Here is a 56,117-nt window from a genome sequence, read left to right on the forward strand (position 1 = left end):
GGCGTGGTCGAAGCGCTGGCGCAACTGCGCGCGTTGAACGTACCGCTGGCCATCTGCACCAACAAGCCGGCCGCGCTGGTGCCGCCGTTGCTGCAGCACCTGGGCATCGCCGAGGCCTTCGCGCTGGTGCTGGGCGGTGATTCGCTGCCGCAGCGCAAGCCCAGCGGAGAGCCGTTGCGGCATATCGCCGCGCACTTCGAGCTGCCCGTCGATGCATGCCTGATGGTGGGCGATTCGCTTACCGATTACCGCGCCGCCGAAGACGCCGGCATGCCGATCGCGCTGGTGCGTTACGGCTATCCGCGCGGACTGGACCTGGACAACGCGCAGGCTGTAGCAGTGATCGACGACCTGCGCGAACTGCCGGGCCTGGCTGCAGGCATTCCGGTGTAGAGCCGAGCCTGCGCTCGGCTGTTTCGATGCCTGGGCCGAGCATGGGCTCGGCTCTACAAGTAGATCGACGCCATGCGTCGACGGCATCAGAGGGCGCCGGGCAATGCCCGGCGCCTCTTTTCACTTCGGCTGGTAACGCACGCTCAGCTGGTACTCGCGGCCGGGCTGGTTGAACCACGCCACGGTCTCGTACTCGCGGTCGAACACATTGGCCACCCGCGCCAGCACCGACCATGCCGGGGTCAGCGCATATTCGGCGCGCAGATCCAGCGTGCCGTAGCCGCCGACCTTCACTGCGTTGGCGGCATCGTCGTAGCGCTTGCCCGCGCCCTGCACGGTCAGGCCGGTGCGGAAGTCGCCGAAGCGGCGGTCGATGTCCAGGCGCGCGGTCTGCTGCGCGCGGCGTGCCAGCCAGTTGTCGAACTGCGTGCTGCCGCTGGTGCGGTTGCGCGGGTCGGTGAAGCTCAGCTGCGCGTTGATGTCGAAGCCGGCCACGGTAGCGCCGCCGGTCAGTTCCGCGCCGCGGATGCGCGCCTTTTCGACCTGCTGCATGCGGAAGGTGGCCGCGTCATAGGTGATCAGGTCATCGATGCGGGTCTCGTACACGTCCAGGCCCCAGCGCCAGCCCTGGCCCTGCTGCGAGATGCCGAGGTTGGCACTCTTGGACTTCTCCGGGTCCAGCGTCGGCACGCCGCTCCATGGGTCGTACAGGTCGCTGAAGGTCGGCGCCTTGAACGCGGTGCCGTAGCTGGCGTTGACGCGCAGGCCATGGCCCAGCTCCATCGCCCAGCCGAGGCTGCCGGTGGCGTGGTTGCCGAACTGCTGGTTGTCGTCATTGCGTGCGCTGGCCTGCAGCTGATGACGGCCGAAGCGCGCCTGGTACTGCAGGAATACACCGGTATTGCGGCGGCTGTCGACCAGGTAACCGGCGCTGCTGCCGTCCAGGTTGTCTTCGCTCCAGTCCACGCCGGCGCTGAGCAGCTGGCCTTCGGCCACACCGATGTCGGCCTGCAGCGAGGCGCTGTCGCGGTGCGTCTGTGCGCTGCCGCGTGCACCAAAATCGCCGAAGTTGTCGGACTCGTTGTCGCTGCGGCCGACGTTGGCAGTCAGCGTCAGCTGCTCGGACGGGGTGTAGCGCACCTTGCCGGCCAGCACCTGCTGGCGGGTCTCGGAGTAGTTGTAGTAGCCGTCGTAGTGGTTCTTGCCGTCGGCGCGCATGGCGCTGCCTTCCACGGTCCACTGGTCGCTCAGGTTGTAGCCACCGCGCAGGCTCTTGGACAGGTTGCGGTAGCCGTCGCGGTCGGGTTCATCGGCGAAGCAGCCGGCAAACAGCGTGGCCGAGCCGCGGCAGGCATCGATGCCGTCCGAATGCTGGTAGGCGATGTCGGCGCCGAACCAGCCGCGTTCGGTGCCACCGCCGATGCCGCCACTGGCTTCACGCAGGCCGTTGCTGCCGCCCCCCAGCTGGAAGTGCGGAGCGAAGTCGCCCTGGTTGCGGCGGGTGAAGATCTGGATTACGCCACCGATGGCGTCAGCGCCGTACAGGCTGGACTGCGGGCCGCGCACGATTTCCACGCGCTCGATCTGCGCCAGCGGCAGATCCTGGTACATCGCCAGGCCGAGGTCGGCGCTGTTGATGCGCACGCCATCAACCAGCACCACGGTATGCGAGGAGTTGGTGCCACGCAGGAACAGCGAGCTCTGCTTGCCCAGGCCACCGGCATTGGTCAGGTTGATGCCGGCGCGGCCCTGCAGCAGTTCCTGCAGCGAGGTGGCCTGGCTGGATTCGATCTGCGCACGGTCGATCACCTGCGCAGGCGCAATGCTGTCCTGCAGGGCGATCGGCGTGCGGGTGGCGGTGACCAGCACCTGATCGAGGTCGGCGGCGCGATCTTCGGCCAGGGCCAACGCAGGAAGAGCGGCCAGCACGGCCAGGGACAGCATTCGGGACTGCAGTTTCATCGGGGGACTCCAGGTGCCGCGCACGCCCGCGCAGCGAAGGGGAGGAGTCACAACAGGCAGGCACGCGCCGATGCCGCAGCCATCGCCACAGACATCCAGCGCCATGCCCACCGCATCGCGACCTGAGGCTTCCGGGCCGGTCTCCGGGCTCGCCGCCGGGTGGCCCGAGGCCACCGTCCAAGCGCCTTCCCATGCCTGCGGCACAGTGGCGGGTTGCCTGGAACTGACGTGCTTACCGTTGCGGGGGCAGCGCCGGCATGGCGTGTTGTCACGCGTCACCGGCTTCCCGTTTCAACCTGCCGGCAGGGCCGCAGGTCACCTGGAAGTGCGCGCAGTCTACGGCATCGCGGCCGGCCGGTAGCGCCGAACCTGCTCGGCTGATCAGGTGCAGATGTGCCTGCACGGTGCAGCAGACCTGCGCCAGCGCCTAGAATGCAGCTCGAATTATCGTGGTGCCGTTGCCGATGTCCGTCTGTTTCCCGCTGTTCCCGCGCCGCCCTGACTGGGCACGCGCATGATCCTCGATCTGGTCCGCCATGCCGGCAACGGTCGTGATGAGTTCCTCGATGGCCGCAGCGATCCGCCGCAGCTGGCCCGCCTGCCGCAGGAGCTGGTCGATGCCTATGCCGGGCAGTCGTGGGAACGGGTGATCAGTTCGCCGCGCCTGCGCTCGCTGCATACGGCGATGGCACTGGCCACACCGCGCGCGTTGGACGTGGAGGCGGACGAGGAGTGGGAAGAGCTGGATTTCGGCGACTGGGATGGCCAATCACTCTTCGACCTGCCGGAAGACGCGTTGGCCGCCTTCCACGCCGATCCGCACGCGTTTCCGCCGCCGCATGGCGAGAGCTGGGGCCATTTCGAACGGCGCATCGCACGCGCGCTGGATCGACTGCTGGATGACGACGATCCGGCGCCGACGGTAGTGGTCAGCCATGGCGGTCCGCTGCGCATGGTGCTGTCGCAGGTATGTGGCCTGCCGATGTCGCTGTGCTGGGCGCTGCGCATCGACCACGGCACGCGCCTGCGCGTGTGGGTCGAGCGCGGTGAAGCAGGGCTGGTGGGCGAGCTGCTGGAGCTGCAGCAGCCCTGAGCGCACTCGCCGGGCATGGCCCGGCGCTACCGATCAATCCTCGTCGGTGCTTTCGGCCGTGCCTTCGTCGCCGTCGTCCTCGGCGTCGAAGCGCTGCTCATGCACCGGGCCCGATGCCGGACCTGCCGCCTTCAGCGGATGCACCGCGATACGTGCTTCGTAGTCCTGCACCAGTGCTGTGCGCTGCGGTTCGCTCAATTCCTGCCAGTGGCAATCCAGCAGCGCACCTTCCAGCGAATACAGCAGATTGAGGCTGGGCTTGAAGCCGGCGCGCTTGACCTTGACGAAGGCGCCGACGGCACCGATGGCAACCAGGTCCTCGCGGCTGCGCAGGCCTACCTGGCGCAGCCATGCCGCACTCTTCGGACCGATGTTGCGCAGCTTGACCGCGCTCACTTCAACGCCTCGACGAACACGTGGGCGATGGCTTCCAGACCGGCCTGGTCTTCAGCATCGAAGCGGCCGACGACCGGGCTGTCGATATCGAACACGCCGATCAGCTCCTCACCCCGGACCAGCGGCACCACCAGCTCCGAGCGCGATGCAGCATCGCAGGCGATATGACCGGGGAAGGCCTCCACGTCTTCGATGCGCTGAGTCACACGCTGGCTGGCGGCCGCACCGCACACGCCCTTGTCCAGCGGAATGCGCACGCAGGCCGGCAGGCCCTGGAACGGACCGACCACCAGTTCCTTGCCGTCATACAGGTAGAAGCCCACCCAGTTCAGGTCGGGCAGGGCGTGGTAGACCAGTGCAGCGAGGTTGGCCGCATTGGCGATGCGGTCGGACTCGCCGTAGACCAGGCCACGGGCCTGTTCCAGCAGCTGGGCGTATTGTTCCGGCTTGCTGCCGGTGAGCGAGGCGTTGGCGAACATGGCCGCAGTCTAGCAAGCGTGCCGGGCCAGCGATAATGCAGGCTCTGTTGCCCTGCTGGAGCCTGTGATGTCCCTGCCTGCCACGTTGCCGACGGCCCTGTTCGTCACCGGCACCGATACCGAGATCGGCAAGACCGCCGCCAGTACCGCGCTGCTGTACGCGCTGCGCCGGCGCGGCCTGCGTGCGGTAGGCATGAAGCCAGTGGCCAGCGGCAGCCACGATCTGGGGCAGGGGCTGCGCAACGACGACGCGCTGGCGCTGCAGGCCGCCAGCCTGCCGGTGCCGGATTATGCCGATCTGAACCCTTACGCATTGCGCCAGCCGTTGGCGCCGGAGCTGGCGGCTGCAGAAGATGGCGTGCGCATCGAACTGGCCCCGATCGTGGCGGCCTTCGAACGCCTGCGCGCGCAGGCCGACGTGGTGGTGGTCGAAGGCGTGGGCGGCTGGCTGGCGCCACTGTCGGCGCAGCTGGACCAGCTTGATCTGGTACGTGCACTGCGGCTGCCGGTGGTGCTGGTGGTCGGCATGCGCCTGGGCTGCGTCAACCACGCGCGCCTGACCGCACAATCGCTGCAGGTCAGCGGCGTGGACTGCCTGGGCTGGATCGGCAACCACATCGATCCGTCGATGCAGCGCCAGGATGAGAACTTCGCGACCTTGCAGCAGCGCCTGCCGATGCCCTGCTGGGGACGGCTGCCGCATCTGCCGGGAGCCGGTGGTGAAGCGCTGAACACGTACCTGCACGACGCGTGAGGGTAGCGCCGGGCCATGCCCGGCGAGCGCTCAGCGCGGTAGGCAGAGAAGCCGCCGGGCATGGCCCGGCGCTACCGATCCATCAGCGCACCACCAGCTCCCGCGCGATCGCACCCAACCGTTCCACCGCACCGATGAAGCGCGCGTCCAGGGTCTGGCAACACGACAACCGCAGGCAGTGCCGGTACCGCGCGCCACGCGAATACACCTGGCCCGGCATGAACACGATGTCCTCTGCCAGAGCGCGCTCGAACAGTTCACGGGTGTCCACGCCAGGCAACTCGAGCCACAGCAGGAATCCTCCCTGCGGCTCGGTGGCGCAGGTGCCGGCCGGGAAATGTTCGGCGACCAGTTGCCGCAGGCGACCGACCTGCTCGCGGTACAACCGGCGCATGCGATGCAGGTGGTGCTCGTAACTACCTGCTTCCAGGTAAGCGGCCACCGCATCACCGAGCAGCTGCGGTTCGCCGCCGGTGGACTGGAATTTGAGCAGCGCGATGCGTTCGGCGAAGCGTCCGCCATCGAGCCAGCCGATCCGGTAGTCGGGTGCCAGCGTCTTCGAAAAGCCACCGACCACCATCACCCAACCATCGCGGTCGAACGCCTTCAGCAAGGGCGCCGGCGGCTCGCAGAACTGCAGTTCGGCGTACACCGCATCTTCGATCAGCGGCAACTGGCGTGCGTTGACCAGCTCGGCCAGACGTTGCTTGTCGGCGATCGGCATCGTGCAGCCCAGAGGGTTGTGTACGGTCGGCATCACCACCAGCGCCGCCAGCGGCGTGTGTTCCAGCAGTGCTTCCAGCGCATCCACGTCCAGGCCGCGCTGCGGATGGGTGGGCAGTTCGATCGGCTGCAGGCCGAGCGTGGTCAGCAAGGGGTACAGGTTGAAGTACGAGGGCGCTTCGATGCCGACGGCATCACCGGCCTGGGTGACTGCGCGCAGGGCCAGCTGCAGTGCCTCCATCGCGCCATGGGTCAGCAGCAGGTGCTCGGCATGGGTATGCAGGCCCAGTCGGGGCCCACGCCGCACGATCTGCGCCAGCAGGCGCTGCGAACCGTTGGGGCGGGCATAGGTTTCGACGGTCTGCTGGCCATGTCGCAGCACCTGTGCGGTATGCCTTGCCAGCTGCGCGCCCGGGTAGAACTGTCGTCCGCGTGGGCCGGCAAAGGCCAGGTCGACCACGCCGGGGCGGCGCTGTGCTTCCAGCACGCGGGCCATCAGCACCTGCTGCAGCGGCGCAGTGGGTGCCGACGGTGCATCGCGCAGCGAACGCTGCGGCGCCGACAGTCGCGGCGCGACTTCGAAGCCGGCCTTCGGCCGTGGAATGACCAGTCCGGCGTCTTCCAGCTGGCGATAGGCCGCAATCACGGTGTTCAGGCTGAGCTGGCGCTGCGAAGCCATCTGCCGCAGCGACGGTAACCGGCTGCCGACCGGCAGGCGCCCGCCGTGGATGGCTTCAGCCAGCTCGTCCGACAGCCGCTGGTAGCGGGGTGGGATCATCGTGGTGATGTCTTCTGTATCCATCGACTCAACCCGCATCTGGTTCTGTACCCATGATGCCGACGAGCCTAGCATGTCGTTGTCGGCCCGGCCTGATCGGGGCCGGGTCGATACTTCCCAAGCGCACGGCCCTGTGGCCGTGCGTCTTTTTTTGTTTCACGATGACTCCAGTACCGCAATTCGCTGGGCTACGCCAAGGCTCGATACAGCAGGTTTATCAATCACTTAGGCGAGTTCAACATATGCCGGTTCTTTCCGAAACTTGACCCGGCTTCCCCTCGCGTGGCTCCCATGCGGCTCTTGGAAACCGGGCTTTCCGAGGAGTCATCATGGCGAAGATCAAGCTCACCAAGTCCGCGGTCGATGCGGCGCAACCCCAGGCCAAGGCCGTCGAACTGCGGGATACCGTGGTTCCAGGCTTCCTATGCAAGATCACCCCGGCGGGGCGCAAGGTGTTCATGCTTCAGTACCGCACGAACGCCGGTGAGCGCCGCAAGCCTGCCTTGGGCCAGTACGGGGAGCTGACCGTTGATCAGGCACGCGCGATGGCGCAGGAGTGGCTGGCCGAGGTGCGCAAGGGCGGCGACCCCAGCGCGGCCAAGAACGCCGCCCGCAAGGCTCCGACCATGAAGGAGTTCTGCCACACCTTCATGGAGGACTACTCCAAGCAGCGTAACAAGCCCAGCACCCAGCGCGGCTACCAGGGCGTCATTGACCGCTGCATCATCCCAATCATGGGGCGGGTGAAGGTGCAGGACGTAAAGCGCCCGGATGTGGCCGCGCTGATGAAGAAACTGGCCTCCAAGCAGGCCGAGGCCAACCGCACCTTCGGCGTGCTGCGCAAGATGTTCAACCTGGCCGAAGTGTGGGGACTGCGCCCAGACGGCACCAATCCGTGCCGTCACGTCCCGATGTACCCGCCTGGCAAGGAGACCCGACTCATCGTGGACGACGAACTGGCGCTGATCTTCCGCCATCTGGAGAAGCTGGAGGCGGAAGGACTGGAGAACTACGTCATTCCGCTGGCGATCCGCCTGCAATTCGAGTTCGCCGGCCGTCGCTCCGAAATCTGCATGCTCGAATGGGATTGGGTCGATCTGGAGAATCGGCGCGTAGTCTGGCCAGACAGCAAGACCGGCGGCCTTTCAAAGCCCATGAGTGCAGAAGCCTATCGGCTGTTTTCGACGGCGCCGCGCCGTGAAGGTTGCTCCTATGTCCTGCCGTCGCCCAACGACCCGACCAAGCACCTGACCTTTGGCGAGCACTACGGTGGCTGGAAGCGCGTGCTCAAGGCCGCCGGCGTTCCGCACGTCGGCACGCACGGCATCCGCCACCGCTCGACGACCGACATTGCCAATTCGGGCGTGCCGACTAAGGTAGGCATGAAGCTGACTGGGCACAAGACCGTGGCGATGTTCATGCACTACGTCCACACCGAGGACAAGCCGGTGCGCGATGCGGCCGAGCTGGTAGCCAGCCGGCGCCAGGCAATCACTGGCGCGCGGCAGCCAGCGGAGGCCTTGGCATGAGCAAGCGCAAGGCATCCATCACGTCACCCGCAGCGCCTTCGGCGCTGCTGGGCGACATTCGGGCACTGATCGAGGCGTCGCGGCAACGTGCCGCCTTGGCGGTCAATGCGGAACTGACTCTGCTGTTCTGGCGCGTCGGCCATCGCATCCATACGGAAGTGCTGGCCGGACAGCGGGCCGGCTATGGCGAAGAAATCCTGCCGACCCTGGCCGAGCAGCTTGTCGGCGACTACGGACGCAGCTTTGCGGACAAGAATCTGCGCCGGATGGTGCAGTTCGCCGCCACCTTCCCGGACGAGCCAATTGTCGTGACGCTGTCACGACAATTGAGCTGGTCGCATTTTGTGGCGCTGATCCCACTGAAAGAGCCGCTACAGCGGGACTACTACGCACAGATGGCCAGCGCCGAACGCTGGAGCGTGCGAACGCTGCGCGAGCGCATCGACTCGATGCTGTACGAGCGCACGGCGCTTTCCAAGAAGCCGGACGAAACCATCGTGCAGGAACTGGCGACCTTGCGCGACGCGCAGCGTATGTCGCCGGCGCTGGTCATGCGCGATCCATACATTCTCGACTTCCTGGGCCTGCGAGACACTTGGCAGGAAAGCGACTTGGAGGCGGCAATCATCCGCGAAATGGAGTCCTTCCTGCTAGAACTAGGCGCGGGCTTCTCATTCGTCGCCCGGCAGAAGCGCATCCCGATTGACGACGAGGATTTCCACCTTGATCTGCTGTTCTACAACCGCAAGCTGCGCCGACTGGTGGCGGTGGAGTTGAAGATCGGCGAGTTCAAGGCGGCCTACAAGGGGCAGATGGAGCTTTACTTGCGCTGGCTCGACAAGCACGAACGCGAGCCGGAGGAAGCCTCGCCCCTGGGAATCATCCTCTGCACGGGCAAGAAGCGCGAGCAAATCGAACTGCTGGAATTGGACAAATCCGGCATCCACGTTGCCGAATACCTGACCACCTTGCCGCCGCGTGCAGTGCTGGGCGAGCGGTTGCAGCAGGCCACCGAGCGGGCGCGCTTGCAGATTAAAGAACGCAGCGTGGATCAGCACTGAGATGGCTGCGTATGCACTAATCTAAGGTAAATTGTTCATTTCCAGGGGGGCGAAATGAACCATCATCTACTAGAAGATTCAGCGTGGCGAGGCTCTCTCATGCTTGCCACGCAACGCGCCATCGTTTCGGAGTTCAATGCGACCGACTGGCATGAACTTGGTTATCTGACCGGGCTCCACGACTACATCCGGGGGCACGCACGGCTGCTCCGAAGCCTAGGATTCGGGGATGACGACTATGGAGCTTGTGTCTTCCAGGCTCTTGAATTTTTCATCAATAACGATATGCGAGCCTTGGTGGCTGTCATAGAACACCCCAAAGTCCACCCGCACCTTGAGCGGGAACAGGCGAGCAAGCTGATTGAACTAGGCTATCAAGCAGGACATGTTCCCGCTGTACTGCCAGCAGTCTCTGCATCCGATGTCGTGCGCCGTGCCTTGGCTGATGCCGATCACCTGCTCACCACCTCCGGAGCGCCAAGCACGATCGACCGGCTTCATACCGCCATGCACGGATACTTGAAGTCCGTCTGTCGAGAAGCGGAGATCCCACTTGCGGATGGCGCGACTCTCACTCAGGCATACAAGACCCTTCGCGCCCAACATCCTGCGTTGCAGTCGTTGGGCGAGCATGACGGTGAAACTGGAAGGGTTTTGGCATCGTTTGCTTCCGTTCTCGATGCGCTGAATACCCTTCGCAATCATGGGAGCATCGCGCATCCCAACGAAAATATTGTTGAATTGGCTGAAGGTGCATTGGTTGTGAATGCTGTCCGAACGATCTTTCATTATTTAAGCCAAAAGATTCGTTCATGAGTAGGTATGAACGGGTAACGCTAAGAGGCGAACTGTCGATGTACTGCGGGCATTTCTGACCTCGTAATTCCGCTTCTTGCAGAAACGTCACCATCTTTCCTTGACGCATCCTCAGTCAATCGCAACTTGAGTCATTTCGTCATAGTGCTTCTTGTCCACTTCTTCCATCCACTGAAAGATGTGCCCGATGACGCTATGGCTTTCGCCTGCCAAATTTTCTGCCGATTCCTCGGTTATTTCAATTACATCGCTATGCGAATATTTGTTGATAAAACGGTAAATTTTTTCCTTGAGTTCCGGTGTTGTGATGGTGCAGTCTTTCAGCCCAACATCCATCAACTGGCTGATGTCGCTTCTCCGCTTTGGATACTTGAAGGTAAAGAACGATTCAACGAGTTTGCGGGCGAGGTTCGCAGTCAAAAAGGCTTCATCTCTGTTAAGAGTCGTATGCGCCCTGTACTCATACAGCTTCTTGAAGATGTAGTGATACTCAGATCCGTAATTCTTCAGAGACTCATCGGCGTCAACAAGCAACGAATGGCGGGGTGAGCCAGGCGGTGCATCCAGTCGATAGAAGAAGCAATTCTCCGGTTTTCCTTTGGCAATCCTGTTCCTGTTTGTTCCAGTAAACCAGTCTCTCACTAGCTTGAAGTAGGTGAAGTTGTGAGTCAGCACAAAAAGTTGTTTGGCTTCCGTGCATTGAGTTCTCAGGAACGAGTAGGCATGAAACAAGTGATTCGAGTCAAAGCTTGAGACGGGATCGTCAACGACGACAATCGTATCCTTGATGTTGTTTCCGTTCTCTTTGAGCTTCGTGATGAAATAGACAAATGCAATCGCAGTCTTCTCACCTTCGCTCAAATTCCCGTCATGTTCACCCACCCCGTTTCTAATGATTTCATAGCCTTTCTTTTTCTGATTAAAGCTCAGGCAAAGCTCAGAGCGGCCAATGAAGCGATGTAAGATGTCATTGAACTCCTTCGCTCCAACCGTCTCATTTGAGAGCAGTGCCTCTATTGCTCCGACCTCTTGACCGAGCTTTTCAATTTCCTTGTAGTCATTTTTTGCTTCAGCCTCAAGGTCATTGCACTTCTTTTCACTTCCAGCATAGTCAAATTCTTGCACCTCAGCCGCAGCAAAGTGAAGTTCCAGTGCCACCTTGCTTTTTGAGGTCTCAGATTTGAAGTTTGAAGTTTTATTGTTGTGCTTGCCGACCAGCGCAACGATCGACTTCAGGATTTCATTGAAATTTGTGACATCCTCTTCGACCACATCCAAAATCTGAATGTCTGTCTTTGCAGGGTCTGTAATTTTGGCTTTCAGAGCTTCCCGCCATCCTTCTATCTGCTGGTTGATCTTCTCAGCAGCAGATGTGTATTCCTTCTGAAGCTTCTCTGAGTCAGCCGATAGCTCTTTATAAAACTCCGTCGCTGTGGGCAACTGATTGGCTGGAGCCCCTTGAGACTCAATCCAAGTCGCGGCGCTCTGAAGCCGCTTTTGAAAGTCCGTGAACTCTTTGCTGAAGTGGGCGGAAAGTGCCTCGGCACGAAGCTGGGTAAACGGGGAGCCGCAGAACTCGCAGGACTGCGAGTCATGGTGTTTATGGATTTCCAAGCCGGTTTGAACCCAGTCGCGGATGTCGGGGTTATCAGTCAGCCGCTGGACAGCTTGATTGAATGCTGTCGTCCCAATCAAGTCCCTGATGCGACCTGCCGCTTTCTTAAAATAGTCCGGTTCAATGGCCGTTGAGGCGAAAGTGATGCTTGGAAGCTGGTCAGGCCTGGCGGCATTCGTCAGGTTGATAACCTTCTCATCCGGAAGAACCGACTCTGTTTTTACAATTGTCTCGCTATTGTTCTGAATGAAAGTAGAGAGCTTTCGACGGTCATAATTCAGATAATAGCTATCGCTCGTGTCAATCGCCTGAAGTCCCAGCTTCATTTTCCTTGCGGCATTGGTCAGAAATTTTTCCAATGCTTCGCGCTGCTTCTTGACATCGCCTATCTTTTCGTCATGGGACTTCTTCTTTGATTGAAGTTCCCCTTTCAATTTTTCCAGCTTCTGTAAATCATCAATCTTCTCTTTTGCAATGAGAAGAATACTTTTTACAGACTTATCCCAATCAATGTTTTCATGAATGAAACGTTGGTTGAACACATGAATGTTCAATTGGCATAAGGGAAGAGTCGTTTCCGTGATGGTTGAGCCGTCCTCTAAAGCGATTGAGAACTGACCAGCACTGAAGCGGGGAACCAGCGAGCGAAGCTCAAAGCAAGAGAACAGATTTGACAGGGTTGATTTCCCTGTCCCGTTCCAGCCATAGACAAGGTTGTACTTGCCGAACTTCTGAATCTTCGTGCCGTTGAAGTCGTTGAAGATACCGAACTGCTTGAGACGGTTAATGCAAACGATCACTTGTAGGCTCCCCAATTTTTGTTCTTCAACACGTCCCTTGGTTCACGCAAGATCAAGTCGGACGAACTCGACTGAGTCTGAAGCGGTTATTAATTTTTGCTTTAACCATACCCGCCTTCAAAACAAATAATAGACGAAGAGCCTTCCTGCGTCTCCGCTTCGCGGATTGCGCTGCTCCAGGTTCGCTATTCGCTCATCCCTGACGGGACTGGCTTCGCCAGCCTTCCACATCGCTGACGCCTACGGCCCGGCTTCTAGCTTCGGGCCTGCGCGCTTCGCTTGCGTGCGGTCTGCACATCAAGGCGGCCGTTGCCTTGTCCAGCCGTCTCCCCTGACTTCATCACCTTGCTCGCGACTGTAGCCCGCGGCCGTGTGCCGTCAAGGCGCGCAGGGCCGTGTCCTCGGCTGCGCCTGCGGGCCGCACCAACCCTGCACTTGTTTCCTTGACGGCCCCCGTCCGCGCGCTCCTGACCGTCGCGGGCGATGAACTCAGGAAAGACGGTGGCAACAGGGCCAACCGGGTTCCTCGTGCCAACCGCACCGAACAGCCGAAAGGCTGGGCTCCGAATCTAGGAATCCGGTGTGCGGTTTGAACAGCAAACCCTTCTTTGTCAGGAGAACCAACCATGCAACTCGCATCCCGTTTCGCTTCCCGTTCCCCGTCGCTGCGCAGCGATTACCCGCTGTCCGACGACCAAATCCGCAGGGTCGCGCCGTCCATCTTCGCGGACGCCCCGCATGAGAGCCGTTCCGAGCGGTACGCCTATATCCCCACCGCTGCCGTGCTGGCGGAACTGCGCAAGGAAGGGTTTGAACCCTTCATGGCAGCGCAAACCCGCGTGCGGCACGACGACCGCCGCGAATACACCAAACACATGCTGCGCCTGCGCCATGCCAGCCAGATCAACGGCGCGGAAGCCAACGAAATCGTGCTGTTGAACTCCCATGACGGCACGAGCAGCTATCAGATGCTGGCCGGGATGTTCCGGTTCGTTTGCAGCAATGGCCTTGTCTGCGGCGACACGGTGGCGGACGTGCGCGTGCCGCATAAAGGCGACGTGGCCGGACACGTCATCGAAGGCGCTTACGAAGTGTTGAGCGGCTTCGACCGGGTGAAGGAATCCCGCGATGCCATGCACGCCATCACCTTGAACGATGGCGAATCCGAAGTGTTCGCCCGTGCCGCGCTGGCCCTCAAGTACGACGACCCCGACAAGCCCGCACCCATCACGGAGTCGCAAATCCTGATGCCGCGCCGCTTCGACGACCGCCGCCCGGACTTGTGGAGCGTATTCAACCGGGCGCAAGAGAACCTGACCCAAGGCGGCCTGCGTGGGTGCAGCGCCAACGGACGCCGCCAGCAGACCCGTCCGGTGCACGGCATCGACCAAAACATCCGACTGAATCGCGCCCTCTGGCTGCTGGCCGATGGCATGCGCCAGTTGAAAGCCTGAATCCCCATGCGGCAGGGGCAGGCAGCAGCTCTTGCCGCTTTTCTCGCTGCTGCATCCCAACCGCTAGGAGTGATCACCATGAACGCCGTTACCCAAATCGAAGCCCGCGCCATCGAAACCACCGCCGCGCCGCTGGAAGTGGCCGACCCGACCAAGAACCTGATTTTGGTTCCGCTCTCGCAGTTGCTGCCGCGCCGCTCCAAGCGCAACGCACGCAAGACCCCGCGCCTGTCCATTCCCGAACTGGCCGCGAGCATCGCCCGCATCGGTCTGCTGCAAAACCTCGTCGTCATCCTGTCCGCCGATCGCGAGCAATACGAAGTGGTGGCGGGCGACCGCCGGCTGACCGCGTTGAAGCTGCTGGCGAAGAAGAAGCGCATTGCCGCCGACTTTGAGGTGCCTTGCCTGCTGGTGCCGGACGCTTCGGCCCGTACCGTCAGCCTCGCGGAAAACCTACTGCGCGAGCAGATGCATCCAGCCGACCAGTTCGAGGCGTTCGCCGCGCTGGTCAAGGAAAGCCGGCCCATCGAGGACATTGCCGCCGACTTCAGCGTGTCCCCGCTGGTGGTGCAGCGCCGCTTGAAGCTGGCCAACGTCTCGCCGCGCCTGCTGGCCGACTACCGGGCCGCAGCCGTCACGCTGGAACAGTTGATGGCCCTGACCATCACCGACGACCACGCCGCGCAGGAAGCGGCGTTCTACGGTGCGCCCGAATGGCAGCGTGGCGCGTCCGCGCTGCGCGAACGCCTGACCGAGCGCGAAACCGACGCCACGCATCCGCTGGTGCGCTTCGCCGGGCTGGATGCCTACACGGCGGCGGGCGGCGGCATCCGCCGCGACCTGTTCGCGGAAGGCGATGCCGGAACCTACCTGACCGACGCCGCGCTCCTGGAAACGCTAGTGCGCGACAAGCTGGATGCGCTGGCCGGGGACGTGCGCGCCGAGGGTTGGGCGTGGGTCGAAGCCGTGCCGCACATGAGCTATGCAGAGCGGCAGGCGTTCCAGAACGCACCGCGCCAGCGCCGCGAACCGAGCGCCCGCGAAGTCCGTCGCATCGCCTCGCTCCAAACCCGCCTCGACAAGATCGACGCCGAACTGGAAGAAGCCTACGACGCCGAGGACGAGGACAAGACCGAAGCGCTGGAACCGCGCCGCGAACAGGTCGCCGGGGAACTGCAAGCCGTGGAGGATGCCTTGCAGGGCTACGCCCCGGACGTGCGCGCCGTGGCCGGTGCTGTTGTCACCCTCGACCGCAACGGCGAGGCCGTGATTCATAGTGGCCTGCTGCGCGAAGCCGAGGCGAAGGCACTGCGCACGCTGGAAAAGCTGCGGCAGGGTTTCAGCGCAGGCGACGACTCGAACGACGAGCAAGACGACGACACCGGCGAAGCACCCAAGGCCGCGAGCCTGTCCGACCGGCTGGCGCAGCGCTTGAGCGCGCACCGCACCGCCGCGCTGCAAATCGAAGTGGCCCGGCATCCGCATGTCGCGCTGGCCGCGCTGGTGCATGGCATGGTGCAGACCGTCTTGCAGGACAGCCACTACGGCCACGACCTGCCGCTAGGCGTGAGCCTGAAAGTGCAAGACCGGCTGGAAGGCATGGCCCCCGACTGGCCCGAATCGCCTGCCGCCTTAGCCCTGCGCGAGTTGCAGCGGGTCGCGGGCGAAGCGCTGCCGCAGGACAGCGCCGAACTGTTCGCCGCGCTGCTGGCGATGGAGCAAGGCGAACTGGTGCGTCTGCTGGCGGTATGCGTGGCGGCGACCGTGGACGTGGTGACGCCTCGCGCCACGGCGCACCAGCCGGGCGCGGAACTGGCGCAGGCCGTGGGGCTGGATATGGCCGCATGGTGGCAGCCGACCGCCGAGGGCTATTTCCGCCACATCGCCAAGCCGGTGATTCTGGAAGCCGTGGGCGAGTTCGCGCCGTCGCACGTTACCCGGCTGGCGAAGTTGAAGAAGACCGACATTGCCAGCGAGGCGGAACGGCTGGCCGATGGCACGGGCTGGATGCCCGCCGTGTTCAAGAGCGGACACGACACGGAGCCGCAGGAAGACGCGCAGGACGTGGATGCGTCGGAAGGTGCCGCCGACGAAGTGGAGGCCCACGCACTCGCCGCGTGAGGGTGCAGCATGGCCCCGGCGTAATGCGCCGGGGCTTCTGCCCAAAAATCTGGCGCGGCAGGTTTGCCACGCCAGATGACACGTCCAGAACAACTCGTCGCACCCCGCCGCCTTCGACCAGGCGGCGGTGCGGGCTTGGCCTCCCGGCTGCCGAGCGCTATGATGAAAAACACAGCCGCGTCACGCTGAACCTACTGCCGGGTTAAACGACGTTCTTTCAGCTTTACCTAGTTTATTGACCGTGCCCATTCCTTCGGTCGATGCGTAATCGGCAGACATCGGCCATGCACACAGGAATTTGGCATGTCTGTATCTACTTACTTTGTTTCCGAAGCCGCTGTCCGCAACCTCAAACAGCGGGCCGAGCGTCGCGTGAGTGGCGTCCGTTCCGCGCACATGAGCGAAGTCGTGGCCGCTGCGCTCGGGTTCAGGACTCATGCGGCGCTGCGCGCAGCACTCGACGGTCGCGCAACCGCCGAGGCCAGCAAACCGAGCAACGCGCGTGCGGTACAGCGGCTGCGACAACTGGGCTACAACCCGCCCGAGGATCTGCACCTGTTGCCGGAGTTGGATCGCTCCTACTCGCCGTTCAAGACCTATCCGTTGCGCAAGCAGCGTGGGGTGCGCTGGAATGGTTGGCGCAACCTGATGGTCGCGGCGATCAACGCCGGCTTGGAACGGCGCATGTTCGGACTGTCGCCAGGCGAGGACTGGTGGCCAGGCGCCGATCCGAAGAACAACGGCGGCGAGCGCGGCCAGTATCGCTTCACCTTCGACGGAGACTTGTCTGCGGTGGCCGTGGTATCGGCGATCAGCGGCGACGAGTTGTCGATCCACGTGTTGCTCGACCCCCGCAACGAGCAGGTCGAGGCCGACTTTAATGACGGTCTCAATGATGGTACGGCGTGCGCGCACGGCTGGCTGGAACGCCGGCTCGGTGCGTGGATACAGGATGGCGGCGAGGAGTTCTCGTGCAAGCGCGCCATGCAGGCGCGGGTGGCTGCGGTGAAGATCAAGCCGCACGGCTATGCCGACCTGGGCAGCTTCATCATGTAGCTGGATGGTTCTGGCCGGCCGGTTTGGGTGGCAGGTATAAGGCGTGGCGGTGCTTACGCGCCGCCGGGCTCTCGGGCTGCGCCCCATGCCGGCGATGCCGTCACGGCCATTCGGCTTCAATCCCTCACGTCTCCGCGCCTACGTCGCTGCGCGCTCCGCTTGCGGTGAAGATGGAGCCCGCCGCAATGGACGTGGCGCGGGCTGCTATGCCCTGGCTTGCTGCGGCAGGTTGTGCCAAAGCGTGCCGTCCTCGACGCTGGCGGTTCGCGCCTGTACGTCCCGAAGGACGGTTCACCGACACGCCACCCGACCTCGCTATGGAGCATCCACGCCACGCCTCAAGCACGTTCGCCGCAATCTGCGGCACGAAGCGTTCTCGCTCGTCGTTGGGATGTTGGCCTTGCCTGTGTCAGGGCGGAAGCCGGGGAAACCGTCACGCGGGGATGCCGAGTCGGCCACGCCTCCATTCGGGAGCAGGCGGCCGGTGCGTCCTTGGCTTGTCGTGAATCCTGGCGAGGGAACGGCTGTGCCTTGGGCTTCATGGCCGCAACCTTCCAGCGAAAACAATTTCCCCGCCGCTGCGCGGCTTCCTCGCGCGGCAAATTCTTTTCGCTTCCAGGTTCTCCACGGTGTTGCGACCGCTGCGCGGTGCGGCCAGCCCATCCCCCGCCGGCCGGATCACAACAAGGACGCACTGGCGCGACCTTGTTCAACCCGAAAGGAGAAACATCATGGCTAACATCGGCACCTTCACCGCAGAGAAAGACGGCTTCACCGGCCAGCTCCGCACCCTGACCCTCAACGCCAAGGTCAAGCTGGTTCCCAACGACAAGGGCGACAGCGAGAACGCCCCCGACTTCCACCTTCAGGCGGCCGGCCACGACATCGGCGCGGCGTGGAAGAAGACCAGCGAGGCCGGGCGCGAGTACCTGTCCGTGAGCCTTGACGATCCTTCGTTCCCGGCGACGGTCTATGCCCGCCTGATCGAGAACGCGGACGGCACGCACGACCTGATCTGGTCGCGCAGCAAGCCCAAGGCAGCCTGACGGCCGCCCACCGCGCCCCGCCCATTGCGGCGGGGCGCTTTTCGCTGACAGCCTACGTCTCGGACACCGACGCGAGCTGGCTTTCCGTCGCGGCCATCAGCACGGCGGTACTGCAACTAAGCGCGCTTGCGATCTTGAAGATGATCGCAAGCGTGGGCATGTGCTCGCCACGCTCGACCTTGCCCATATGGGAACGCTCGATGCCAGCCAGGTTGGCCAGCGATTCTTGCGCAATCCCGCGTTCCATCCGCAGCGCACGCACCGCCGCGCCGAAGGCTTGCGCCAACTCGGCATCGAAGGTGGTGGTACCGGCCGGTCGGCCAGGTTGTACGGATCGCTTCTGCATAGACAGAAGCGTCCAGTCGCGGGACAATTAAAACCACGTTATCTTTAACTCATGACAGTAATTTAGTCCGCTTCCGTGCTTTTACTGAAATCCGCAACTGCGGATTTCACCAGACCCGGGGAGACGCATCCGTGTCTTTCCTGACCTGCGTAATTCCGCTTCTGCGTTTCCGTGCATGTACGGATTCGATGGCTTGCGCCTTCGTGCTTTCCCGCCAAAGCACGCATCCGCTTCGGCGGTTCCGCGCTTCGGTGGAAAATCGTATCCGTGCATCCTCGGATGCGTGGGGATTCGGGCCATGACCCAGCCGCTCGTCACCGCTGAACAGCAGGCGCAACTGCTTGCCGTCGGCGCGGCACGCGCCGCTGGCCGAAGCATCGACCCGATGCCGGCGGTGCGACTGTTCACCCCTGACGCGCACGCCACCTGGCTGCTGGCCGCGCTCGACCCGGCCGATGGCGATACGGCATGGGGGCTGATCGACCTGGGAATAGGCATGCCCGGCCTGGGCCATGTGAAGCTGTCCGATCTGGCGTCCATCGTCGGGCCGCACAAGCAACCTGTGATGCGCGATCGCTACTTCCAGCCGGCACGGCTGCTGTCGGAGTACCTGCGGCTGGCCGAGGAAAACGGCTCGATCACCGACTGAGCAGTCCCAGCCAACGACGGCGCATTCTGACTATTTCAGTCTTACCCAAGACCTGCGCAGTCTGAATCCGCACTCTTGCACCGAAGCGGTGCGCTTCTGATGCAAACAGTCATGATCTTTGGCGCGGGCTACTGCACGGTGCTCCACGCTGCGCACCATTTTTGTGGCGGCGCAGCCGTCGCATTCAGACGATTTCCGCAATGCCCTGGAGCGAATCAGACTTAACACCAGCAGTTACAGCGTACCCCGATTTCGATGACGACTTGATGGCGACTCGAAAGCTCCCGCACGGCGGAATCCGTGGCGACGTTCCTGCTGAACGACAGGAGGTTGCGTCATGGCTGACCCGAGCGCCGAACACTGGTATCCGACCGCCGCGTATCTCTACACGCTGCATCTCGACGGCCCCGCGCTGGCGTGGGAATACCTGCGCCGCCACCCCGACTACCGCCGCGACTGGCTGCGCCGGCGCCGCCGGCCAGAGGCCGCCGCGCGCTGGGGGCTGCGCCTGCTGGAAGATCCCGCCCTGGATTCGCGCGACGCACATCCGGCCTGGTTCCCCTATCACGATGCGGTGGTGCAGCTCTACCCGGACGCCGACCCGCCGCCCGACGCGGTGGCCTTCGCGTTCTGGCGCATTCCCGGCCAGAAGCATCTGATCCACGATGGCAAGCGCCTGGTGCTGCTGACGCGCTGGCCGGGCTGTTGCCTGCGCTTCGCGCTGGCACCCGACCTGAGCGATGGCATGGCCTACGCCTATGCCATCCGCGCCTGCGCCACACCCTGCGTTCGCTATCAGGCACTGGCGGCTGAGCTGGACAAGCTGGCCATCGCTGGCGATACCTTACCCGCGGGAACGGCACGGCCACGGCCGACACTCGCCGCGCTGCTGGAACTGCACACGTTCCAGGCGCTCGATGCGACCCTAGCCGGCGCATCCTTGCGCGACGTGGCCGAAGGACTGTTCGGTGCCGATGCAGTCGCAGACGACTGGTACGCCGATAGCGCCTTGCGCGCCCGCGTGCGGCGACTGGTACGCCGGGGCGATGCGCTGATGCGCGGCGGCTACCGCCGCCTTGCACAGCTTCCGCCCGTTGCACAGGGACGCGCTGCATCCCCTGCAAAACGTCCCTGAGCAGGAAGCCTTGCTTTCTTGAAAGTGCCTCTATCCGGCTGCGTGGTGTGGTCGGGCTTGATGGAGGTACATCCCATGCGCCCCGCTCCCTTGCGGCCTGCCGCCGCTGCTGTCGCTGCGCCCGTGCAGCCCCAACGCTACCTGACCAACGACGAAGCCGCCGAGTACCTGCGGCTGTCGCCGCGCACGCTGGAGAAACAGCGCGTGATCGGCGGCGGCCCGAAGTTCCGCAAGTTCGGCCGCCGCGTCATGTACGCGGTGGCCGACCTCGATGCCTGGGCCGACCAGCGCAGCTACGAGGCCACGTCCGACCCGGAATATGCCGAGCGCCACGCGGGCGACTACCGTGATGGCCGCTGATCGTCGGCTCGCCGGTGGCCATCGTCATGTCCAGTCCATCGCTGCCGTCGGGGCAGCGATCGCAGCAGCGGGAACAGCTCGACCTGTTCCGCGCGCTGCCGGGCGACGGCATGGCGCCGCGCGACAGCCAGGACTTGATGGCCTTTCCGTTCTTCTCGCTGGCGAAGTCGCGGCGCACGGCGCCGATCGACTTCCACAGCGGGAACATCACCATCCGCGTGGAAGGCACGGCCGAGCACGGCATCGCCACGATATGGGATGCCGACGTTTTGATTTGGGCGGCCTCGCAGATCGTGGAGGCGCGCGACGCAGGCATTCGCCCGTCGCGCTGGATACACGCCACGCCCTACGAAATCCTGCGCTTCATCGGGCGCGGCACGTCCCTCAACGACTACCAGCGCCTGAAAGCCGCACTCGACCGGCTGCAATCGACCAGCGTGGCGACTTCCATCCGCGAAACCACCGGGCGGCGCTTGCACCGCTTTTCGTGGGTGAACGAATGGCGCGAGCTGGCCGACGCCAGCGGCACGCCGCTGGGCATCGAGCTGATCCTGCCGGACTGGTTCTATGCCGGCGTGCTCGATGCCGCCCTGGTGCTGACCATCGACCCGGCCTATTTCCGCTTGAAGGGCGGCATCGAACGCTGGCTGTACCGCCTGGTGCGCAAGCACGGCGGGCGGCAGGAACACGGCTGGCAATTCGACTTCCGGCACCTGCACCGCAAGTCCGGCAGCGCGGCGCGCTTCTCGGACTTCGCCTACGACCTGCGCGTGCTGGTCGCGCGGCAGTCGCTGCCCGGCTACGTGCTGGGCATCGAGCCGATGCCGGGCGAAAGGCTGGAACTGCTGACCTTCCGGCCCGTGCCGTCCACGGCACGGGGATAACTGCGGGAAAACCTGTGAATGGCCTCGTGCTATCAGGAGTACCGGGTATCGTGCTATCAGGAGTACGATCCTCGTGCTATCAGGAGTACGAAAACGCCGCAAAGCCAGTAACGGCGCGGGTTTGCGCCCCCTCTAACTTACCTAACTATAAATCTCTAACTTTTAGTAGAAGCGCGCCGTTTCGGTGGACAACCACAAAACGGCACGGCCAGGCCGGCTTTCCAGCAGGGAGGGCCACGCCATGATCGTCGCGTTTCTCAACCAGAAAGGGGGCGTCGGCAAAACCACGCTCGCCACCCAAATCGCCGGCGAACTGGCGCTGCGCGGCCAGCACGTCATCCTGCTGGATGCCGACCCGCAGGGTTCCTCGCTGGACTGGACGCAGCGCAGAAGTCAGCAGGGCTTGCCACGGCTGTTCAGCGCCGTGGGCCTCGCCCGCGAAACGCTGCATCAGGAAGCGCCAGAGCTGGCCCGCCGCGCCGATCACGTCATCATCGACGGCCCGCCGCGCATCGCCGCCCTGGCGCGCTCCGCGCTGCTGGCGGCCGAGCGCGTACTGATCCCGGTGCAGCCCAGCCCCTACGATGTGTGGGCCAGCGCCGAGATGGTGGCGCTGATCCGTGAGGCACAGGTGTTCCGGCCTGCGCTGCGCGCGGCCTTCGTCATCAACCGGCGCGTCAGTACCACCATCATCGGCAGGGAAGCACGGCAATCGCTGGCCGAACAGCCGCTGCCGGCGCTGCGCGCCGAGGTGCGCCGAGGTGCGCCAGCGCATCGTCTTCGCCGACAGCGTGGCCGCTGGTCGGCTTGCACGCGAGACTGCGCCGGACAGCGCAGCTGCGCGCGAGATCGCCGCGCTGGTGGACGAACTGCTGCGGTGGCCGACATGACAGCGAAGCAGCCACCACGCGGTAAGCGCGTCGGCATTGGAGTACGTCCGCCCGCGAATCCGCACGCCGAGGCGTGGATTCGCCAAGGCGATGCCGATGCGCTCAACAAAGGCGACCTCTACACCGCACGCCTGACCCTCGACGTGACGCCCGCGCTGCGCGCGCGCATCAAGATCGTCGCCTTCGGCCAGGGCGTGACCGTGGCCAAACTGCTGCGCGGTCTGCTGGAACGGGAGTTTCCCGACAAGCGCCCGGAGAACCTGCCATGAACGCATCCGCCTTGCCTGCCGCTCACGCTGCGCCGGCTGCACCGGCTGCTGCGCCGCCGCCTTCGCTTTCGACGCTCGCCGGCCAGGCTGGCAACGTGCCGCTGACTCGAGTATCGCTCGCCTACATCGAACCGCGCTTCAAGCTCTACCTGCGTTTCGGCGAACCGGCGCGCACGCTGCGGCTCGACCGCTGGCGGCGCTGCGCGGTGTTCCTGCCGCGTGCAATGTTCTGCCGCGTGCGCTGGGAAGCAAACGACTACGGCACGATCCGCTGGCAGCTCATGGTGATGCAAGCTGCCACGCCGCTGGACGACGTACAGCGCATCCCCGGGGTACGGCCTGGCGCACGCCTGCTGCTGCACGCCGAAGGCGAGAACGCGGTACGTGCCGTGCTGGAGCGCATCGACGGCATCGAGGCGCAAGGCATCACCGCCATCGACGTGCCGCCCGCGTACTGGCGCACGCTGGGCAACCGTCTGGCGGCCCGCTTAGCACTGCCCGAATACACCGCCGAACGGCACGCCGCCTGGCTGGCCGGGAGGGCGCTGCCATGACCGCTGATTCCACCACCGCACGCACACCCGAAATCGCGCCGCGTCCTCGCTCGCGCCTGCGCGCTCGCATCGTGCTGGCGGGCTTCGCCGCCGTCGGCCTCGCTACGCTGGCCTGGGCGGCTTTCGTGCAACCGCTGCCGCGCCTGATCTACAACCCGTCCGACAGCGTTCCGGTCGGCTGGTATCGCGTGCAGCCGCTTGACCATCGGGCCGCCTCGCTGCCACGTCGGCTGGAAGTGGGCAGCATCGTCTTGACCCGATTGCCTGCCGACGCTGCCGCGCTCGCTGCGCAGCGCGGCTATCTGCCGGCACACGTTCCGTTGCTCAAACGTGTGGGCGCGGTCGCGCCGCAACACGTCTGCATCGTCGCCCGTCAGGTTCGCATCGACGGAGTGCCTGCGGCCGCCGCGCTCCCTGTCGATCGGCTGGGCCGGCCGCTGCCATCCTGGCAGCATTGCCGCCCGCTGGCCGAGGGCGAGCTGTTCCTCTTGAGCGTGACCAATCCGGCATCGTTCGATAGCCGCTATTTCGGCCCGGTCAGCGCATCCGCCGTGATCGGCGTTGCGCATCCGGTCTGGCTGGAGACACGCCCATGATGGCCGCCGATTCGCTGCACGTTGCCGTGCATCTCATCGTGCCATCGGGCATGCCGTTCCGGCTGCTGCCACCGTGTCGTCGCGCGTGCAGCGTGGGCGCATTCGCACCGCGCTTCGCACGACGTCCGGCGCAGCCGCCCAACGTGCAGGCGTTTTGCCTCGAACGCGCACGGCCTGCGGCCATCGCCGCGTTCGTCGGCGGGCTGGCTGCAAGCAGCGCAGCGCCGCCGGGCCGCCTACGCCCGGAGCGACAGCTAAGGGCAAAGGCGGAAGGCAAGACAAAAGGACGCGGCACCGGGCCGCGTCGAAAGCCTGTCTGCACATGGGGATGGCGCGGCACGGAGCGGCTTCGCCGCCGTGCCGCTTGGGGCGCGAGGCCCGCGCCAATGCAGGCATGTCCGCGTGCTTCGCACGACCGGACACGCCAGAGCTTGCGGGGAGAACGGCCATGACAGACCGCCGCGACGACGATTTTCGCGTGCGACCCAGTGCCCCGAAGAACCGGGGCAAGGGCCAAGGCCAGAGCTTCGTTTCCAAGGTACTCAAGCAGGCCGGCAAAGCCAGCAGCGGCAAATCGGCGGTGCGCCGTCCTGGGGCGGCCGGCACCGGCCAGCGTCCCGGCTCGCGCCTGGGGCGCGGCCATACGGCAGCGCTCTTCGCCGGGGCGAAGCTCACGCCCATGTCGCGGCGCGTGACCATCAAGACCCTGCTGGTCAATCACCAACGGGCCAGCCCGCAGTCGCTCGCCAAGCACCTGCGCTACATCGAGCGCGACGGCGCCGGCCGCGATGGCGAATCGGGCCGGGCCTACGGGCCGCAGACCGACGAAGCCGACCTTGATGCCTTCAAGGAGCGGGCCGCCGACGACCGGCACCATTTCCGCTTCATCGTCTCCCCGGAGGACGGCGCCGAACTGGACGACCTGCGCACCTATACCCGGCATCTGGTGAATCGGATGGAAGCCGACCTGGGCACGCGGCTGGATTGGGTGGCGGTCGATCACTGGAACACCGACAACCCGCACACGCATTTGATCGTGCGCGGACGCGACGACACCGGCAAAGACCTCATCATCGCGGGCGACTACATCGCCCACGGCTTTCGCCACCGGGCCGCCGAACTAGCGACGGAGTGGCTGGGGCCGCGTACCGAACTGGAGATCCAGCAGACCTTGCAGCGCGAGGTGGAGCAAGAGCGGTGGACGAGCCTCGACCGCACGTTGCAGCGCGAGGCCGGCGACGATGGCCGGGTGCAGATCGAACGCTTCAACGAACCCCGGCTGCAACGCCAGCGCCTGCTGCTGATCGGCCGCCTGCAACGCTTGCAGCGCCTGGGCCTGGCCGACGAGACGCAGCCCGGCACCTGGGCGGTTCACGCCGATACCGAGAAGACCCTGCGCGCCCTGGGCGAGCGTGGCGACATCATCCGCACCATGCAGCGGGCCATGAGCGGCCAGCCGCGCGAGCTGGCGGTGTTCGAACCGGGCGACGACGGCCGCACCATCGTCGGCCGCGTCGCTGCCAAGGGGCTGGCCGACGAGTTGCATGACCGCGGCTATCTGGTCATCGACGGCGTGGACGGCAAGGCCCACTACGTCGCGTTGAACACCCGCGACGAGCTGGCGAACTATCCCACCGGAGCCGTGGTGGAGGTACGCGGTTCCGACGAGGTGCGGGCGGCCGACAAGAACATCGCCACGCTGGCGAGCGATGGCCTGTACCGCACCGATCACCACCTGGCGATCGAGCAGGGCCAGGCCAAGGCGGGCCGCGATCCGCAGGAAGTCGTCGCCGCCCACGTCCGCCGGCTGGAAGCCCTGCGCCGCGCCGGCATCGTGGAGCGTGTGGCCGAGGGACTATGGAAGGTGCCGGGCGACCTGGCAGAGCGCGGTCGCCAGTACGACGCGCAACGGCTGGGCGGCGTGGCGGTGGAACTGAAATCGCACCTGTCGATCGAGCGGCAGGCGCGGGTGATCAGCGCGACCTGGCTCGACCAGCAGTTGATCGGCGGCAAGGGGCTGGGCGACCTGGGCTTTGGCGGCGAGGTCAAGAACACCCTGCAACAGCGCGCCGACTTCCTGGCCGAACAGGGATTAGCCGAGCGGCGCGGGCAGCGCGTGATCCTCGCCCGGAACCTGCTGGGGACGCTGCGCAATCGGGAACTGGCACAGGCCGCACAGGAGATTGCCGCCGATACCGGCCTGGAACATCGGCCCGTCGCCGACGGACAGCGCGTGGCCGGCATCTACCGGCGCTCGGTCATGCTCGCCAGCGGGCGTTACGCCATGCTTGATGACGGCATGGGGTTCAGCCTGGTGCCGTGGCGGCCGGTGATCGAACAGCGGCTGGGACAGCAGATCGCCGCGACGGTGCGCGGCGGTGGGGTGTCATGGGAGATTGGGTGGCAGCGTGGCCCGCAACTTTAAGTGTGAATCCCCTTCCTATTGTTGCGGAACGTGTGCCAGCCTCTCCCTATATTCACGGGGTGAGCATTTCATTATGCGTTTGAAAGCATGGCTAAACGCACTGTCGGAGTCATAACCCAACTTCTGCGCTATCGAGGAAATAGTGGTGTGGTTGGCTTTCAGGGATCGTGTGGCTAGCTGCATGCGCCAGCGTGAGACGTACTCCAAAGGAGCAATGCCGGCCTTCTGCTTGAAACGTAAGGCAAGAGTCGAACGAGAAACACCCGCTACTTTGGCGAGGTCTTCGACCGTCCAAGAGCGGGCTGGATCGGCATGGATGGCTTGGATAACTGCCCCGATGCGTGGGTCGGATATAGCCAGCAACCAGCTTGGCGTACTGTTTCCTTCCTGGGTCAGATAAATCCGAAGAACCTGTACCAACATGATGTGGCCTAGATGTTGAACCACAATCGCATTGCCTGGAGATGGAGTAGCAAGTTCATGAGCAAGGTGCTGTAAAGCCCAATTCAGCACGGAGGCTTGATCTGAGCCGTTTTTGATGACTGCGACAGGAGGTAGTCCCTCGAATAGAAGGCCAGCTTCCTCACCGAAGGCAAAGCGTCCCCCAATCAGGAAAAACGCATCGGCGGTTCCACAACGGGCGACACCGTTGATCGCATGGCGGTAAATCTCATCCGAATGGATAGCGGGCAGCTCCAGATCGCTGCGAAGTGAGAATGCACGTTTGCGCGACAGCAGAAAACAATCTCCAGCCGTCAGTTGGATAGGTTGTTCCACGCCCTCCACCGTCAGCCAACACGTCCCTTCAACGATCGCATTGAACTTGATGCCATCGGGCGGCGGAAAGTCGATGGCCCAGTCTCCACCCGCCTTCAGACCTGCGAAGACGGAGCTTTGAGTGTTCAAAAGGGAGAGAACTTCAGATAGTGGATCCATGTAGCGCTTCGGACGATCTCGACAGAGAATTAGAGTTTGCTGCATTAACAGTCCTAAGTCTAGCCTGGACAATGCTGGGTGGGGGCTTTGCCCCGATTCCACGTCAGGTTCACGAGGACATTCTATGACCAGCAAACAGTCTCCTATCCACTCCGGTTTCGGAGCGACAACCACCGCAGCAGAGACGCTTGTAGGGCGCGACCTATCCAACACCACTGTCGTGGTCACTGCAGGCCATTCCGGCTTGGGCCTAGAGACAACACGAGCATTGGCGGATGCCGGCGCGCAGGTCATTGTCGCTGCGCGTGATATAGAAGTGGCTCGTGCAAAGACCAGCGAAATCTCCGGCGCCGAAGTCGAGCAGCTGGATCTTTCCAGCATTGCCAGCGTGCATGACTTCGCGAAACGCTTCCTGGCAACTGGCCGGCATATCGACATCTTGATTGGCAACGCGGGCATCATGGCTTGCCCTGAAACCCGTGTGGGACAGGGTTGGGAAGCGCAGTTTGCCATCAATCACCTTGGACATTACGCGCTGGTAAATCTGCTCTGGCCGGCACTCAAGGGTGGCGCCAGGGTGGTGGCCGTGTCGTCAGCCGGGCACCACCAATCCGGCATCCGCTGGGATGACGTGCAATTCACGCGCGGTTACGACAAGTGGCTGGCCTATGGGCAGTCGAAGACGGCCAATGCATTGTTTGCTGTCCATTTGGATCGTCTCGGTCAGAATGAAGGCGTAAGGGCTTTCTCCCTTCATCCTGGGAAGATTTTTACTCCACTCCAACGCCATCTGTTGCAGGAAGAAATGATTGCCGCCGGCTGGCTCGACACCAGTGGCAATCCCGCCGATCCAACTTTTAAGACAACGCAGCAAGGCGCCGCGACCCAGGTTTGGGCCGCAACATCTCCCCAACTGGAAGATATGGGCGGTCTTTACTGTGAAGACTGTGACGTTGCCAGTCTTGCTTCCGGTGATGACGACTCATTCGTCGGCGTGCGTGAATACGCCATCGACCCTGAACAAGCACTGCGTCTTTGGACGCTTTCGTCAGAACTTACCGGCATTGATGCTCTAGCGGCGCAAAGTTCGGCTTAGTCCAGGTCAGAAAATATAAAAATCCGTTCGAGTTCCAACGGGGCAATGTACTTGCTGGCCGAACGGAATGTGCTCATTCACTAAATTCCGAGATCGGGTCAAGGTCGTCCACAATGAAGGAAAACAATATCGCAATATGCGGCATGTTCTTCATGCTGGGATTGTGCTTCGGAAGCTGGAGTTCACGAGTCGCAACGATAAAGGACGAACTCTCGCTGTCCGATGGTGTACTCGGAAGCACACTGTTCGCCATGTCAGCCGGCCTGGTGCTTTCATTGCCGGTAGCGGGGTGGGCTATTGCAAAACTAGGAAGCAGGGTTGTCGGAGTGGCGGCCATCATTGCCAATGCCGTTCTGTTGGCCCTCATTCCTTTTGCCATGGATGCTTACCAACTGGCGATTCTGCTGTTCATCTTCGGGTTTTCCTACAGCGCAGTCAACGTATCGAACAATACGCAGGCGAGCCTATCGGAAGTCATCAGCGGAAAAACGAAACTACCATTTTTCCACGGAATATGGGGATTGGCCGGATTCGTTGGCGCAGGAATTGGTGCGTTAATGATTGGCCAAGATATTGCCATGCCCCTGCATTTCGGCGTGATATCGTTCATTGCATTAATGTCCGCACTGGCGTGCTGGCGGCTCCTGCACGACAAGTCGAACCTAGAACAAGCCGGCAAGGCGTTCGCAATACCGGATAAATCTCTGATCAACTACGGCCTGATCACCTTCTGCTCCATGGCCTGCGAAGGCATCATGTACGACTGGAGTGTCGTTTACTTTCAAGATGTCGTTTCACCCGATCGAAAGTTTGTCGGTCTTGGATTCACTGTGTTCATGGGGGCAATGACCATTGGCAGGCTTGCACTGAACCGGTTCGTGGACCGATTTGGCATAAGAAGAACTTTGCAATGGAGCGGGATACTTACGCTGATTGGCATGGCGATGACGGTGCTGCATCCAAGTCTGCTGTCGTCGATTGTCGGTTTCTGTCTTGTTGGATTCGGTATCGGTGCTGTTATTCCGTTGGTGGCAAGCGCCGCCGCGAAATCCTCGACCATGGCACCAAGCTCCGCCATAGCTTCTGTTCTGACAATTGGGTTCCTTGGTCTGCTTATCGGACCACCATTGATCGGATTTTTATCTAATGCATTTGGACTTCGATATGCATTCCTGCTCTGCGTGGTTATGGCATTCGGAATAATTTACCGGGCAAGTAAGGTATCAGATCAACATCCATAATTTGCTGCTGAAATTTAGCCATCCGAAGCAACGGGGGTAAAAACAGTGCGAGCGAGAATGTGAGACATGGAGTTGCGTCATCTTCGTTGCTTTCTAGCGGTGGCCGAAGAACTGCACTTCGCCCGTGCGGCCGAGAAGCTGCACATCGAGCAGTCGCCGCTGTCGCGCGCCATCAAGGAACTGGAGGAAGAACTGGGCGTGGTGCTGTTCGCCCGTACCACGCGCAGCACGCGACTGACCCGCGCGGGCAAGCTGTTCCTCGATCACGTGCCGCGCGTGTTCACCGCTTTGCAGCAGGCCCGCGATAGCGTGAAGGCGGCTGCCAATGGCTTCCACGGCCAGTTGCGCATCGCCCTGTCCGACGGCATCACGCCGTCACGCCTGCCGGCCTTGCTGGCGCTGTGCCGGCAGGAAGAACCCGAAGTCGAAATCCGTCTGTTCGAGGTGCCGCTGTCGCAGCAGATCAAGGGTCTGAATGACGACCTGTACGACGTCGGGTTCGCCCGCGCCGATGAAGCCGGTGATGGCATCGTGGCTGTGCCCGTCTGGAGCGACCCGCTGATGGTAGCCGTGCCGTCGCGGCATCCCTTGCTGGCGCACAAGCGTATCCCGCTGGAAGAAGTGCTGCGTTATCCGCTGGTGCTGTGCGACCCAGTGGCATGTGAAGGCCATGCACGGCAGGTGGATCGTGTGCTGCGCCGCGTGGATATGGAACCGCTGGTGGCCGAACGGGTGACGTCCTGCGACCTGATGATGGCGCTGGTTTCGGCGGGCTTCGCTCTGGGCCTGACGGGCGCCGCGCACATCGCGGCCAGCCGCGAGCAGGGCGTGGTGGCTCGGCCGCTGGCCGCTCGATCGCCACTGCTCACCACCTATCTGCTGCGCCTGGATGCCGAACCATCGGAGACGCTGGCCCGCTTCATCGAGCGCGTGCAGGCCATCGACTCGCCCGAAGCCGACAAGCCGATGCCGGACGACGATCCCGATTCCCTGGAGGAACCCGAACCATGAGGAAGGCCATTGCGTTCGTGCTGGTTGCGGTGCTGACAGGCTGCGGCCCGAAGGATGCGCCAGAGAAGAAAGACGTACCGAGCGTTGAAGAACTGGCATCTGATCCTGTGCGCCTGAAAGAGCTGCGCCAGCAATGCAAGACCGACCGCCCCACGCTGGGCGACGTCCTGTGCAACCGGGTGGCCGAAGCCACGCGCAAGCGGTTTTATGGTGACGGCGATACGCACTACACACCGCCGAAGGAGCCGCCCAAGTTCTGATCGCGTTCGATCCGCCGCGAAACTTCCATTCTTCCGCTCGACACGCCGCAATGCGCCCTCGCTTGCGGCGTTTTTCTTTGGCTCGATGCACCGCTAATTCTTTCCAATTACTCGACCTTTCTCCCGATAACGGCCTTTGACCGGCACCGACCCGGCACTGATCCTCATCCCATGCGGCACGTCCCTGTGCCGCGAGTGAACGAGGAATCAGCGCAGGGGAAATCGGAGGCCAGTCATGCAAGGTCAGGGCGTGTTGTTCGGGCAGATCGCCGCCGTCTTCGGCATCGTGATCGCCGGTGTGTGGGGTGCCACGCAATGGACAGCCGCCGCCTTGGGCTATCAGCTACGCCTTGGCTCGCCCTGGTTCGACTTCTTCGGCACGCCGGTCTATCACCCCTGGCGGCTGTTCGAGTGGTGGTTCTTCTTCGACGCCTATGCGCCGCATGTCTTCGACACCAGCGGCGCGATTGCGGGCGGCAGCGGCCTGCTGGCCGTGGTGGTGGCCATCGCCATGTCGGTGTGGCGCTCGCGGCAGGCCAAGCTGGTCACGACCTATGGTTCGGCGCGCTGGGCCGAAGCGGATGACATTCGCAAAGCCGGGCTGACCCAACCGGCCGGCGTTTTCCTCGGCAAGTACCGCAATGATTATCTGCGCCATGAAGGGCCAGAACACGTCCTGACCTTTGCGCCCACCCGTTCGGGCAAGGGCGTGGGTCTAGTGGTGCCGACGCTGCTGTCCTGGCCCGCGTCCGCCGTCATCCACGACATCAAGGGCGAGAACTGGCAGATCACCGCAGGCTGGCGCTCGCGCTTCTCGCACTGCCTGCTGTTCAACCCCACGGATGCGAAGTCGGCGGCCTACAACCCGCTGCTGGAGGTTCGGCGCGGCGCGCATGAGGTGCGCGACGTGCAGAACATCGCCGACATCCTGGTCGATCCCGAAGGCGCGCTGGAGAAGCGCAACCACTGGGAGAAAACCAGCCATGCGCTGCTGGTCGGGGCCATCCTGCACGTGCTGTACGCGGGCGAAGACAAGACGCTGCGCGGCGTCGCCAACTTCCTGTCCGACCCGGCCAGCCCGTTCGAGCTGACCTTGCACCGGATGATGACGACGAAGCACCTGGGCGATGCACCGCACCCGGTTGTCGCGTCCGCTGCGCGCGAAGTGCTCAACAAGTCGGACAACGAACGCTCGGGCGTGTTGAGCACCGCCATGTCGTTCCTCGGGCTCTACCGCGACCCCACCGTGGCCGAAGTCACGTCGCGCTGCGATTGGCGCATCGCCGACCTGATCGCATCCGAGCATCCCGTCTCGCTGTATCTGGTGGTGCCGCCCTCGGACATTTCGCGGACAAAACCGCTGATCCGGCTGATCCTCAACCAGATCGGGCGGCGGCTCACAGAATCGCTTGACGGCTCCGACGGCATCGCGCGCCGCCACAAGCTGCTGCTGATGCTCGACGAGTTCCCGGCGCTGGGCAGGCTCGATTTCTTCGAGACGGCGCTGGCTTTCATGGCCGGCTACGGCATCCGCAGCTTCCTCATCGCGCAGTCGCTCAACCAGATCGACAAGGCGTATGGGCAGAACCATTCCATCCTCGACAACTGCCATGTCCGCGTGACGTTCGCAACGAACGACGAGCGTACGGCCAAGCGAATCTCCGAAACGCTGGGCACCGCCACCGAACTGCGTGCGCAGCGCAACTACGCCGGCCACCGGCTCGCGCCGTGGCTGGGCCACCTGATGGTGTCGCGCCAGGAGACGGCTCGCCCGCTGCTGACGCCCGGCGAAGTGATGCAGCTTCCGCCCGACGAGGCCGTGGTGATGGTGTCCAGCGTGGCGCCCATCAAAGCGAACAAGCTGCGCTACTACGCCGACGCCAATTTCAAGCAGCGCGTGCTGCCGCCGCCCGTGCTGGCGGCAGGACGCTATGCCGACGCACCACCAGCCCGCGCCGACGACTGGAGTGGCTTGGCGATCCCGGCCGTACCCGCCGCACCCGCGACGGTATCCGCTGATGCCCTGGGCGGCCCCGATGACGGCGGCCCGCGCCGCCAGCCGGAGCTAACCGAAGTCACCGAATACAGCCCCGAGCCGCAGCCCGCCGGCAATGACCTGGCGCTGCTCGATGACGACGACGACCTGCCGCTGCCGCTTCCCGGCCAGCTCGACCCGGCCATGCAGCGCACGGCCCGGCTGGCATCGCTGAATCCCAACGACGGAATCGACTTATGAGCCAATACCGCCTCAACCTGTTCATCCAGCCCGAGCACGCCAAGCGCCTCGAAGAACTGGCCGCCAAGAAAGGCGTCTCGAAGTCCAGCATCGTGGCCGCCGCCCTGGCGTCCTGGCTGTCGCCGGATGCCGGCGACCAGCGCGAGGCCGCCATCGCCAAGCGGCTGGATCGCCTGTCGCGGCAGGCCGAGCGCCTGGAGCGCGACCAGAACATCGAAATCGAAACGCTGGCGCTGTTCATCCGCTACTTCCTGACCGTCAGCACGCCGATTCCCGAAGCCCATCAGGAGGCGGCCCGCGCGCAGGGTAAGGCCCGCTTCGAGCAGTTCGTGGAACAGCTCGGCCGCCATCTGCTGCGCGGCCGCAGCCTGGTGCGCGACGTGGTGGAGGAGCTGCACCCCGAGCTGGGGCGCATGGACGATGCGGCGGCGCTGGCCGAAGCACAGGAGCGTGCCTCATGAGCGCCGTTCCACAGACACCGCCCGAACGCTCATCCGTCGCGGCTTCGCTGGATCGCCGCATCCAGATGCTGCGCACGGCAATGGGGCCGGTGATCGCCGCCGCGCTGGCCGACCCCGACGTGGTGGAAGTCATGCTCAACCCCGACCGCACCCTATGGGTGGATCGGCTGTCATCGGGCCGTACGCCGTTGGGCGTGGAGCTGTCCGAAGACGATGGTGAACGCATCATCCGCCTGGTCGCGGCACACGTTGGCGCGGAAGTGCATCGCGGCCAACCGCTGCTGACCGCCGAGCTGCCGGAGACGGGCGAACGCTTCGAGGGCATCTTGCCGCCGGCCGCGCCCGGCCCGGCCTTCGCGCTGCGCAAGCGGGCCGTGAGCATCATCGGCCTGGATCGCTACGTGGCCGACGGCATCCTGACCACCGGGCAAGCGGACTTCCTGCGCCGCGCCGTGCGCGAGCGGCAGAACATCCTGATCGCTGGTGGCACCAGCACCGGCAAGACCACGCTCGCCAATGCGCTGCTGGCCGAGATCGCCGCCACCGGCGACCGCGTGCTGGTGCTCGAAGACACCATCGAGCTGCAATGCGCGGCCCGCGACCACGTGCCGCTGCGCACGCGCGCCGGCGTCGTGTCGATGCAGGAATTGGTGCGCGCCACGATGCGGCTGCGGCCGGATCGGGTGATCGTCGGCGAGGTGCGCGGCGGCGAAGCCCTGGATTTGGTGAAGGTGTGGGGCACCGGCCATCCGGGCGGCATCGCCACCCTCCACGCCGGTTCCGCGCTGGGCGCGCTGCTGCGCCTGGAACAACTGATCCTCGAAGTGGCGGTGAATCCGCCGCGTGCGCTGATCGCCGAGGCGGTCAACCTCGTGATCCACATCGCCGGGCGTGGCTGCAAGCGCCACGTCGAGAGCATCGCCCGCGTCGTCGGCTTCGACGCCGCCGGCTATCAACTGGCGGACGCGCTGGAAGCGCCACTTCCCGAGCTGCCGCCGGTTTCCCTCGCAGCCGCCGCCGCTGCGCCTTCCCCGTCCCTCGACCCACCTGGAGAACTGCCATGACGCAGATGCACGTTCCTGCTTTCCGCCTTTCCGTAAATCCGGTTCCCATCCTTGCGCGCCTGCGGCGCCTGGCCCGGCCGGCCCATCGCGGCCTGATGCTGGCCGCCATCATGCTGATGACGGCCGGCAGCGCGCAGGCCGCCGGTTCCTCGATGCCGTGGGAAGGGCCGCTGCAATCCATCCTGGAGTCGATCCAGGGGCCGGTGGCACGCATCGTCGCCGTCATCATCATCATCGCGACGGGCCTCGCGCTGGCCTTCGGCGACACGTCGGGGGGCTTCCGCAAGCTGATCCAGATCGTCTTCGGCCTGTCCATCGCGTTCGCCGCGTCCTCGTTCTTCCTGTCCTTCTTTTCGTTTTCCGGCGGGGCCGTCGTATGAGTGCCGTCGATGAAGGCACGCCGGGCTTCGCGCCCGGCTTCGAGGTGCCGCTGCATCGCTCGCTGACCGAGCCGATCCTGCTGGGCGGCGCACCGCGCACCGTGGCGATCGCCAACGGCACGCTGGCGGCCGCCGTCGGGCTGGGCCTGCAACTGTGGATTCCCGGCGTCGTGCTCTGGATCGTCGGCCATTCGCTGGCCGCGTGGGGCGCGCGTGTCGATCCGCAGTTCATGCAGGTCTTCGCCCGACACATCAAGCACCGCCCGCTGCTGGACGTGTGAGGGGACGCCGCCATGCTGAACCTTGCCGAATACCGCCAGCGGCCCGCGCTGCTGGCCGACTGGCTGCCCTGGGCCGGGCTGGTCGCGCCGGGTGTCGTCTTGAACAAGGATGGCAGTTTCCAGCGCACGGCGCGCTTTCGCGGGCCTGATCTGGACAGCGCCACGCAGGGCGAGCTGATCGCCACGTCGGCGCGGCTCAACAACGCGCTGCGCCGCCTGGGTTCGGGCTGGGCATTGTTCATCGAGGCCGAGCGCCGGCCGGCGGCGGACTACCCGCACTCCGACTTTCCTGAACCGCTTTCCTGGCTGGTCGATGAAGAACGCCGCGCGGCCTTCGAGGAATCGGGGCATCACTTCGAGAGCGCCTATCACCTGACGCTCGCGTACCTGCCGCCGGAGGAATCGCGCGCCCGCGCGGCCAAGCTGCTCTACGAGAACTCGCCCGGCGACGGCGTGGACTGGCGTGGCCGGCTCGATACCTTCGTGGCGGAAACCGATCGCGTGTTCGACCTGCTCGACGGCGTGATGCCGGAAATCGCCTGGCTCGATGATGCCGACACGCTGACCGGCCTGCACGCGACGGTTTCGACGCGGCGCTACCGGCTGGGCGTTCCCGAAGTTCCGTTCCATATCGACGCGCTGCTGGCCGACTGCGCCCTGGTCGGTGGCCTTGCGCCGATGCTGGGCGACCAACACCTGCGCGTGGTGTCGGTGCGAGGCTTTCCGACTTCGACGTGGCCCGGGATTCTGGACGACCTCAACCGCCTGGGCTTTGGCTACCGCTGGAGCACGCGCTTTCTCTGCATGGACAAGGCGGAAGCAGAAAAAGAACTTGGCCGCCTGCGCCGCCAGTGGTTTGCGAAACGGAAGAACGTCGTCGCGCTGCTACGCGAAACGATCTTCCAGCAGGAAAGCCCGCTGGTCGATACCGACGCCAGCAACAAGGCGGCCGACGCCGATGCCGCCTTGCAGGAACTGGGCGGCGATCAGGTGGCCTTCGGCTACCTCACCGCCACGGTGACGGTGCTCGATGCCGACCCGGCCGCGGCCGACGAGAAGCTGCGCATGGTGGAGCGCGTCATCCAGGGCCGGGGTTTTGTGACCATTCCGGAAACCCTCAATGCCGTCGATGCGTGGCTGTCGTCCATTCCCGGCAATGCCTATGCGAACGTGCGCCAGCCCATCGTCTCGACGCTGAATCTGGCGCACATGATGCCGCTGTCGGCGGTATGGGCTGGGCCGGAGAAGAACGACCACCTCGACGGCCCGCCGCTGATCGTCACCCGCACCGATGGCGCGACGCCTTTTCGCTTGGTCACTCACATCGGCGACGTGGGCCACACACTGGTCGCCGGGCCGACCGGCATGGGCAAGTCGGTACTGCTTGCCATCCTGGCGATGCAGTTCCGGCGCTACTTCGGCTCGCGCATCTTCGCCTTCGACATGGGGCGCTCGATGCGCGCCACCACTCTCGGCCTGGGCGGCGAACACTACGACCTCGGTGCCGATGGCGGCATCGCGTTCCAGCCGCTCGCGCGTATCGACCGCGAAGCCGACCGCACCTGGGCGGCCGAATGGGTGGAAGGCCGCCTGCTGCACGAAGGCGTGACCGTCGGCCCCGACGAGAAGGCGGCCATCTGGTCGGCGCTGGGCAGCCTCGCGGGTGCCCCGGTGGAACAGCGCACGCTGACCGGGCTTTCCGTGCTGCTGCAATCGAACGCGCTGCGCCAGGCGCTGTCGCCGTATGTGCTCGGCGGCGCGCACGGCAAGCTGCTGGACGCCGACCGCGATCGGCTGGGCATGGCCGACGTGCAGGGCTTCGAGATGGAAGAACTGATGCACAGCCCGGCGGCCGTGCAAGCGGTGCTGCGCTACCTGTTCGCCCGCTTCGACGAACGTTTCGACGGTGCGCCTACGCTGCTGATTCTCGATGAGGCGTGGCTGTTCCTTGATGAGCCGTCTTTCGCCGCCCGCATCCGGCAATGGCTCAAGACGCTTCGCAAGAAGAACGTCAGCGTCATCTTCGCTACGCAATCGCTGGCCGACATCAAGGACTCGACCATCGCACCCGCGATCATCGAAAGCTGCGCCAGTCGGATTTTCTTACCTAATCCGCAGGCAACAGAACCGCAGATTCGCACGATCTACGAGGGTTTCGGCCTCAACAGCCGGCAGATCGAGATCGTCGCCACCGCCGAACCCAAGCGCGATTACTACTACCAGTCGCGTTTGGGCAATCGCCTGTTCGACCTCGACCTGGGGCCGGCTGCGCTTGCGTTCGCCGGCGCATCCACTCCGCAAGACCAACGCGACATCGACCGCGTGCTGACGCAGGCCGGCGCACCCGGCTTCGCTGGCGCGTGGCTGCGCCAACGCGGCCTCGACTGGGCCGCCGACCTGCTGCCGTCCGCACCGGCGGCCGCTTCGCTCCTTTCCCAACCACAGGAGAACCTGCCATGAAGAAGCGTCTTCTCGCGGCCACCGTCGCGGCCATGCTTTGCACCGCTTCCACCGTTCATGCGCAATGGGTCGTGGTCGATCCCACGAACCTCGTGCAGAACACGCTGACGGCCATCCGCACGCTGGAGCAGATCAACAACCAGATTCAGCAACTCCAGAACGAAGCCCAGATGCTGATGAACCAGGCGCGCAACCTGGCGAATCTGGATTTCAACATCGTCAACCGGCTGCGCTCGACGCTCGCCACCACCGAACGCCTGATCGCCGAGGCGCAGGGGCTGGCCTTTGATGTGCAGAACCTCGATCGCGACTTCGCGCGGCTGTACCCGGAACAGTACGCCGCCACGATCAGCGGCGATCAGATGTTCCGCGATGCCCGCGAGCGGTGGAAGAACACGCTCGACGGGCTGCATACCGCGATGCGGATGCAGGCGCAGGTGTCGCAGAACCTGCGTGAAGACGAAAGCGCGCTGGCCGACCTGGTGAGCCAGAGCCAGTCCGCCACCGGCGCGCTGCAAGCCATGCAGGCGACGAACCAGCTTCTCGCGCTCCAGGCCAAGCAGTCGATCCAGTCCCAGCAGCTCCAGATCACGCAAGACCGCGCTGCCTCGCTCGAACTGGCGCGGCAAGCTGCGGCCGCCGAACGCGCCCGCGAAGTGCGGCGGCGCTTCCTGGGCACCGGAACGCCGTACACGCCGCAGCGCGTCGATTTTTACGGCAACTGACCGGAGGCGGCCATGCGATGCGCTTCCGTCCTGCTGACCGTGCTGCTGGCTGCCTGCGGCCAGCGGCCCACCGAGAACCTGGCCGACGCCTTGGCCGCCGATCCCGTGCGGCTCAAGGCATTGCGTGCGCAATGCGCGGCCGACCGGCAGGCCGTGGGCGAGGACGCTTGCCAGGCCACCGCCGAAGCCTTCCGCCGACGCTTCTTCGCCGGCCAGACCGGGCCGGACGAGTACCGGACGCTGGCCGAGCTGCCGCCCATTCCGCCCACCTTCGATGAACCCATTGGAGGGGAGACGCCATGAACGACGTGACCATCATCGACCGCTTCCTCGATACGTTCTCACGCTACATCGACTCCGGGTTCGGGCTGTTGCAAGGCGAAGTGGCGTTCCTGACCGCCACGCTGATCGTCATCGACATGACCATCGCCGGTTTGTACTGGGCGATGAGCCACGCCACCAGCCAGGGCGAGGACGTGATCGCCAAGCTGCTGCGCAAGGTGCTCTACGTCGGCGCCTTCGCCTACATCATCGGCAACTTCAACTGGCTGGCGGGCATCGTGTTCCGCTCGTTCGCTGGCCTGGGCCTGACGGCCACCGGCTCGGCCATCACGATGGAGAACTTCCTGCAGCCGGGACGGCTGGCGAAGACCGGCATCGACGCGGGTGCGCCGATTCTGGAACAGATCGGCGACATGGCCGGCTTTCCCGAGGTGTTCGTGAACATCGACCCCATCGTGGTCATGTTCCTCGCCTGGCTGGTCGTCATCCTCTGCTTCTTCGTGCTGGCGATCCAGCTTTTCATCACGCTGATCGAGTTCAAGCTGACCACGCTGGCCGGCTTCGTGCTGGTGCCGTTCGCGCTCTGGAACAAGACGAGTTTCCTGGCGGAAAAGGTGCTCGGCAACGTGGTGTCGTCGGGCATCAAGGTGCTGGTGCTGGCCGTCATCGTCGGCATCGGTTCGGGCCTGTTCGCCGAGTTCCAGGTGCATCCCGACGAACCATCCATCGACCATGCGCTGGTCATCATGCTGGCGTCGCTTTCGCTGCTGGCGCTGGGGATCTTCGGGCCGGGCATCGCCACCGGCCTGGTGTCCGGTGCGCCGCAGCTTGGCGCCGGTGCGATGGCCGGCGCTGCGGTCGGCGCCGCCGGTACAGCGGTTGCCCTCGGCGCCGCCGCGACCGGCGTAGGCGGTGCCGTGGCGGCCGGCGCGCGCATGGCGCCGGCCGCCGCCAAGCTGGCCGGCAGCGGTGCGCGAGCCGCGACTTCTGCTGCCGGCAGCGCCGGTGCGGCATTCCGGGCCGGTTCCGCCGCTGCGGGCGGCGGGGCCAAAGGGGCGATGGCTGGTATGGGCAACGTCGCCAAGACCGGCGCGCAGGCGGCGGGCCGCCGCGCCGCGTCCGGCGCTTCCGCTGCTGGGCAGAAGATGGCCGGCCCTTTCCGCGCCGGATGGAACGGCGCGGAGGCCGACGGCGGCGCAGGGGCCACATCCGGCGCAGGGGCCGGTGCAGCCGCAGACGATGCCGCCGGCTCGCAGAAGCAGGAGCAGCCCGCCTGGGCCAAGCGGATGCACCGCCGCCAGCAGATCACCCATGCCGCCACCACCGCCGCCCACACGCTGCGCGGTGGCGACGGCGGTGGATCGGGTTCCGGCCCGAGCCTGCGCGATTCCGACACCTGACCTTCAAGGAGAACACCCATGCGATTCAAACGACCGCAGGTGCGCTACGCCGACACGCCGCAGCCTGCCACTCCCTATCAAGCCGCCGCGCAGGTGTGGGACGACCGTATCGGCTCGGCGCGTGTGCAGGCGAAGAACTGGCGGTTCATGGCCTTCGGCTGCCTGGTGCTCGCGCTGCTGATGGCCGCCGGCCTGGTGTGGCGCTCGGCGCAGTCCATCGTCACGCCCTATGTCATCGAGGTCGATCAGGCCGGGCAGGTGCGCGCCGTGGGCGAGGCCGCCACGCCGTACCGGCCCGCCGACGCGCAGATCGCGCACCACCTGGCGCGCTTCGTGACGCTGGTGCGCTCGCTGTCCATCGATCCCATCGTGGTGCGGCAGAACTGGCTCGATGCCTACGACTACACCACCGACAAGGGCGCGGCGGTGCTCAACGACTACGCCCGCACCAACGACCCCTTCACCCGAGTCGGCAAGGAAACGGTGACGGTGCAGATCACCAGCGTCGTGCGCGCAAGCGACACGTCGTTCAACGTGCGCTGGACGGAACGCCGGTACGTCAACGGCGCGGCCGCCGGGCTGGAGCGGTGGACGGCCGTGGTGTCCATCGTGCTGCAAACCCCGCGCACCGAGGAACGCCTGCGCCGCAATCCCCTGGGCATCTACGTCAATGGTCTGTCGTGGAGCCGAGAACTGGATTCTTCCGATGGAGCCAAACCATGAAATCGCTTATCCGTTTTTACGCTTTCCCTTTGATGCTGCTGGCCCTGGCGGGCTGCGCCACGCAGGGCAAGCCGCCGCCCGTGATCCCTCTCGACGAGCCGGTGGAAGCGCAATTCATTCCCGAGCCGCCGGCGCCGCTGGAAGTCGTCGCCTTGCCCGAGCCGTTGGCGCTGCCGGCGCAGTTGAAGCCGCTGCCGGACGGCGAGGACGCCCAGCCTGCACCGGAACCGGCCGACGAAACCGTGCGCGTGTCCAAGGCCAATACCGAGGCGCGCGTCGCGCCCACGCGCGAGGGCTACGTCAATGCGATCCAGGTCTGGCCCTTCACCGATGGCGCGCTGTATCAGGTCTATGCCGCGCCTGGGCGCGTGACCGTGGTGTCCTTGCAGCCGGGCGAGGAACTGGTGACGGTCGCCGCCGGCGACACCGTGCGCTGGATCGTCGGCGACACGTCCAGCGGCGCGGGCGACGAGTTGCGCGTCAACGTGCTGGTCAAGCCCGTGCGTTCGGGCCTCAAGACGAATCTGGTCATCACCACCAATCGCCGCACCTATCTGCTGGAGCTGACCTCGACCGAGCGGGCATGGATGGCATCCGTCTCCTGGGACTATCCGCGCGACCGGATGCTGGCCTTGCAGCGCCAGGCGCAGGCCGCGCAGGCGACTGTGCCGGTCGATACCGGCCTGTCGCTGGAGCGCATCCGCTTCCGCTACGCGATCAGCGGCAGCAATCCGTCGTGGAAACCGCTGCGCGCCTTCGATGATGGCGAAAAGGTCTATATCCAGTTCCCGACCGGCATCGCCCAGGGCGAACTGCCGCCCTTGTTTGTCATCGGCGCGCAGGGCGACGGGCAACTGGTGAACTACCGCTTCCGCTCGCCGTACTACATCGTGGATCGGCTGTTCGGCGCGGCCGAACTGCGCCTGGGCGGGGACAAGGGCGACGTGGTGCGGATCGAACGCACCGACGGCGTGGCGCGGAGGAATTGAGCATGAGCCAGGACGACACTCCCGACCTTGCCATCCCGCAGGCGGACAAGGTGGCCCCGGAAACGGTGGCGCTGCGCGCCCAGCCGCGCCCGGTCACGCGCTTGAACCGGCGCGTGCTGGCGATCATCGCCAGCGGCCTGTCGGTGGCGGTGCTGGGCGCGCTGATGTGGTCGCTGCAACCGCAGCGGCGCGGCGCTGGCGAGCAGGCCGAGCTTTACAACGTCGATCGTGTGTCCCGCTCCGAAGGGCTGGAGCGGCTTCCGACCGACTATTCCCAACTGCCGCCCGCCTTACCGCCCGAGGTGCCCGAACTGGGGCCGCCGCTGCCGGGCGACCTTGGCCCGGCCATCGTCAATTCGCAGCAGCAGCCGGCGGTCGGCTATGCGCCGCCCGGCCACGATCCGGCCGAAGCCGAGCGCCTGGCCCGCTTGAAGGAGGCCGAGGAAGCCGCCGCCTCATCCGTGTTCTTCCGCTCGGGCACGCAAGGCGCCGCGCCGGTGGCACAGTCGCAGGTGGCCGCCGCGCCGGGCTTCGCCGCCAATGCGGCCTTCGATCCGATGGCGGCCGGGCCGGCCTCGACGGCGGCCCAGCCCGCCGATCCGACCGCCGTGCAGAACCGGCAGGAACAGAAGGAGGCATTCCTGCAAGGCGGCTCCACGGAAACTCGTAATTCCGGCAATCTGACCCTGCCGACTTCGCCGTATCAGGTCATGGCCGGAACGGTGATTGCCGGGGCACTGGTGACGGGCATCAAGTCGGACTTGCCGGGCGACGTGATCGCCACGGTGACGGAGCCGGTCTATGACACGGCCACCGGCAGGTTTCTGCTGATCCCGCAAGGCTCCCGCATCCTCGGGCGCTACAACAGCCAGGTCAGCTATGGGCAGAGCCGGGTTCAAGTCGTCTGGAACCGGGTCATTCTGCCCGACACGTCTTCGCTCACGCTCGACAACCTGGTCGGCACCGACCCGGCCGGCTATGCCGGCCTGGAAGACGATGTGGACTACCACTGGGGCCGCATCTTCGCCGGTGCGGCGCTAACGACGCTGCTGGGCGTCGGTGCCGAACTGGCCGCGCCGGAGAACCGTCAGGACGGCGATCGCATCATCATCGCCGGGCGCGACAGCGCGCAGGACAGCATCAATCAGGTCGGCCAGGAGATGACTCGCCGCAACATGAACATCCAGCCGACCTTGACCAGTCGGCCGGGCCTGCCGGTGCGGATCATCGTTGCGCGCGATTTGACGCTTCGCCCCTACCAGCCGCTCATGTTCAACCGAGGAACATCACGATGAGCACGACCAAGAAGTTGCGCTTGGGGCCGCTGCCCTCCAGCAGCAGCGTCAAGCTGACCTTTGCCTGCCCCGCCAGCCTGAAAGCTGACCTCGACCGCTATGCACAGATCCATGCGCAAACCTATGGCGAAGCTGTCGATGCAGCGACGCTGATCCCGCACATGCTGGAAGCCTTCATGGCGGGGGATCGGGGGTTCAGGAAGGGTGGCGCGGGCAAGCCCGCGCCACCAAAACCAGGCTGACGATGCACAGCAACCACGCAGGCCACCCCCTCGAACGCGCAGCCGAATGCTGCGCGTTCTTCGTTCTGGAGTGCCGCGAACGATTGGGCTATGATGACCGAACAAGCCCGCCGTCCCTTGGCAATCATCACCGCTACAGCGCGACCTGGCTTGCTTTCCCAAGGCTCTCATGTGGCTCCCAGCCCACAACGCCGCATCCCCTGCAAGCGGCACGAAACAGAGCTAACCTATTGCCCCGTATATGGTTTCAAGCCTCGCGTGATTTGCACGAAGGGCTTGACACCGGCCCTTTTTTGTTGTGTGTAGAGCCGAGCCCATGCTCGGCTGCTCTTCCGCCAACAGCAGCCGAGCATGGGCTCGGCTCTACAGAAGAGGGGTATCAACGCATCGGCACCAGCGCCGGATCGCGGCGGTACAACGCCGGGAACTGCTTGCCGAGCGCGGCCAGCTTGGGGGCGTCGTAGTAACGGATGTACGCGGCCTGCGGGTAGTTGCTCATGTAGTTCTGGTGGTAGCTCTCGGCCGGGTAGAAGCGCTGGCCACTGCCTACCTGGGTAACGATCGGCGCACGGTAGCTGCCCGCCTGGCCGAGCTGGCCGATGTAGGCGCGGCTTGCTGCCTGCTGGCGCGTGTCATCGACGAAGATCGCCGAGCGGTACTGGCTGCCGTGATCGGGCCCCTGGCGGTTGAGCTGGGTCGGGTCGTGCACCACCGAGAAAAACACCTGCATCAGTTGTCCATAGCTGACCTGGCGTGGGTCGTAGTCCACCTTCACCGCTTCGGCGTGGCCGGTGCGGCCACCGCTGACGCGCTCATAGCGGGCATCGGTGGCACTGCCTCCGATGTAACCGGACACCGCGTTGCTCACCCCTTTGACGTGCTGGAACACGCCCTGCACGCCCCAGAAACACCCGCCGGCAAAGACCACGCTGGCGTGGCTGGCGTCATCGCGGAAGGCCGCATCGCCGCTGGGCGCAGGCAGCGCCTGCACCTGCGTCGTGGGCTCGGCCGCTGCGGCCACCGCACCGCGGTCCACCAGCAGCACACCCGCGACCAGCGCGGTGGCGACAAGGCCGGCGACGCCGGCGGCAATACCCTGTTCGAAGGAGAGTTTCATCGTGTGCTCCCGGTTCAACCGAAGGTGAAGGCGTAGGCCTGCACGCCTGCGTCGAGGAATTCGATCTCGAAACGATGCGGACCGATCGTGCCGCGCTGGCGGATCAGCTGGTACAGACGGTGTTCGCTCACGGTGCCGGTGCCATCGGCAGCGGCGTCGGCGCCGGCATCTGCCGCTGGCAGTGGCTTGCCATCGAGCAGCACGCGGAACCGCACCGGCTTTCCCTCTTCGCCCGGTGCCAGCACCAGATGCAGGTCGCGGGCATGGAACTGGAAGGCGATGCGGCCGCCGGCCTGCTGCAGCTGTGCTGCTTCATCATCGACCCGCCACTGTCCGGACAGGCCCCATTGGTTCAGCGCCAGGGTGGACGGCAGCGCGTAGCCGAAGGCTGCGTCGACGCGCTGCCCGCCCGGCGAGGCGAACTGCTCGGCACGTGCGTGGCCCAGATAGGTTTCCGGTGAGCGCAGGTTGCCCATGTCGGCCTGCGTCGCTACGCCCTGCAGGTCGGCCGCAGCGGGGTCTGCAGGCGGTGGCAGGTCGGTCTGCCCGGCTTCCACCAGCAGACGACGGATCACCTGTTCGGAGTGTGCGTAGTTGCCCTCGCCAAACTGGTGACCGCGGATGTTGCCCTTCGCGTCGATGAAGTAGTGCGCCGGCCAGTAGCGGTTGTTGAACGCGCGCCAGATCGAATACTGGTTATCGAGTGCGACCGGGTACTCGACCTTCAGCTGCTGCACGGCCTTCATCACGTTGCGCGGGTCGCGCTCGAACGCGAACTCCGGCGTATGCACGCCGACCACCACCAGACCATGGTCGCGGTAGCGCTGCGCCCACTCGTGCACGAACGGCATCGCGCGCAGGCAGTTGATGCAGGAGTAGGTCCAGAAATCGATCAGCACCACCTTGCCGCGCAGCTGCTCCGCAGTCAGCGGTGGGCTGTTGAGCCAGCCGGTGGCGCCGCTCAGCGAAGGCAGAGTGCCTTCCACTGGCAGCGGCGCGCCTGCCTGCCCAGCCGCCATCATCATCATCGGCGGTGCTGCTGGTTGCGCGTCGGGCACGGCATCCAGCAGGCCCTGTTCGATGCGTGCGGTACTGACCGCGGACAGACGGGTCAGCAGGCCGGTGTCCCAGCCCAGGCCGATCGCCACCACCGCCAGCAGCGCGGCCACACCCAGTACACGGCGCACCACATTGCCCAGGCCGAGCCGGGCCTGCAGCGCCCGGAACACGCGGCCACCCACCCACACGGCCAGCGCCAACGCAGTGACTGCGCCCAGCGCGTAGGCCAGCAGCAGCGAACTGGTACCGACACTGGCGCCGTTCAGGGCGGCGCCTGTCAGCACCAGGCCGAGAATCGGGCCGGCGCAGGGCGCCCACAGCAGGCCGGTGGCAATGCCGATCAGCAGCGAAGTCCCGGCGCCGCCACGGCCGGCCGCATCTGCGGCGTCGGCACGCGCGCTCAGTCGCGCGCCGATGCGCTGGAAGGGCGCCAGCAGATGGTCGGCCAGGGTCGGCCACAGCAGCGCGATGGCGAACACGGCCATCAGCACCAGTGCCACCCAGCGGCCGATCTGGTTGGCCTGCGCCACCCACTGGCTGCCGACCGCGGCCAGGCTGGCAACCACGGTGAATGTCAGCGCCATGCCCAGCAGCAGCGGCAGGGTGCTGCGCAGGAAAGGACGATCGGCGCGTGCGAACACGAATGGCAGCACCGGCAGGATGCACGGGCTGAGCAGGGTCAGCACGCCCCCGAGATAGGCAAGCAGCAACAGCAGCATCATTACGCTCCCGAAGTGGGGGAAGAACCCAGTGGCACGCGCCAGCCGCCAGCGGCGTCCTGTTGTGCAGCCCCGGGAATGAACGTCATCGCGGCGCCGTTCATGCAGTAGCGCAGTCCGGTCGGACGCGGGCCGTCGTTGAACACATGGCCGAGGTGGCCGCCACAACGACGGCAATGCGCCTCCACCCGCAACATGCCGAAGGTGGTGTCACGGTCTTCGCCGATGGCGTTGTGCAGCGGCGCCCAGAAGCTGGGCCAGCCGGTGTGGCTCTCGAACTTGGTGGACGACGAGAACAGCGGCAACGCGCAGCCGGCGCAGGCGAACGTACCCTGCCTGTGTTCCTTGTTCAGCGGGCTGCTCCAGGGGCGTTCGGTGGCCTGCTGGCGCAGCACGGCATACTGCGCCGGGCTCAGCAGCCGACGCCACTCGTCATCGCTGCGGGCCACCTCGAACTGTCGCGAAGGCCGTGGCTCGGCAGCGGCGGGGGCAGCGCGGCTGCACGCGCCCAGGCCCAGCAGGCCGGCGGCGGTGACAGCACCGCCCAGGCCCAGCAGATGGCGGCGGGTGAGGGACATGGCGGACTCCTGGAAGGGGCGACGGGGCCATGCTGCGCCCCCTCCGGTCAACGAATCCTCACGCAGGATTCAATTTTTCGTGAGGTATCCACGCCGCTCCCGCGCCACAATGCGGGCAGCCTCCCCACTGGCCCGAAGCTGCCGATGTCCGCCAAACGTGTCCTGATCGTTGAAGACGATGCCCATATCGCCGACCTGCTGCGCATGCACCTGGGTGATGAGGGCTATGAAGTCGCGCACGCCGCCAGCGGCGATGCCGGCCTGCGCCTGATCGAACAGGAAGGCCCGTGGGATGCGCTGGTACTGGACGTGATGCTGCCGGGCGTGGATGGCCTGCAGGTCTGCCAGCGTGCACGCGCGATGGCGCGCTATGTGCCGATCATCATCATCAGTGCGCGTGGCAGCGAAACCCAGCGCATCGTCGGCCTGGAACTGGGCGCGGACGACTACCTGGCCAAGCCCTTCTCGATGCCGGAGCTGGTGGCACGCGTGCGTGCGCTGCTGCGCCGCGCCGAAGCCATGGCACAGAACGCGCGCATCGATGCCGGAGCGATCGAACTTGGTGGGCTGCGCCTGGACCCGGTCGCGCGTACGGCCGCCGTCGATGGCAATGCACTGGAACTGACACCGCGTGAGTTCGAACTACTGCTGTTCTTCGCCCGCCACCCGGACCAGGTCTTTGCGCGGATGGAACTGCTCAACCAGGTCTGGGGCTACCAGCACGATGGTTACGAGCACACGGTCAACACCCACATCAACCGCCTGCGCAGCAAGATCGAGACCGACCCGGGCAATCCACGGCGTCTGCTGACAGTATGGGGGCGCGGCTACAAGCTGGTCGACCCGGCCGGGGCGGCAGCATGATCAAGCCGAACCTGTGGCAGAAGCTGGCGCTGGTGATGTCGGCGCTGATGCTGATGTGCTGCATGGCGCTGCTGGCCTGGCAGATGCGTACCAATACCCGGCATGAGCAGGAAGTGGTGCAGCGCCTGTCGCTGGGGTTGGCCGAGCACATCGCCCAGCGCAGTGAGCTGATGGACACCAGCGGCATGCGCGATGCGGCGGTGCGTGCCTTGTTCGGCCAGCTGATGGCGGTCAACCCCAGTGTCGAGGTGTACCTGCTGGACGACCAGGGCCGCATCCTCGGCCACGATGCGCCCAGCGGGCACCTGATGCGCAGCCAGGTGGACGTGGCACCGCTGCGGCGCCTGCTGTCCGGCGCGGCGCTGCCGATCCTCGGTGACGATCCGCGCAGCACCGATGGTCGCAAGGTGTTCAGTGTCGCGCCGCTGGTGGTGCAGGGGCGGCAGGCCGGCTACGTGTACGTGGTGCTGGTGGGCGAACACCGGCAGATGCTGGCCGATGACCTGGCCGCTGGCAGCCAATGGCACACCACGCTGTGGTCGGTGTTGTTGATAGGCGGGCTGGGCCTGCTTGCCGGCCTGGTGGCCTTCTACTGGGTGACCCGGCCGCTGCGCCAGGTCACCCGGCGCATACAGGCCTTCGACATCGACGCACCGACGCCACTGCCCGCGCCGGTACCGCTGCGCGCGGGCGAGCGCGATGAGCTGAAGATCCTCGAACATGCCCATGCACAGATGGCACAGCGGCTGGGCGAACAGTGGCAGCAGCTGCGCCAGCAGGACCTGCAGCGCCGCGAACTGGTGGCCAACATCTCGCACGACCTGCGCACGCCGTTGTCCTCGCTGCACGGTTACCTGGAAACGCTGGCACTGAAGGAAGCCACGCTGTCGCCGCAGGAGCGTCGTCGCTATCTCGGTATCGCGATTGCGCAGAGCGCCAAGGTCGGCCGTCTTGCCCGCGCGCTGTTCGAGCTGGCGCGGCTGGAGCACGGTGAAGTGCGGCTGGAGTGGGAAGTGTTCGCACTGCCGGAGCTGCTGCAGGACGTGCTGCAGAAATTCGAATTGGCCGCGCAGGCACGCGGGCAGCGCCTGCATGCTGAGTTCCCGCCGGGTCTGCCGCTGGTACGCGCCGATCTCGGTCTTGTGGAGCGCGTGCTGACCAACCTGCTCGACAACGCGCTGCGGCATGCGCCGGACGGTGGCCGCGTGCGGGTGCAGCTGTCCGCGCTGCCCGACAGTGTGCAGGTGGCGGTACAGGACGATGGCCCCGGGGTATTGCCGGCGCTGCGTGGGCAACTGTTCCAGGCACCGGCCGCACTAGGCGCGCAGCGTGGCGAAAACGGCGGGCTCGGCCTGCTGATCGTGCAGCGCATCGTGCAGTTGCATGGTCGTCGTATCGAGCTGCGCGACAGCGAGCAGGGTGCGCTGTTCGTGTTCGCCTTGCCACGCGCGGATGCGGAGACGAACTAGACGTCTACTGCCGGTGGCGCGACACCGCTTTCCATCGGCAGCAGCAGCCGGATGCAGGCACCACCGAGCGCCGAATCAGCCACTTCCACGTGGCCGCGATGCTTGTCCGCCACCACCTGCACCAGCGCCAGCCCCAACCCGAAGCCCGGGCTGGCCTGGTCCAGCCGTACGTAGGGCTGCAACACCTGGCTGCGCAGTTCGACGGCGATGCCGGGGCCGTCGTCCTCCACCTGCAGGCACAGCCATCCCTCGTTGAGCGTGCTGACAATGCGGATCTGCCGGCGCGCATAGCGCAGCGCGTTGCCCAGCAGGTTGCGCAGGGCCAGTTCCAGCATGTGCCGGTTGACGTTGACCAGCCCTGCCGGTGACAGGTCCTGCTGCACGGGTATCGTCAGTGGTGCGAACTGGTCGACCACCCCACGCACCAGTGCGGCCAGTTGCAGGCGCTGGCGGGTGAGCTGATGGCAGCGCCCGAGTGCGGCGTATTCAACGCCGGCGTCGGTCAGGTGCTGCAGCCGGTCCACATCGATGCGCAGACCGGACAGCGCATCGCGCTGGGCGTCATCCAGTCCGGTTTCTTCCAGGTCCGCAAGGCCGAAGCGCATCCGTGCCAGCGGTGTACGTACTTCGTGCGCCACCGCCTGGGCCAGCACGCGCTGGCTTTCCAGCAGCAACTGCAGCTGTTCGGCCATGTGGTTGAATGCCTTGGCCAACGGCCGCACCAGCGCGGTACTGGCGCGCGGCGCGCGGCTGTCGAGCTGGCCATCGCGCATCCGTCGCGCGGTCTGCGCCAGCTGCGAGACATCGCGCCACAGCCGGTAGACCATCACGTACATCGGCAACGCCACCGCCACCATCAGGATCAGCAGGATGATGGCCACGCCGGAGGCCTCGCTGTCCTGCCATCCTTCTTCGGGCAGGGCCTGGTCCAATGGTCCCAGGATCAGCGCACTGCTGCTGTTGCCGACACGCTGCAGGCTTTGCATGCTGTCCAGTTCGATCTGCACGTGTCCGTTGAGCAAGCCCTTGCGCTGTTTCGCCGGCAGTATCGCGGCAGCCTCGGTCAGCGGCATCAGCTGCAGCGGATAGGCGAAATCGCTGTCCAGCTGTTGTGCCAGCGCTGGCCACTGCGCCGGTGGCGTTTCGGCGAAGCGATGTTGCAGCATCGCATGTGGGCCGCGCATTTCCGCCTGCAGGCTGGCCTCGGTGCGATCTTCCAGCAGCGCATCCCAGGCCCACAACCCGGCGACGATCAGCAGAAGGTGGACGACCAGGAAGCCGATGCCGTAGCGCAGGAAGTGGAAGGCGTGGCCACGCATGGCCGAAGATGGGTGCTTCATCCCCATGCCGATCGGCTGAACAGGTAACCACGGCCGCGCACGGTCTTGATCCGCTCGGGCTGTTCCGGGTTGTCGCCCAGTTTGCGCCGCAGGCGTGAGATGCGCGCATCGATCGAGCGGTCCAGGCCATCGAAGGCGATGCCGCGCAGGCCGCGCAGCAGCGCATCGCGGTCGAGGATCTGCCCCGCGTTGCCGGCGAGCAGGAACAGCAGGTCGAATTCGGCGGTGGTCAGTTCCAGCAGGCGGCCCTGCAGATGCACGTTGCGGGTGGACGGGTCGATGCTCAGTTCACCGAAACGCAGCGCTTCATCGCGTGGCTCGACCCGGCGGTGGCGGCGCAGATGGGCGCGCAGCCGGGCCAGCAACACCCGCGGTTCGATCGGCTTGCCGATGTAGTCGTCGGCGCCCAGTTCCAGTCCCAGCACCTGGTCGATGTTGTCGGTACGGGCGCTCAGCACGCAGATGATCCCGTCATAGTGGGGCCGGATCTGCCGACACACTTCGAAACCATCCTGGCCTGGAAGGCCGATGTCGAGCAGGACCAGCGCCGGCTTCTCGCTGAGGATCCGGGCGATCGCGCGCTGGCCGCAGCGCTCATGGACGACCTGGTAACCGTGGCGCTGCAGGTAGTCGCTGACCATCGTGCCCAGCCGAGCGTCGTCTTCAACCAGTACGATATCCAGCATTTACAAGGCCTCCGGGGCGCTTCCGTACCGCCGTGGCACGAGCGCGGCGATGCTATCCCAGCTGTCGGGCCGCCCGGGTCCTGGGGGCGGGCGCCATTCAGCCGGGGTTGCTGGCGCACGGGCCGGGCCTCAGGCCGGGCAATGACTTGGCTGCAGGGTAGCAATCAAGTTGTTACAAAACGTTACGCAAGGCGCGCCTGCGGTGACGGTCGCTGACAGCGCTACGACTGACGTGGCGCTCGGCGGGGCGGAGCATGGCAGCTCTCCCCATCCGCGTGCCGCCCTCATGCCGTCCGCCTCCTGCCCCGTGCTTTCCCTTGATTGCCATTGCCATGGAGGCCAGCGATGAGCGGCGTGGTCGGGGCCTGGCTGCCGCCTGCCGACGACGAGCAGCTGCTGCAGCAGCTGGCGCCGATGCTGCGGGCGCTGCAGCAGCGCGGCCGCGGTCGCATCGGTTACTGGACCGATGCCGACGCAGGACTGGCCCTCGGTCATTGCCGCGCGCCGACCGACATGCCGTTGCAGCCGCTCAGTTCCAGCTGTGGGCGCTATGTGCTGTGCCTGGATGGCCGCATCTACAACAGGGCGGCGCTGCAGTCGCAGCTGCGCGATCTGCCGCGCAGCTGCACCGATGCGCGCCTGCTGCTGCAGGCCATCGTCGAGTGGGGCGTGCAGCGTGCGCTGTCGCGCATCGAAGGGGCATTTGCGTTCAGTGTCTGGGACCGCCATGCGCATGAGCTCTGGCTGGCGCGCGACCCGGTCGGCGAACGGCCGTTGTATTACGGGTGGTACCAGGGCCAGTTCCTGTTCGCTTCGGAGTTGAAGGCGCTGCAGGCCTTCGCCGGGTTCGCTCCCAGCATCGACCAGGATGCATTGAGCCTGCTGCTGCGCCATGACTATGTGCCCGCGCCGCATACCATCTATCGCGGCATTCACAAGCTGGTGGCCGGAGCGATGCTGCGCGTGGACCTCAACGACCATGCCGCGGGCGGATCAACGCAGGCGACGCAGGGAGGCCATCGCTACTGGTGCGCGCGCGATGCGATGCAATCAGCGCTGCTGGAGCCGTTGCAGCCGGCGCCCAGCCTGGAGCAGGCCACCGACCAGCTGGAGGTGGTGCTGCAGCAGGCGATTGCCGCGCGCATGCATTCACCCGTGGCCTGCGGTGCGTTCCTGTCCGGTGGTACCGATTCGTCGCTGGTGGTGGCGATGATGCAGGCGCAATCGGCGTTGCCGATCGAAGCATGGACGGTGGGTTTCGACGATCCCGGTCACGACGAGAGCGACTGGGCCTCGCAGGTTGCACGCCACCTGGGTGTGCATCACCACCTGCACAGGATGGACAGCCGGCAGGGCCTGGATCTGCTGCAGCGCTTGCCGCAGGTCTGGTGTGAACCGTTCGCCGATGCCTCGCAGCTGCCCACCTTGCTGGCCAGCGAGCTGCTCGGCGCGCGCAAGCCGGTGGCGTTGACCGGCGACGGCGGCGACGAACTGTTCTTCGGCCACCCCAGCTACGGCCGCGCGTTGCGCAATGCGCGCCTGTGCGGTGGCCTGCCGGACTGGGTACGTGATCTTGCGCGGCGTGGCAGCAGCCGCTTGAACGTCGAGCGGGGTCGGCTTGGCGGTTGGCGGGCACTGGTGGCCGAAGTGGCGGCCAACGATGTGGAGGGGCATTACCTGCAGCGCGTCACCCGCTGGCGGCAGCCGACCCAGGTGGTACTGGGCGCACGCGAGCCGGCGACGATCTTCCAGCAGCAGGACACCGCACTGCCGGCAGAAGCACGCATCCAACTGCTGGATTTCCGAATGGATCTGGCCGAAGGCATCCTTGCCAAGGTCGACCGCGCAGGCATGGCGTCCGGCGTGGAAACGCGCTCGCCGTTGCTGGACATGGAGGTGGTGCGCCTGGCCTGGCGCCTGCCGCAGCACCTGAAGTATCACGACGGTGAGCACAAGCGGATCCTCAAGCATCTGCTGTCGCGCTACCTGCCCGCGCCGCTGGTCTATCGTCCCAAGCGCGGTTTCGGCCCGCCGATGGCGCGCTGGCTGGCCGGTCCGCTGCGCGACTGGGCGGAAGCGCTGCTCGACCCACAACTGCTGCGCAACCAGGGCTGCTTCGATGCGGCGCGCGTGCGCGCGATCTGGGAGGCGTTCCTGCGCGGCGAGCGCAAATGGCATACGCACCTGTGGAACGTGTTGATGTTCCAGGCGTGGTACCAGCACTGGCACGGCAACCGCGGGCGCTGAGTATTCCTTGCGCGACGAACTCATTCTGCGCGGCGCAGGGCGGAGGCCCTTGCGTGCGAATGTCCTCCGGCGCCGGCCTGTGGCCGTCACCTCCCCCTTTACTTCGCACGCAAGGGCCTCCGCCCTGCGTGGGGAGATCTTCGGTGGCCTCAGGAAAGCAGCGATCTGCGCGCCTGCTGCCGCAAGCCGAGCCTCGTCGGGGCGGGTAGGGGTTTGGGCAAAGTAAAGGAGGAGGTGACGGCCAACGGCCGGCGCCGGGGGACATTTGCCCAGGCCCCTACCTGCCCCGACGGGGCCCCTCAGCTCGCAGAGACCCGGACGAAGACGCGCTACAGCCAAACGTCAGGCAAAAAAAGACCCGGCAGAGGGAGGGATCTGCCGGGTCCGGATTGCATGGGGGGAGGGACCCATGCAATGAGCGTGGGCGTCGCGCCAGTGGCTGTTGCCAGTCGCATCCGCCGTGCATTTGCGTTGATGCAATGCAGCATACGCCGATCATGCGGCAATGCAACAAAAATCATGAAGGCGCCGTCTCCGGCGCCTTGATTCCTTTCAGATCAATGGGTTGATCAGGCGCCAGGGCCGCGGTAGCGGCATCCCGAGGTGCAGGTTTCGTGCACCGTGATCTCGCTCAATGCCGGCAGGATCGGCTTGAGCTCGTTCCAGATCCACACCGCCAGATTCTCGCTGGTCGGGTTCTCCAGACCGGGGATGTCATTGAGGTAGTGGTGGTCCAGGCGGTCGTAGATCGGCTGGAATGCCGCCTTCACATCGCCGAAATCCATGATCCAGCCGGTCTGCGCCCCAGGCTCGCCCTCCACCTTCAGTTCCACCCGGAAGGAGTGGCCGTGCAGGCGCGCGCATTTGTGCCCCGGCGGCACGTTGGGGAGGCGGTGCGCCGCCTCGAGCATGAAGACTTTGAAGATTTCCATGTCGCGATTGTACGCCGCAGGCGCCTGATCAGCCCGGTCTCGCGTTGCCTTCCTGTGAAGAAATTCTTTCCATCCGGATGAAGAGATGATAGTTTCTCTTATATCCGTATGAAGAGATGTTATTGGCCGCAGCCCGGCCAGGCATGGATTACTGCGGAACTTACCTCGTCCTTCCACTACCTCCCCCACATCGTCATGCCCCAGCACACCCTGCTCGTGGCGGCCCTGGCCGTCGCTCTGGCCGCGCCTTTGTCTGCCGCCGCCGAAACCACCGCCGACGCCAGCGGCGAAGCCAGTACCCTGGCTGCCGTGCGCGTCACCGGTTCCAACATCAAACGCGCCGATACCGAAGCCTCCAACCCCGTGCAGGTGATCGGCCGCCAGCAGCTGGAACAGACCGGCAAGGCCACCGTGGCCGATGTGCTGCGCTCGATCTCCGCCAACACCGGCAACGCCAGCAACGAAACCACCAACAACGGTTGGGCGTCGGGCTCGGCCGGCATCGGTCTGCGCGGCCTCTCGCAGAAGAACACGCTGGTGCTGCTCAACGGCCGGCGCCTGGCCAACTACGGCTTCCCGGCCGGCGGCCTGTCGGACACCTTCGTCGATCTCAACGCGCTGCCGCTGGTGGCCGTCGAACGCATCGAAGTGCTCAAGGACGGTGCATCCGCGGTGTACGGCAGCGATGCAGTGGCCGGCGTGGTCAACATCATCACCCGGCAGAACTTCGAAGGCGCCGAGATCGGCGGCAGCTTCGGTGGCGCCGACCAGGGCGGCCTGCACGAGCAGAACCTGAAGTTCGTCGGCGGTCTGGGCGACATCGACAAGGACGGCTACAACATCCTCTTCAGCCTGCAGGCCTACAACCGCGAGCGACTGGACCAGGACGAGCGTAACCTGACCAAGAGCGGCATCTACAGCGACCAGCCCGGCGGCCGCTGGAACGGCTGGTCGGCCAAGGGCGCACGCTATCTGGTCAATGGCACCTCCGTGCCGATGCTCGACGCCAACGGCAACTGCCCCACCGGCACCACCCGCGTGGCCAGTGCACCGATCGACGGTCTGGCCGGTGATACCTGCGGCTTCAACCAGGCCCCGTACACCACCCTGATTCCCTCGACCAAGCGCTACCAGGCCTACGCCAACGGCACCTTCCGCCTTGGCGACAACGTCGAAGCGTTCGGCGAAGTGCTGTACAGCCAGATCAAGAGCGCTGCCTGGTTCGGCAGCAGCCCGTTCTTCACCCTGGAAAGCGGTCGCTTCGCACTGAACGCGCAGACCGGCCTTGCCGAGCCGGTGTCGTCCAACCTGCCGGCCAGCAATCCGTACAACCCGTACGGCCGCGCGATTCCGATCGAGTACACCTTTTTCGACCTCGGCGGCACCATCAAGACCAACCGGTCCACTGCCTATCGCGGTGTGTTCGGGCTGCGTGGCAACACCGAGAAGTGGGACTGGGAAGTGGCCGCATTCGGCGCGCGCAGCAGCGAGCGCGAAACCGTCTCCGGCGGCTTCGCCAACCGCTGGGCGCTGGCCAATGCGCTGGCGACCGGCAGCTACAACCTGCTGAACCCGGCGGCCACGCCGCAATCGGTACGCGATTCGATCAACATCGCCACCCTGCGTCCGGCCGAGTCGGTGCTGCAGGGCATCGACGCGAAGATCTCCGGCAGCCTCGGCCACACCTGGGCCGGTGACATCGGTTTCGCCGCCGGTGCCGAATGGCGCCGCGAGAAGCTTGATTCGAACAACCCGTGGCAGATCGACGCCGGCCTGCAGGTGCGCCCGGCGATTGCCGAGGTGCACGGCGAGCGCAAGGTCAGCGCCGCCTATGCCGAGG

At 65.2% G+C, this 56,117-nt stretch carries 52 protein-coding genes, 1 pseudogene and 1 riboswitch (2 of these 54 cut by a window edge); of the genes and pseudogenes, 40 read left to right on the plus strand and 13 right to left on the minus strand.

Going from position 1 to position 56,117, the window contains the following annotated elements:
• Positions 1-393, plus strand: the 3' portion of a protein-coding gene (gene gph, locus QOL57_RS17795) for a phosphoglycolate phosphatase (RefSeq protein ID WP_089238470.1). 276 nt of this gene lie to the left of the window's left edge; the window shows 393 of its 669 coding nt (coding positions 277-669); its start codon lies off the left edge, out of view; it ends in the stop codon at positions 391-393.
• Between the two features lie 120 nt (positions 394-513).
• On the opposite strand, the gene btuB is transcribed toward gph, so the two are convergent.
• On the minus strand, positions 514-2,355 hold the full coding sequence (btuB, locus tag QOL57_RS17800) for a TonB-dependent vitamin B12 receptor (RefSeq protein ID WP_089238472.1): 1,842 nt from the start codon (positions 2,353-2,355) through the stop codon (positions 514-516).
• A gap of 116 nt (positions 2,356-2,471) precedes the next feature.
• A riboswitch (cobalamin riboswitch) is annotated at positions 2,472-2,693 on the minus strand.
• Positions 2,694-2,869: 176 nt separating this feature from the next.
• Between btuB and QOL57_RS17805 the strand changes: the two genes are divergently transcribed.
• A complete protein-coding gene (locus QOL57_RS17805; RefSeq protein ID WP_089238474.1) occupies positions 2,870-3,448 on the plus strand; it encodes a histidine phosphatase family protein in 579 nt (192 codons plus the stop codon).
• A gap of 33 nt (positions 3,449-3,481) precedes the next feature.
• Here the strand turns inward: QOL57_RS17805 and QOL57_RS17810 are convergent, their stop codons facing one another.
• The gene (locus tag QOL57_RS17810; protein WP_089238476.1) at positions 3,482-3,844 is read right to left on the minus strand and encodes a TfoX/Sxy family protein; all 363 of its coding nucleotides are present in this window, start codon (positions 3,842-3,844) and stop codon (positions 3,482-3,484) included.
• On the minus strand, positions 3,841-4,323 hold the full coding sequence (locus QOL57_RS17815) for a GAF domain-containing protein (protein ID WP_089238478.1): 483 nt from the start codon (positions 4,321-4,323) through the stop codon (positions 3,841-3,843). Before QOL57_RS17815 ends, QOL57_RS17810 begins: the two co-directional genes overlap by 4 nt.
• A gap of 67 nt (positions 4,324-4,390) precedes the next feature.
• On the opposite strand from QOL57_RS17815, the gene bioD reads away from it, so the two are divergent.
• A complete protein-coding gene (bioD, locus tag QOL57_RS17820) occupies positions 4,391-5,077 on the plus strand; it encodes a dethiobiotin synthase (RefSeq protein ID WP_089238480.1) in 687 nt (228 codons plus the stop codon).
• A gap of 82 nt (positions 5,078-5,159) precedes the next feature.
• On the opposite strand, the gene QOL57_RS17825 is transcribed toward bioD, so the two are convergent.
• Positions 5,160-6,602 (minus strand): PLP-dependent aminotransferase family protein, encoded by a 1,443-nt coding sequence (locus QOL57_RS17825; RefSeq protein ID WP_089238482.1) that lies wholly within the window; start codon positions 6,600-6,602, stop codon positions 5,160-5,162.
• Between the two features lie 305 nt (positions 6,603-6,907).
• Here QOL57_RS17825 and QOL57_RS17830 point away from each other — a divergent pair, with 305 nt between their 5' ends.
• The 3 genes from QOL57_RS17830 (at position 6,908) to QOL57_RS17840 (ending at position 9,984) form a co-directional block, all read left to right on the plus strand.
• Entirely contained in the window at positions 6,908-8,107 is a 1,200-nt protein-coding gene (locus QOL57_RS17830; RefSeq protein WP_089238486.1) for a site-specific integrase, read from the plus strand.
• Positions 8,104-9,168: a PDDEXK nuclease domain-containing protein gene (locus QOL57_RS17835; RefSeq protein WP_089238488.1), complete on the plus strand. Its 1,065-nt coding sequence runs from the start codon at positions 8,104-8,106 to the stop codon at positions 9,166-9,168. Before QOL57_RS17830 ends, QOL57_RS17835 begins: the two co-directional genes overlap by 4 nt.
• Before the next feature lie 99 nt (positions 9,169-9,267).
• Positions 9,268-9,984, plus strand: a complete 717-nt coding sequence (locus QOL57_RS17840) for an abortive infection family protein (RefSeq protein WP_089238490.1) — start codon at positions 9,268-9,270, stop codon at positions 9,982-9,984.
• Between the two features lie 111 nt (positions 9,985-10,095).
• On the opposite strand, the gene QOL57_RS17845 is transcribed toward QOL57_RS17840, so the two are convergent.
• Positions 10,096-12,399, minus strand: coding sequence for an AAA family ATPase (locus QOL57_RS17845; RefSeq protein ID WP_089241166.1), 2,304 nt, complete (start codon positions 12,397-12,399; stop codon positions 10,096-10,098).
• Between the two features lie 626 nt (positions 12,400-13,025).
• Here QOL57_RS17845 and QOL57_RS17850 point away from each other — a divergent pair.
• The 4 genes from QOL57_RS17850 (at position 13,026) to QOL57_RS17865 (ending at position 18,076) form a co-directional block, all read left to right on the plus strand.
• Positions 13,026-13,853 carry a DUF932 domain-containing protein gene (locus QOL57_RS17850; RefSeq protein ID WP_089238492.1) on the plus strand — a complete coding sequence of 276 codons (828 nt, stop codon included), beginning with the start codon at positions 13,026-13,028 and terminating at the stop codon, positions 13,851-13,853.
• 78 nt (positions 13,854-13,931) lie between these two features.
• A complete protein-coding gene (locus QOL57_RS17855) occupies positions 13,932-15,974 on the plus strand; it encodes a ParB/RepB/Spo0J family partition protein (protein WP_089238494.1) in 2,043 nt (680 codons plus the stop codon).
• 396 nt (positions 15,975-16,370) lie between these two features.
• Positions 16,371-17,030: a hypothetical protein gene (locus tag QOL57_RS17860; RefSeq protein ID WP_089238496.1), complete on the plus strand. Its 660-nt coding sequence runs from the start codon at positions 16,371-16,373 to the stop codon at positions 17,028-17,030.
• Between the two features lie 731 nt (positions 17,031-17,761).
• Positions 17,762-18,076, plus strand: a complete 315-nt coding sequence (locus tag QOL57_RS17865) for a DUF736 domain-containing protein (protein WP_089238500.1) — start codon at positions 17,762-17,764, stop codon at positions 18,074-18,076.
• Between the two features lie 52 nt (positions 18,077-18,128).
• On the opposite strand, the gene QOL57_RS17870 is transcribed toward QOL57_RS17865, so the two are convergent.
• The gene (locus QOL57_RS17870; RefSeq protein WP_089238502.1) at positions 18,129-18,422 is read right to left on the minus strand and encodes a helix-turn-helix transcriptional regulator; all 294 of its coding nucleotides are present in this window, start codon (positions 18,420-18,422) and stop codon (positions 18,129-18,131) included.
• Between the two features lie 298 nt (positions 18,423-18,720).
• On the opposite strand from QOL57_RS17870, the gene QOL57_RS17875 reads away from it, so the two are divergent.
• The 9 genes and pseudogenes from QOL57_RS17875 (at position 18,721) to QOL57_RS17915 (ending at position 26,184) form a co-directional block, all read left to right on the plus strand.
• Complete coding sequence (locus QOL57_RS17875; protein WP_005304580.1) at positions 18,721-19,071, plus strand: DUF2958 domain-containing protein; 351 nt, start codon at positions 18,721-18,723, stop codon at positions 19,069-19,071.
• 337 nt (positions 19,072-19,408) lie between these two features.
• Complete coding sequence (locus tag QOL57_RS17880; RefSeq protein ID WP_089238506.1) at positions 19,409-20,206, plus strand: DUF2285 domain-containing protein; 798 nt, start codon at positions 19,409-19,411, stop codon at positions 20,204-20,206.
• Positions 20,207-20,281: 75 nt separating this feature from the next.
• Positions 20,282-20,566 (plus strand): helix-turn-helix domain-containing protein, encoded by a 285-nt coding sequence (locus QOL57_RS17885; RefSeq protein WP_026069907.1) that lies wholly within the window; start codon positions 20,282-20,284, stop codon positions 20,564-20,566.
• 26 nt (positions 20,567-20,592) lie between these two features.
• Positions 20,593-21,450, plus strand: a complete 858-nt coding sequence (locus tag QOL57_RS17890) for a replication initiator protein A (RefSeq protein ID WP_176429854.1) — start codon at positions 20,593-20,595, stop codon at positions 21,448-21,450.
• A 241-nt stretch (positions 21,451-21,691) separates the two neighbouring features.
• Positions 21,692-22,340, plus strand: a pseudogene (gene parA / locus QOL57_RS17895) (ParA family partition ATPase).
• Complete coding sequence (locus tag QOL57_RS17900) at positions 22,337-22,609, plus strand: chromosome partitioning protein ParB (protein WP_141134240.1); 273 nt, start codon at positions 22,337-22,339, stop codon at positions 22,607-22,609. The pseudogene parA and the gene QOL57_RS17900 overlap by 4 nt, the downstream one beginning before the upstream one ends.
• Positions 22,606-23,163, plus strand: a complete 558-nt coding sequence (locus tag QOL57_RS17905; protein WP_089238514.1) for a DUF2840 domain-containing protein — start codon at positions 22,606-22,608, stop codon at positions 23,161-23,163. The genes QOL57_RS17900 and QOL57_RS17905 overlap by 4 nt, the downstream gene beginning before the upstream one ends.
• Positions 23,160-23,759 (plus strand): S26 family signal peptidase, encoded by a 600-nt coding sequence (locus tag QOL57_RS17910; RefSeq protein WP_089238516.1) that lies wholly within the window; start codon positions 23,160-23,162, stop codon positions 23,757-23,759. Before QOL57_RS17905 ends, QOL57_RS17910 begins: the two co-directional genes overlap by 4 nt.
• A gap of 448 nt (positions 23,760-24,207) precedes the next feature.
• On the plus strand, positions 24,208-26,184 hold the full coding sequence (locus QOL57_RS17915; protein WP_141134241.1) for a relaxase/mobilization nuclease and DUF3363 domain-containing protein: 1,977 nt from the start codon (positions 24,208-24,210) through the stop codon (positions 26,182-26,184).
• 15 nt (positions 26,185-26,199) lie between these two features.
• On the opposite strand, the gene QOL57_RS17920 is transcribed toward QOL57_RS17915, so the two are convergent.
• The gene (locus QOL57_RS17920; RefSeq protein WP_089241168.1) at positions 26,200-27,120 is read right to left on the minus strand and encodes an AraC family transcriptional regulator; all 921 of its coding nucleotides are present in this window, start codon (positions 27,118-27,120) and stop codon (positions 26,200-26,202) included.
• A 124-nt stretch (positions 27,121-27,244) separates the two neighbouring features.
• On the opposite strand from QOL57_RS17920, the gene QOL57_RS17925 reads away from it, so the two are divergent.
• The 17 genes from QOL57_RS17925 to QOL57_RS18005 all read left to right on the plus strand — a co-directional run bounded on the left by QOL57_RS17925 (position 27,245) and on the right by QOL57_RS18005 (position 43,266).
• Positions 27,245-28,216, plus strand: coding sequence for an SDR family NAD(P)-dependent oxidoreductase (locus QOL57_RS17925; RefSeq protein WP_089238522.1), 972 nt, complete (start codon positions 27,245-27,247; stop codon positions 28,214-28,216).
• A gap of 113 nt (positions 28,217-28,329) precedes the next feature.
• Positions 28,330-29,457, plus strand: a complete 1,128-nt coding sequence (locus tag QOL57_RS17930) for an MFS transporter (RefSeq protein ID WP_089238524.1) — start codon at positions 28,330-28,332, stop codon at positions 29,455-29,457.
• A 66-nt stretch (positions 29,458-29,523) separates the two neighbouring features.
• Positions 29,524-30,468, plus strand: coding sequence for a LysR family transcriptional regulator (locus QOL57_RS17935; RefSeq protein WP_089238526.1), 945 nt, complete (start codon positions 29,524-29,526; stop codon positions 30,466-30,468).
• Positions 30,465-30,728: an EexN family lipoprotein gene (locus QOL57_RS17940; RefSeq protein WP_089238528.1), complete on the plus strand. Its 264-nt coding sequence runs from the start codon at positions 30,465-30,467 to the stop codon at positions 30,726-30,728. Before QOL57_RS17935 ends, QOL57_RS17940 begins: the two co-directional genes overlap by 4 nt.
• A 235-nt stretch (positions 30,729-30,963) precedes the next feature.
• Complete coding sequence (locus QOL57_RS17945) at positions 30,964-32,964, plus strand: conjugal transfer protein TraG (protein ID WP_089238530.1); 2,001 nt, start codon at positions 30,964-30,966, stop codon at positions 32,962-32,964.
• Positions 32,961-33,425: a ribbon-helix-helix protein, CopG family gene (locus QOL57_RS17950; protein ID WP_089238532.1), complete on the plus strand. Its 465-nt coding sequence runs from the start codon at positions 32,961-32,963 to the stop codon at positions 33,423-33,425. Before QOL57_RS17945 ends, QOL57_RS17950 begins: the two co-directional genes overlap by 4 nt.
• Positions 33,422-34,489, plus strand: coding sequence for a P-type conjugative transfer ATPase TrbB (gene trbB, locus QOL57_RS17955; RefSeq protein ID WP_089238534.1), 1,068 nt, complete (start codon positions 33,422-33,424; stop codon positions 34,487-34,489). The genes QOL57_RS17950 and trbB overlap by 4 nt, the downstream gene beginning before the upstream one ends.
• On the plus strand, positions 34,486-34,869 hold the full coding sequence (locus QOL57_RS17960; protein ID WP_072432641.1) for a TrbC/VirB2 family protein: 384 nt from the start codon (positions 34,486-34,488) through the stop codon (positions 34,867-34,869). Before trbB ends, QOL57_RS17960 begins: the two co-directional genes overlap by 4 nt.
• Positions 34,866-35,150, plus strand: a complete 285-nt coding sequence (locus tag QOL57_RS17965; RefSeq protein WP_089238536.1) for a VirB3 family type IV secretion system protein — start codon at positions 34,866-34,868, stop codon at positions 35,148-35,150. Before QOL57_RS17960 ends, QOL57_RS17965 begins: the two co-directional genes overlap by 4 nt.
• Positions 35,151-35,162: 12 nt before the next feature.
• Positions 35,163-37,610 (plus strand): conjugal transfer protein TrbE, encoded by a 2,448-nt coding sequence (gene trbE, locus QOL57_RS17970; RefSeq protein WP_089238538.1) that lies wholly within the window; start codon positions 35,163-35,165, stop codon positions 37,608-37,610.
• The gene (trbJ, locus tag QOL57_RS17975) at positions 37,607-38,335 is read left to right on the plus strand and encodes a P-type conjugative transfer protein TrbJ (protein WP_089238540.1); all 729 of its coding nucleotides are present in this window, start codon (positions 37,607-37,609) and stop codon (positions 38,333-38,335) included. Before trbE ends, trbJ begins: the two co-directional genes overlap by 4 nt.
• A 12-nt stretch (positions 38,336-38,347) precedes the next feature.
• Positions 38,348-38,638, plus strand: a complete 291-nt coding sequence (locus tag QOL57_RS17980) for a hypothetical protein (protein ID WP_089238542.1) — start codon at positions 38,348-38,350, stop codon at positions 38,636-38,638.
• Positions 38,635-40,017, plus strand: coding sequence for a P-type conjugative transfer protein TrbL (gene trbL, locus QOL57_RS17985; RefSeq protein ID WP_089238544.1), 1,383 nt, complete (start codon positions 38,635-38,637; stop codon positions 40,015-40,017). Before QOL57_RS17980 ends, trbL begins: the two co-directional genes overlap by 4 nt.
• An 18-nt stretch (positions 40,018-40,035) precedes the next feature.
• A complete protein-coding gene (trbF, locus tag QOL57_RS17990) occupies positions 40,036-40,740 on the plus strand; it encodes a conjugal transfer protein TrbF (protein ID WP_089238546.1) in 705 nt (234 codons plus the stop codon).
• The gene (trbG, locus tag QOL57_RS17995; protein WP_089238548.1) at positions 40,737-41,729 is read left to right on the plus strand and encodes a P-type conjugative transfer protein TrbG; all 993 of its coding nucleotides are present in this window, start codon (positions 40,737-40,739) and stop codon (positions 41,727-41,729) included. The genes trbF and trbG overlap by 4 nt, the downstream gene beginning before the upstream one ends.
• Positions 41,730-41,731: 2 nt before the next feature.
• On the plus strand, positions 41,732-43,024 hold the full coding sequence (locus QOL57_RS18000) for a TrbI/VirB10 family protein (RefSeq protein ID WP_089238550.1): 1,293 nt from the start codon (positions 41,732-41,734) through the stop codon (positions 43,022-43,024).
• Positions 43,021-43,266 (plus strand): DUF2274 domain-containing protein, encoded by a 246-nt coding sequence (locus QOL57_RS18005; protein ID WP_089238552.1) that lies wholly within the window; start codon positions 43,021-43,023, stop codon positions 43,264-43,266. Before QOL57_RS18000 ends, QOL57_RS18005 begins: the two co-directional genes overlap by 4 nt.
• A gap of 379 nt (positions 43,267-43,645) precedes the next feature.
• Here QOL57_RS18005 and msrA read toward each other — a convergent pair whose 3' ends face one another.
• The 3 genes from msrA to msrB are packed head-to-tail and all read right to left on the minus strand — an operon-like array spanning position 43,646 to position 46,739.
• The gene (gene msrA / locus QOL57_RS18010) at positions 43,646-44,383 is read right to left on the minus strand and encodes a peptide-methionine (S)-S-oxide reductase MsrA (RefSeq protein ID WP_089238554.1); all 738 of its coding nucleotides are present in this window, start codon (positions 44,381-44,383) and stop codon (positions 43,646-43,648) included.
• Between the two features lie 14 nt (positions 44,384-44,397).
• Entirely contained in the window at positions 44,398-46,161 is a 1,764-nt protein-coding gene (locus tag QOL57_RS18015) for a cytochrome c biogenesis protein DipZ (protein WP_089238556.1), read from the minus strand.
• A 2-nt stretch (positions 46,162-46,163) separates the two neighbouring features.
• Positions 46,164-46,739: a peptide-methionine (R)-S-oxide reductase MsrB gene (msrB, locus tag QOL57_RS18020; RefSeq protein ID WP_089238558.1), complete on the minus strand. Its 576-nt coding sequence runs from the start codon at positions 46,737-46,739 to the stop codon at positions 46,164-46,166.
• A gap of 144 nt (positions 46,740-46,883) precedes the next feature.
• Here msrB and QOL57_RS18025 point away from each other — a divergent pair, with 144 nt between their 5' ends.
• A complete protein-coding gene (locus QOL57_RS18025) occupies positions 46,884-47,603 on the plus strand; it encodes a response regulator transcription factor (protein ID WP_025878436.1) in 720 nt (239 codons plus the stop codon).
• Complete coding sequence (locus QOL57_RS18030; RefSeq protein WP_089238560.1) at positions 47,600-49,072, plus strand: HAMP domain-containing sensor histidine kinase; 1,473 nt, start codon at positions 47,600-47,602, stop codon at positions 49,070-49,072. Before QOL57_RS18025 ends, QOL57_RS18030 begins: the two co-directional genes overlap by 4 nt.
• Here QOL57_RS18030 and QOL57_RS18035 read toward each other — a convergent pair.
• Together QOL57_RS18035 and QOL57_RS18040 are read right to left on the minus strand one after the other, a co-directional pair.
• Positions 49,069-50,412 (minus strand): ATP-binding protein, encoded by a 1,344-nt coding sequence (locus QOL57_RS18035; RefSeq protein WP_089238562.1) that lies wholly within the window; start codon positions 50,410-50,412, stop codon positions 49,069-49,071. The two genes, QOL57_RS18030 and QOL57_RS18035, sit on opposite strands and share 4 nt — an antisense overlap.
• Complete coding sequence (locus QOL57_RS18040) at positions 50,409-51,098, minus strand: winged helix-turn-helix domain-containing protein (protein WP_089238564.1); 690 nt, start codon at positions 51,096-51,098, stop codon at positions 50,409-50,411. The genes QOL57_RS18035 and QOL57_RS18040 overlap by 4 nt, the downstream gene beginning before the upstream one ends.
• Positions 51,099-51,443: 345 nt before the next feature.
• Between QOL57_RS18040 and asnB the strand changes: the two genes are divergently transcribed.
• Positions 51,444-53,345 carry an asparagine synthase (glutamine-hydrolyzing) gene (asnB, locus tag QOL57_RS18045; protein ID WP_089238566.1) on the plus strand — a complete coding sequence of 634 codons (1,902 nt, stop codon included), beginning with the start codon at positions 51,444-51,446 and terminating at the stop codon, positions 53,343-53,345.
• A 569-nt stretch (positions 53,346-53,914) separates the two neighbouring features.
• Here the strand turns inward: asnB and queD are convergent.
• Positions 53,915-54,277, minus strand: a complete 363-nt coding sequence (gene queD, locus QOL57_RS18050) for a 6-carboxytetrahydropterin synthase QueD (RefSeq protein ID WP_089238568.1) — start codon at positions 54,275-54,277, stop codon at positions 53,915-53,917.
• Positions 54,278-54,472: 195 nt separating this feature from the next.
• On the opposite strand from queD, the gene QOL57_RS18055 reads away from it, so the two are divergent.
• Positions 54,473-56,117, plus strand: the 5' portion of a protein-coding gene (locus QOL57_RS18055) for a TonB-dependent receptor (protein ID WP_089238570.1). Its footprint extends 995 nt past the window's final position; the window shows 1,645 of its 2,640 coding nt (coding positions 1-1,645); it begins with the start codon at positions 54,473-54,475; the stop codon falls past the right edge of the window.

The sequence above is a fragment of the Stenotrophomonas sp. yr243 genome, from assembly GCF_900184195.1.
GTDB lineage: Bacteria > Pseudomonadota > Gammaproteobacteria > Xanthomonadales > Xanthomonadaceae > Stenotrophomonas > Stenotrophomonas lactitubi.

Excerpts from the sequence above, each read along its gene's own strand:
- QOL57_RS17910 (WP_089238516.1), top strand. The coding sequence starts at position 23,160 with ATGACCGCTGATTCCACCACCGCACGCACACCCGAAATCGCGCCGCGT.
- QOL57_RS17880 (WP_089238506.1), top strand. The coding sequence starts at position 19,409 with ATGGCTGACCCGAGCGCCGAACACTGGTATCCGACCGCCGCGTATCTC.
- QOL57_RS18015 (WP_089238556.1), bottom strand. The coding sequence starts at position 46,161 with ATGCTGCTGTTGCTGCTTGCCTATCTCGGGGGCGTGCTGACCCTGCTC.
- QOL57_RS17835 (WP_089238488.1), top strand. The coding sequence starts at position 8,104 with ATGAGCAAGCGCAAGGCATCCATCACGTCACCCGCAGCGCCTTCGGCG.
- QOL57_RS17840 (WP_089238490.1), top strand. The coding sequence starts at position 9,268 with ATGCTTGCCACGCAACGCGCCATCGTTTCGGAGTTCAATGCGACCGAC.
- trbL (WP_089238544.1), top strand. The coding sequence starts at position 38,635 with ATGAACGACGTGACCATCATCGACCGCTTCCTCGATACGTTCTCACGC.
- QOL57_RS18025 (WP_025878436.1), top strand. The coding sequence starts at position 46,884 with ATGTCCGCCAAACGTGTCCTGATCGTTGAAGACGATGCCCATATCGCC.
- QOL57_RS17900 (WP_141134240.1), top strand. The coding sequence starts at position 22,337 with ATGACAGCGAAGCAGCCACCACGCGGTAAGCGCGTCGGCATTGGAGTA.
- QOL57_RS17860 (WP_089238496.1), top strand. The coding sequence starts at position 16,371 with ATGAGCGAAGTCGTGGCCGCTGCGCTCGGGTTCAGGACTCATGCGGCG.
- QOL57_RS17850 (WP_089238492.1), top strand. The coding sequence starts at position 13,026 with ATGCAACTCGCATCCCGTTTCGCTTCCCGTTCCCCGTCGCTGCGCAGC.
- QOL57_RS17915 (WP_141134241.1), top strand. The coding sequence starts at position 24,208 with ATGACAGACCGCCGCGACGACGATTTTCGCGTGCGACCCAGTGCCCCG.
- QOL57_RS17875 (WP_005304580.1), top strand. The coding sequence starts at position 18,721 with ATGACCCAGCCGCTCGTCACCGCTGAACAGCAGGCGCAACTGCTTGCC.
- QOL57_RS17935 (WP_089238526.1), top strand. The coding sequence starts at position 29,524 with ATGGAGTTGCGTCATCTTCGTTGCTTTCTAGCGGTGGCCGAAGAACTG.
- QOL57_RS17925 (WP_089238522.1), top strand. The coding sequence starts at position 27,245 with ATGACCAGCAAACAGTCTCCTATCCACTCCGGTTTCGGAGCGACAACC.
- QOL57_RS17825 (WP_089238482.1), bottom strand. The coding sequence starts at position 6,602 with ATGGATACAGAAGACATCACCACGATGATCCCACCCCGCTACCAGCGG.
- QOL57_RS18040 (WP_089238564.1), bottom strand. The coding sequence starts at position 51,098 with ATGCTGGATATCGTACTGGTTGAAGACGACGCTCGGCTGGGCACGATG.
- QOL57_RS17905 (WP_089238514.1), top strand. The coding sequence starts at position 22,606 with ATGAACGCATCCGCCTTGCCTGCCGCTCACGCTGCGCCGGCTGCACCG.
- QOL57_RS17815 (WP_089238478.1), bottom strand. The coding sequence starts at position 4,323 with ATGTTCGCCAACGCCTCGCTCACCGGCAGCAAGCCGGAACAATACGCC.
- QOL57_RS17950 (WP_089238532.1), top strand. The coding sequence starts at position 32,961 with ATGAGCCAATACCGCCTCAACCTGTTCATCCAGCCCGAGCACGCCAAG.
- QOL57_RS17805 (WP_089238474.1), top strand. The coding sequence starts at position 2,870 with ATGATCCTCGATCTGGTCCGCCATGCCGGCAACGGTCGTGATGAGTTC.
- msrA (WP_089238554.1), bottom strand. The coding sequence starts at position 44,383 with ATGAAACTCTCCTTCGAACAGGGTATTGCCGCCGGCGTCGCCGGCCTT.
- QOL57_RS17960 (WP_072432641.1), top strand. The coding sequence starts at position 34,486 with ATGACGCAGATGCACGTTCCTGCTTTCCGCCTTTCCGTAAATCCGGTT.
- QOL57_RS17885 (WP_026069907.1), top strand. The coding sequence starts at position 20,282 with ATGCGCCCCGCTCCCTTGCGGCCTGCCGCCGCTGCTGTCGCTGCGCCC.
- QOL57_RS17980 (WP_089238542.1), top strand. The coding sequence starts at position 38,348 with ATGCGATGCGCTTCCGTCCTGCTGACCGTGCTGCTGGCTGCCTGCGGC.
- QOL57_RS18005 (WP_089238552.1), top strand. The coding sequence starts at position 43,021 with ATGAGCACGACCAAGAAGTTGCGCTTGGGGCCGCTGCCCTCCAGCAGC.
- QOL57_RS17865 (WP_089238500.1), top strand. The coding sequence starts at position 17,762 with ATGGCTAACATCGGCACCTTCACCGCAGAGAAAGACGGCTTCACCGGC.
- QOL57_RS17930 (WP_089238524.1), top strand. The coding sequence starts at position 28,330 with ATGAAGGAAAACAATATCGCAATATGCGGCATGTTCTTCATGCTGGGA.
- QOL57_RS17830 (WP_089238486.1), top strand. The coding sequence starts at position 6,908 with ATGGCGAAGATCAAGCTCACCAAGTCCGCGGTCGATGCGGCGCAACCC.
- trbE (WP_089238538.1), top strand. The coding sequence starts at position 35,163 with ATGCTGAACCTTGCCGAATACCGCCAGCGGCCCGCGCTGCTGGCCGAC.
- trbG (WP_089238548.1), top strand. The coding sequence starts at position 40,737 with ATGAAATCGCTTATCCGTTTTTACGCTTTCCCTTTGATGCTGCTGGCC.
- QOL57_RS18035 (WP_089238562.1), bottom strand. The coding sequence starts at position 50,412 with ATGAAGCACCCATCTTCGGCCATGCGTGGCCACGCCTTCCACTTCCTG.
- QOL57_RS17870 (WP_089238502.1), bottom strand. The coding sequence starts at position 18,422 with ATGCAGAAGCGATCCGTACAACCTGGCCGACCGGCCGGTACCACCACC.
- btuB (WP_089238472.1), bottom strand. The coding sequence starts at position 2,355 with ATGAAACTGCAGTCCCGAATGCTGTCCCTGGCCGTGCTGGCCGCTCTT.
- QOL57_RS17855 (WP_089238494.1), top strand. The coding sequence starts at position 13,932 with ATGAACGCCGTTACCCAAATCGAAGCCCGCGCCATCGAAACCACCGCC.
- msrB (WP_089238558.1), bottom strand. The coding sequence starts at position 46,739 with ATGTCCCTCACCCGCCGCCATCTGCTGGGCCTGGGCGGTGCTGTCACC.
- bioD (WP_089238480.1), top strand. The coding sequence starts at position 4,391 with ATGTCCCTGCCTGCCACGTTGCCGACGGCCCTGTTCGTCACCGGCACC.
- QOL57_RS17890 (WP_176429854.1), top strand. The coding sequence starts at position 20,593 with ATGTCCAGTCCATCGCTGCCGTCGGGGCAGCGATCGCAGCAGCGGGAA.
- QOL57_RS18000 (WP_089238550.1), top strand. The coding sequence starts at position 41,732 with ATGAGCCAGGACGACACTCCCGACCTTGCCATCCCGCAGGCGGACAAG.
- QOL57_RS17945 (WP_089238530.1), top strand. The coding sequence starts at position 30,964 with ATGCAAGGTCAGGGCGTGTTGTTCGGGCAGATCGCCGCCGTCTTCGGC.
- trbB (WP_089238534.1), top strand. The coding sequence starts at position 33,422 with ATGAGCGCCGTTCCACAGACACCGCCCGAACGCTCATCCGTCGCGGCT.
- QOL57_RS17940 (WP_089238528.1), top strand. The coding sequence starts at position 30,465 with ATGAGGAAGGCCATTGCGTTCGTGCTGGTTGCGGTGCTGACAGGCTGC.
- queD (WP_089238568.1), bottom strand. The coding sequence starts at position 54,277 with ATGGAAATCTTCAAAGTCTTCATGCTCGAGGCGGCGCACCGCCTCCCC.
- trbF (WP_089238546.1), top strand. The coding sequence starts at position 40,036 with ATGCGATTCAAACGACCGCAGGTGCGCTACGCCGACACGCCGCAGCCT.
- asnB (WP_089238566.1), top strand. The coding sequence starts at position 51,444 with ATGAGCGGCGTGGTCGGGGCCTGGCTGCCGCCTGCCGACGACGAGCAG.
- QOL57_RS17920 (WP_089241168.1), bottom strand. The coding sequence starts at position 27,120 with ATGGATCCACTATCTGAAGTTCTCTCCCTTTTGAACACTCAAAGCTCC.
- QOL57_RS18030 (WP_089238560.1), top strand. The coding sequence starts at position 47,600 with ATGATCAAGCCGAACCTGTGGCAGAAGCTGGCGCTGGTGATGTCGGCG.
- QOL57_RS17965 (WP_089238536.1), top strand. The coding sequence starts at position 34,866 with ATGAGTGCCGTCGATGAAGGCACGCCGGGCTTCGCGCCCGGCTTCGAG.
- trbJ (WP_089238540.1), top strand. The coding sequence starts at position 37,607 with ATGAAGAAGCGTCTTCTCGCGGCCACCGTCGCGGCCATGCTTTGCACC.